49 protein-coding genes and 6 pseudogenes are annotated in these 54,888 nt (G+C 58.2%); 36 read left to right on the top strand and 19 right to left on the bottom strand.

Annotated features, from left to right (window positions below; translation table 11 throughout):
• Both JWQ24_RS24790 and JWQ24_RS24795 read left to right on the top strand, forming a co-directional pair.
• Positions 1-179 (top strand): annotated as a pseudogene (locus tag JWQ24_RS24790) (IS30 family transposase); the annotation flags it as partial.
• Between the two features lie 211 nt (positions 180-390).
• Positions 391-2,016, top strand: coding sequence for a hypothetical protein (locus JWQ24_RS24795; protein WP_299813943.1), 1,626 nt, complete (start codon positions 391-393; stop codon positions 2,014-2,016).
• 123 nt (positions 2,017-2,139) lie between these two features.
• Here JWQ24_RS24795 and JWQ24_RS24800 read toward each other — a convergent pair whose 3' ends face one another.
• Positions 2,140-2,682, bottom strand: coding sequence for a recombinase family protein (locus JWQ24_RS24800; protein ID WP_299813946.1), 543 nt, complete (start codon positions 2,680-2,682; stop codon positions 2,140-2,142).
• Between the two features lie 160 nt (positions 2,683-2,842).
• Here JWQ24_RS24800 and JWQ24_RS24805 point away from each other — a divergent pair, with 160 nt between their 5' ends.
• The gene (locus tag JWQ24_RS24805) at positions 2,843-3,502 is read left to right on the top strand and encodes a hypothetical protein (protein WP_299813949.1); all 660 of its coding nucleotides are present in this window, start codon (positions 2,843-2,845) and stop codon (positions 3,500-3,502) included.
• A gap of 127 nt (positions 3,503-3,629) precedes the next feature.
• Here the strand turns inward: JWQ24_RS24805 and JWQ24_RS24810 are convergent, their stop codons facing one another.
• Positions 3,630-3,869, bottom strand: coding sequence for a DUF2092 domain-containing protein (locus JWQ24_RS24810; protein ID WP_366521466.1), 240 nt, complete (start codon positions 3,867-3,869; stop codon positions 3,630-3,632).
• Here JWQ24_RS24810 and JWQ24_RS24815 point away from each other — a divergent pair.
• Both JWQ24_RS24815 and JWQ24_RS24820 read left to right on the top strand, forming a co-directional pair.
• Positions 3,861-4,070, top strand: a pseudogene (locus JWQ24_RS24815) (hypothetical protein); the annotation flags it as partial. The gene JWQ24_RS24810 and the pseudogene JWQ24_RS24815 sit on opposite strands and share 9 nt — an antisense overlap.
• A 38-nt stretch (positions 4,071-4,108) precedes the next feature.
• Positions 4,109-4,444 carry a hypothetical protein gene (locus JWQ24_RS24820; RefSeq protein ID WP_299813951.1) on the top strand — a complete coding sequence of 112 codons (336 nt, stop codon included), beginning with the start codon at positions 4,109-4,111 and terminating at the stop codon, positions 4,442-4,444.
• Between the two features lie 238 nt (positions 4,445-4,682).
• Here JWQ24_RS24820 and JWQ24_RS24825 read toward each other — a convergent pair whose 3' ends face one another.
• Entirely contained in the window at positions 4,683-4,880 is a 198-nt protein-coding gene (locus JWQ24_RS24825; protein ID WP_299813954.1) for a hypothetical protein, read from the bottom strand.
• A 313-nt stretch (positions 4,881-5,193) separates the two neighbouring features.
• Here JWQ24_RS24825 and JWQ24_RS24830 point away from each other — a divergent pair, with 313 nt between their 5' ends.
• The 4 genes from JWQ24_RS24830 (at position 5,194) to JWQ24_RS24845 (ending at position 8,892) form a co-directional block, all read left to right on the top strand.
• The gene (locus JWQ24_RS24830) at positions 5,194-6,147 is read left to right on the top strand and encodes an AAA family ATPase (protein WP_299813957.1); all 954 of its coding nucleotides are present in this window, start codon (positions 5,194-5,196) and stop codon (positions 6,145-6,147) included.
• A 17-nt stretch (positions 6,148-6,164) separates the two neighbouring features.
• Positions 6,165-6,662: a hypothetical protein gene (locus JWQ24_RS24835; protein ID WP_299813959.1), complete on the top strand. Its 498-nt coding sequence runs from the start codon at positions 6,165-6,167 to the stop codon at positions 6,660-6,662.
• Positions 6,663-6,753: 91 nt separating this feature from the next.
• Positions 6,754-8,448 carry a recombinase family protein gene (locus tag JWQ24_RS24840; RefSeq protein ID WP_299813962.1) on the top strand — a complete coding sequence of 565 codons (1,695 nt, stop codon included), beginning with the start codon at positions 6,754-6,756 and terminating at the stop codon, positions 8,446-8,448.
• A 249-nt stretch (positions 8,449-8,697) separates the two neighbouring features.
• Positions 8,698-8,892, top strand: coding sequence for a hypothetical protein (locus JWQ24_RS24845; RefSeq protein WP_299813965.1), 195 nt, complete (start codon positions 8,698-8,700; stop codon positions 8,890-8,892).
• A 217-nt stretch (positions 8,893-9,109) separates the two neighbouring features.
• Here JWQ24_RS24845 and JWQ24_RS24850 read toward each other — a convergent pair whose 3' ends face one another.
• Positions 9,110-10,117: an alpha/beta hydrolase gene (locus JWQ24_RS24850; RefSeq protein ID WP_299813968.1), complete on the bottom strand. Its 1,008-nt coding sequence runs from the start codon at positions 10,115-10,117 to the stop codon at positions 9,110-9,112.
• Between the two features lie 240 nt (positions 10,118-10,357).
• Here JWQ24_RS24850 and JWQ24_RS24855 point away from each other — a divergent pair, with 240 nt between their 5' ends.
• The 6 genes and pseudogenes from JWQ24_RS24855 to JWQ24_RS24880 all read left to right on the top strand — a co-directional run bounded on the left by JWQ24_RS24855 (position 10,358) and on the right by JWQ24_RS24880 (position 15,003).
• The gene (locus JWQ24_RS24855) at positions 10,358-10,870 is read left to right on the top strand and encodes a ferritin-like domain-containing protein (RefSeq protein ID WP_299813971.1); all 513 of its coding nucleotides are present in this window, start codon (positions 10,358-10,360) and stop codon (positions 10,868-10,870) included.
• Positions 10,871-11,630: 760 nt separating this feature from the next.
• Positions 11,631-12,656, top strand: coding sequence for an HWE histidine kinase domain-containing protein (locus tag JWQ24_RS24860; protein WP_299813974.1), 1,026 nt, complete (start codon positions 11,631-11,633; stop codon positions 12,654-12,656).
• An 86-nt stretch (positions 12,657-12,742) separates the two neighbouring features.
• Positions 12,743-12,916, top strand: a pseudogene (locus JWQ24_RS24865) (transposase); the annotation flags it as partial.
• 86 nt (positions 12,917-13,002) lie between these two features.
• A pseudogene (locus JWQ24_RS24870) lies at positions 13,003-13,184 on the top strand (hypothetical protein).
• A 128-nt stretch (positions 13,185-13,312) separates the two neighbouring features.
• Positions 13,313-13,459: a hypothetical protein gene (locus JWQ24_RS24875; protein ID WP_299813977.1), complete on the top strand. Its 147-nt coding sequence runs from the start codon at positions 13,313-13,315 to the stop codon at positions 13,457-13,459.
• Between the two features lie 284 nt (positions 13,460-13,743).
• Positions 13,744-15,003 (top strand): hypothetical protein, encoded by a 1,260-nt coding sequence (locus tag JWQ24_RS24880; protein ID WP_299813980.1) that lies wholly within the window; start codon positions 13,744-13,746, stop codon positions 15,001-15,003.
• Positions 15,004-15,174: 171 nt separating this feature from the next.
• Here JWQ24_RS24880 and JWQ24_RS24885 read toward each other — a convergent pair whose 3' ends face one another.
• The 3 genes from JWQ24_RS24885 to JWQ24_RS24895 form a co-directional block, all read right to left on the bottom strand.
• On the bottom strand, positions 15,175-16,464 hold the full coding sequence (locus tag JWQ24_RS24885) for a DUF892 family protein (protein WP_299813983.1): 1,290 nt from the start codon (positions 16,462-16,464) through the stop codon (positions 15,175-15,177).
• Positions 16,465-16,944: 480 nt separating this feature from the next.
• The gene (locus tag JWQ24_RS24890; RefSeq protein ID WP_299813986.1) at positions 16,945-17,688 is read right to left on the bottom strand and encodes a DUF72 domain-containing protein; all 744 of its coding nucleotides are present in this window, start codon (positions 17,686-17,688) and stop codon (positions 16,945-16,947) included.
• A gap of 67 nt (positions 17,689-17,755) precedes the next feature.
• Positions 17,756-18,925, bottom strand: a complete 1,170-nt coding sequence (locus JWQ24_RS24895) for a zinc-dependent alcohol dehydrogenase (RefSeq protein WP_299813989.1) — start codon at positions 18,923-18,925, stop codon at positions 17,756-17,758.
• A 132-nt stretch (positions 18,926-19,057) separates the two neighbouring features.
• Between JWQ24_RS24895 and JWQ24_RS24900 the strand changes: the two genes are divergently transcribed.
• Entirely contained in the window at positions 19,058-19,843 is a 786-nt protein-coding gene (locus JWQ24_RS24900; protein WP_299813992.1) for an SDR family NAD(P)-dependent oxidoreductase, read from the top strand.
• A 3-nt stretch (positions 19,844-19,846) separates the two neighbouring features.
• The gene (locus JWQ24_RS24905) at positions 19,847-21,028 is read left to right on the top strand and encodes a DUF305 domain-containing protein (RefSeq protein WP_299813995.1); all 1,182 of its coding nucleotides are present in this window, start codon (positions 19,847-19,849) and stop codon (positions 21,026-21,028) included.
• Between the two features lie 20 nt (positions 21,029-21,048).
• Here the strand turns inward: JWQ24_RS24905 and JWQ24_RS24910 are convergent, their stop codons facing one another.
• From JWQ24_RS24910 to JWQ24_RS24920, 3 genes are read right to left on the bottom strand one after another with little or no spacing between them, the layout of a single operon-like run.
• Entirely contained in the window at positions 21,049-21,612 is a 564-nt protein-coding gene (locus JWQ24_RS24910) for an MOSC domain-containing protein (RefSeq protein ID WP_299813998.1), read from the bottom strand.
• Positions 21,613-21,639: 27 nt separating this feature from the next.
• Entirely contained in the window at positions 21,640-22,035 is a 396-nt protein-coding gene (locus tag JWQ24_RS24915; protein WP_299814001.1) for a hypothetical protein, read from the bottom strand.
• On the bottom strand, positions 22,035-22,892 hold the full coding sequence (locus tag JWQ24_RS24920; protein WP_299814004.1) for an SDR family oxidoreductase: 858 nt from the start codon (positions 22,890-22,892) through the stop codon (positions 22,035-22,037). Before JWQ24_RS24920 ends, JWQ24_RS24915 begins: the two co-directional genes overlap by 1 nt.
• A gap of 1,029 nt (positions 22,893-23,921) precedes the next feature.
• On the opposite strand from JWQ24_RS24920, the gene JWQ24_RS24925 reads away from it, so the two are divergent.
• Complete coding sequence (locus tag JWQ24_RS24925; protein ID WP_299814007.1) at positions 23,922-27,071, top strand: DEAD/DEAH box helicase; 3,150 nt, start codon at positions 23,922-23,924, stop codon at positions 27,069-27,071.
• Between the two features lie 85 nt (positions 27,072-27,156).
• Here JWQ24_RS24925 and JWQ24_RS24930 read toward each other — a convergent pair whose 3' ends face one another.
• Entirely contained in the window at positions 27,157-27,507 is a 351-nt protein-coding gene (locus JWQ24_RS24930; RefSeq protein ID WP_299814010.1) for an NUDIX hydrolase, read from the bottom strand.
• A gap of 230 nt (positions 27,508-27,737) precedes the next feature.
• Between JWQ24_RS24930 and JWQ24_RS24935 the strand changes: the two are divergent.
• From JWQ24_RS24935 to treZ, 4 genes and pseudogenes are all read left to right on the top strand, one after another.
• Positions 27,738-28,465: pseudogene (locus tag JWQ24_RS24935) on the top strand (Crp/Fnr family transcriptional regulator).
• Between the two features lie 132 nt (positions 28,466-28,597).
• Positions 28,598-29,398: a histidine phosphatase family protein gene (locus JWQ24_RS24940; RefSeq protein WP_299814013.1), complete on the top strand. Its 801-nt coding sequence runs from the start codon at positions 28,598-28,600 to the stop codon at positions 29,396-29,398.
• Positions 29,395-30,357, top strand: a complete 963-nt coding sequence (locus JWQ24_RS24945; RefSeq protein WP_299814016.1) for an NAD(P)H-hydrate dehydratase — start codon at positions 29,395-29,397, stop codon at positions 30,355-30,357. Before JWQ24_RS24940 ends, JWQ24_RS24945 begins: the two co-directional genes overlap by 4 nt.
• Positions 30,358-30,390: 33 nt before the next feature.
• Positions 30,391-32,172 carry a malto-oligosyltrehalose trehalohydrolase gene (gene treZ / locus JWQ24_RS24950; RefSeq protein WP_299814019.1) on the top strand — a complete coding sequence of 594 codons (1,782 nt, stop codon included), beginning with the start codon at positions 30,391-30,393 and terminating at the stop codon, positions 32,170-32,172.
• 117 nt (positions 32,173-32,289) lie between these two features.
• Here treZ and JWQ24_RS24955 read toward each other — a convergent pair whose 3' ends face one another.
• The 3 genes from JWQ24_RS24955 to fdhD are packed head-to-tail and all read right to left on the bottom strand — an operon-like array spanning position 32,290 to position 37,264.
• Positions 32,290-34,062 (bottom strand): thiamine pyrophosphate-requiring protein, encoded by a 1,773-nt coding sequence (locus tag JWQ24_RS24955; protein ID WP_299814022.1) that lies wholly within the window; start codon positions 34,060-34,062, stop codon positions 32,290-32,292.
• Between the two features lie 38 nt (positions 34,063-34,100).
• A complete protein-coding gene (locus JWQ24_RS24960) occupies positions 34,101-36,440 on the bottom strand; it encodes an FdhF/YdeP family oxidoreductase (RefSeq protein ID WP_299814025.1) in 2,340 nt (779 codons plus the stop codon).
• Positions 36,419-37,264, bottom strand: a complete 846-nt coding sequence (gene fdhD / locus JWQ24_RS24965; RefSeq protein WP_299814028.1) for a formate dehydrogenase accessory sulfurtransferase FdhD — start codon at positions 37,262-37,264, stop codon at positions 36,419-36,421. Before fdhD ends, JWQ24_RS24960 begins: the two co-directional genes overlap by 22 nt.
• Positions 37,265-37,439: 175 nt before the next feature.
• On the opposite strand from fdhD, the gene JWQ24_RS24970 reads away from it, so the two are divergent.
• The 7 genes from JWQ24_RS24970 to JWQ24_RS25000 are packed head-to-tail and all read left to right on the top strand — an operon-like array spanning position 37,440 to position 43,138.
• Entirely contained in the window at positions 37,440-38,006 is a 567-nt protein-coding gene (locus JWQ24_RS24970; protein ID WP_299814031.1) for a c-type cytochrome, read from the top strand.
• On the top strand, positions 38,003-39,016 hold the full coding sequence (gene coxB, locus JWQ24_RS24975) for a cytochrome c oxidase subunit II (protein WP_299814034.1): 1,014 nt from the start codon (positions 38,003-38,005) through the stop codon (positions 39,014-39,016). The genes JWQ24_RS24970 and coxB overlap by 4 nt, the downstream gene beginning before the upstream one ends.
• On the top strand, positions 39,013-40,926 hold the full coding sequence (gene ctaD / locus JWQ24_RS24980) for a cytochrome c oxidase subunit I (RefSeq protein WP_299814037.1): 1,914 nt from the start codon (positions 39,013-39,015) through the stop codon (positions 40,924-40,926). Before coxB ends, ctaD begins: the two co-directional genes overlap by 4 nt.
• Positions 40,923-41,525: a cytochrome c oxidase subunit 3 gene (locus JWQ24_RS24985; protein ID WP_299814040.1), complete on the top strand. Its 603-nt coding sequence runs from the start codon at positions 40,923-40,925 to the stop codon at positions 41,523-41,525. The genes ctaD and JWQ24_RS24985 overlap by 4 nt, the downstream gene beginning before the upstream one ends.
• Positions 41,522-41,863 carry a hypothetical protein gene (locus tag JWQ24_RS24990; RefSeq protein ID WP_299814043.1) on the top strand — a complete coding sequence of 114 codons (342 nt, stop codon included), beginning with the start codon at positions 41,522-41,524 and terminating at the stop codon, positions 41,861-41,863. Before JWQ24_RS24985 ends, JWQ24_RS24990 begins: the two co-directional genes overlap by 4 nt.
• Positions 41,851-42,738: a cytochrome c oxidase assembly protein gene (locus tag JWQ24_RS24995; protein ID WP_299814046.1), complete on the top strand. Its 888-nt coding sequence runs from the start codon at positions 41,851-41,853 to the stop codon at positions 42,736-42,738. The genes JWQ24_RS24990 and JWQ24_RS24995 overlap by 13 nt, the downstream gene beginning before the upstream one ends.
• 43 nt (positions 42,739-42,781) lie before the next feature.
• Entirely contained in the window at positions 42,782-43,138 is a 357-nt protein-coding gene (locus JWQ24_RS25000; protein ID WP_299814049.1) for a c-type cytochrome, read from the top strand.
• 6 nt (positions 43,139-43,144) lie between these two features.
• Here JWQ24_RS25000 and JWQ24_RS25005 read toward each other — a convergent pair whose 3' ends face one another.
• Together JWQ24_RS25005 and JWQ24_RS25010 are read right to left on the bottom strand one after the other, a co-directional pair.
• Positions 43,145-44,059 carry a cytochrome c gene (locus tag JWQ24_RS25005; protein ID WP_299814082.1) on the bottom strand — a complete coding sequence of 305 codons (915 nt, stop codon included), beginning with the start codon at positions 44,057-44,059 and terminating at the stop codon, positions 43,145-43,147.
• A gap of 902 nt (positions 44,060-44,961) precedes the next feature.
• Complete coding sequence (locus tag JWQ24_RS25010) at positions 44,962-45,117, bottom strand: hypothetical protein (protein ID WP_299814052.1); 156 nt, start codon at positions 45,115-45,117, stop codon at positions 44,962-44,964.
• Positions 45,118-45,501: 384 nt separating this feature from the next.
• On the opposite strand from JWQ24_RS25010, the gene JWQ24_RS25015 reads away from it, so the two are divergent.
• Genes JWQ24_RS25015 through JWQ24_RS25030 form a run of 4 tightly spaced genes read left to right on the top strand, consistent with a single transcriptional unit; the run spans position 45,502 to position 48,433 of the window.
• Complete coding sequence (locus JWQ24_RS25015) at positions 45,502-46,686, top strand: hypothetical protein (protein WP_299814055.1); 1,185 nt, start codon at positions 45,502-45,504, stop codon at positions 46,684-46,686.
• Positions 46,679-47,323 carry a YtxH domain-containing protein gene (locus tag JWQ24_RS25020; RefSeq protein WP_299814058.1) on the top strand — a complete coding sequence of 215 codons (645 nt, stop codon included), beginning with the start codon at positions 46,679-46,681 and terminating at the stop codon, positions 47,321-47,323. The genes JWQ24_RS25015 and JWQ24_RS25020 overlap by 8 nt, the downstream gene beginning before the upstream one ends.
• Positions 47,307-47,699 carry a phage holin family protein gene (locus tag JWQ24_RS25025; protein ID WP_299814061.1) on the top strand — a complete coding sequence of 131 codons (393 nt, stop codon included), beginning with the start codon at positions 47,307-47,309 and terminating at the stop codon, positions 47,697-47,699. The genes JWQ24_RS25020 and JWQ24_RS25025 overlap by 17 nt, the downstream gene beginning before the upstream one ends.
• Complete coding sequence (locus tag JWQ24_RS25030) at positions 47,696-48,433, top strand: hypothetical protein (protein ID WP_299814065.1); 738 nt, start codon at positions 47,696-47,698, stop codon at positions 48,431-48,433. Before JWQ24_RS25025 ends, JWQ24_RS25030 begins: the two co-directional genes overlap by 4 nt.
• A 546-nt stretch (positions 48,434-48,979) precedes the next feature.
• Here JWQ24_RS25030 and JWQ24_RS25035 read toward each other — a convergent pair.
• The gene (locus tag JWQ24_RS25035) at positions 48,980-49,519 is read right to left on the bottom strand and encodes a DUF4142 domain-containing protein (RefSeq protein ID WP_299814068.1); all 540 of its coding nucleotides are present in this window, start codon (positions 49,517-49,519) and stop codon (positions 48,980-48,982) included.
• Between the two features lie 190 nt (positions 49,520-49,709).
• On the bottom strand, positions 49,710-49,865 hold the full coding sequence (locus tag JWQ24_RS25040; protein WP_299814070.1) for a hypothetical protein: 156 nt from the start codon (positions 49,863-49,865) through the stop codon (positions 49,710-49,712).
• Positions 49,866-50,482: 617 nt separating this feature from the next.
• Here JWQ24_RS25040 and JWQ24_RS25045 point away from each other — a divergent pair.
• Both JWQ24_RS25045 and JWQ24_RS25050 read left to right on the top strand, forming a co-directional pair.
• Positions 50,483-50,638 (top strand): hypothetical protein, encoded by a 156-nt coding sequence (locus tag JWQ24_RS25045; protein WP_299814073.1) that lies wholly within the window; start codon positions 50,483-50,485, stop codon positions 50,636-50,638.
• Positions 50,639-50,785: 147 nt separating this feature from the next.
• The gene (locus JWQ24_RS25050) at positions 50,786-51,772 is read left to right on the top strand and encodes a DUF72 domain-containing protein (RefSeq protein WP_299814076.1); all 987 of its coding nucleotides are present in this window, start codon (positions 50,786-50,788) and stop codon (positions 51,770-51,772) included.
• Between the two features lie 59 nt (positions 51,773-51,831).
• On the opposite strand, the gene JWQ24_RS25055 is transcribed toward JWQ24_RS25050, so the two are convergent.
• A complete protein-coding gene (locus JWQ24_RS25055) occupies positions 51,832-53,334 on the bottom strand; it encodes an FAD-dependent oxidoreductase (protein WP_299814079.1) in 1,503 nt (500 codons plus the stop codon).
• 209 nt (positions 53,335-53,543) lie between these two features.
• Between JWQ24_RS25055 and JWQ24_RS25060 the strand changes: the two are divergent.
• Positions 53,544-54,888: pseudogene (locus JWQ24_RS25060) on the top strand (excinuclease ABC subunit A); the annotation flags it as partial.

A 54,888-nucleotide genomic window follows, 5' to 3' on the forward strand; every position in this document is an offset into this window, starting at 1 on the left:
CCGGGCCGGGCGTCAAGAATGGGCCGGCGCTGGCCGGACACGGCGCCGAGGCGGTTCGGGGCGCGATCACACGCACCATCACTACCTTGCCGGCAGAACTGCGCCGCTCACTGACCTGGGATCAAGGTGCGGAGATGGCGCAGCATGCGCGTCTGAAGATTGAAGCCGGCGTCGAGGTCTAACGCCAGCGGCAACTTTGACATTGAACGGATCGGCACCGGTTTGATGATGAGCATGTCATATCAAGATTTATCCGGCATGAGGCCGTACATTAAATCCATCGGCAGCAAGGTCCTTATTCAATGCGGGGCCGCGCGGACGCCCGGCATGACATATTAGCTTTAAGCATCCATTTTCCTTGACTTGTTGCCTATTCCCCATGGAACATAGGTGTTCACGCTGGGGGGCGGAATGGGACACTGGGTAATACCTAAAATTACTAGCGGATTGCTGGCAGCCACGCTGATAGTTGGCACATCGCAACGAGCCGCAAGCCAAATGCCGGAGGCGTTTGGGCAGATATTCCAAGAAGTGCTTCGGCCCGCCGCTCAGGATGCACTCCGCAAAGGTGGTTCAGCGGGCCAGCCTTCATCTGGCGCGAGCAGCCTCCGACTGTCTGGAAACAATCGCTGGCTCGTCTTTGCAAGCCGTCGAACAGCGAACGAAGCGCTTGACCTTGCTCGGGAATTCTTAAACCGCTTTCCCAACGTATCGGTTATGCAGTCGAGCAATGGATGGTACGCCGTCGTCAGCGGACCAATGAACGTTCCGGACCCGCGCTTGGCGAAAGAAGCGCTTCTGCGAAGCGGGGGCGTCCCAACTGATGTTGGATTCAGCACGGGTGAGAATTGGGTCGCACAGATAAGCCTACCCGTGCAAAATTCAGCTTCTGCGCCTAAGCCCGCACCATCTCGAAGCGAGCCTTTGAATGCGAAAGCCGCCGAGGAGCGGACCAGCTTTGATACTGAGGCGAAGCGGACTGCTGACGCGAGAGCAGCCGAGGGGCGCGCAAGGGCGGACGCTGAAGCGAAGCAGATCGCTGACGCGAAGGCTATTCAGGAATGGGGCAGAGCGGCCGGGGATCTTCAGAGAGTTGCGAAGGCCCGATCCGCTGAGGAGCGAATTATAGCAGAGGTCGAACCTAAGGGGCTAACTGCTGAAAGAATGCCAATTGACAACTTATTCAGCGATGGATTGTGGCAACGTGAGTTTGAGGGGGCGACGAGCGGAGGCGTTTGCTCCGCGAAAGGCGCAGTAAGTTTGTATGAAAATGGAATTGAGCAAGCGTGCGGAACCCAAAATGTTGGGTGTGAGAAAACATCAAACGTTTCCATTCAAAAGACTGGCGAAAATAGTTTCTACCTTACCGTTCGTGTGCTGGGAGGTAACAGAGTTTTATACAGACAAAAAGCGGTCCGCAGTCCAGATAAACTGAAGGTAATGCTTGAAAAAATCGAAGACTTCGACGGCCGAGGGAGGTCTAACTCCGCTGAGGCTGAGCTAAATGAAACGCAACAATCGCCATTCCACAAATGCCAAAATATGTCTTTTGCGGAGTGGCGTGCTGAACAGGTATCGGCAACCGCCCGTCGTCAGTCCCGTGACGCTGAAAAAAAGCTTCAGTATCTCGAACGGGAGCGGCAAGAGCTTGCTCGTTTGCAAAGCCCGCCAACTCAGGACGATTTGAGGCGTTTGGGATTTGAACACCAAGGTCTCGGTTTACGGGGAGCGTCGGAGTGCGTTCAGGCAGTCGAGCAGCGATATACGGGGCGTGTTACGGACAAGTATGACGAGAGTCGGAGCATATGGAAGGTCGCACGGGTCATGGTACTGAACGATGGAGAAAGAGTTGGCCTCGGGTACAGTCTCTATGGGGGACGCCGGTGGCTGCTTATGGGTGTTCAAATAGGCGATTTGAACAGATATGGTATCACCAACACGCGTGATCTGGGCGAAATGCACTGCGTGTTCAGTTCAGAAAATAATGTGATGGCTATCGAGAGGCCAAGATCGTAGAGGCCATAGAAAGCTGCATTCCGAATCGCGGAACGGGCAGAGCCATCGCCGACCTTTTCGGCATTATCTTTTCATCGAAATTTTTGGTTTCGCGTCTAAGCTTGTGTCATAGCCTGCGCAGTTTCACTTGATCCGACTTATAGTATTTGCTGACACGTTGTACGACCGCCCCAACTCTCTGACGGACTGGCCTTCGGCCTTTCGCTTTCGAACTTCCGCTTGCTGATGCGGCGTCAGCTTGTGTTTGCGGCCCATGCGGACGCCACGAGCCTTTGCCCGTTCGCGGCCCTCGGAGGTGCGTGACTTGATCAATTCACGTTCGAACTCCGCTAGCCCGCCAATGACTGTCAGGATCAAGCGGCCCGCTGCCGTAGTCGTGTCGGCCCAGCTTTCCTGAAGTGATACGAACGATGCGCCGCGATCTGCGACCGACTTCAAGATGGTGAGAAGATCGATAGTTGATCGAGCTAATCGATCCAGCCGAATTACGACCAGGGCCGATCCCGGTCCTAACTCTTGAATAAGCTTGCGAAGGGCTGGGCGATCTGAAGCCGCACCACTCGCGGTCTCTTCAACGATGCGACTGCAACCGGCTAACCGAAGTTGATCGACTTGGCCGTCCAGCGATTGGTTGGTCGTGCTTTTCCTAGCGTAGCCAATTTTCATGCCCTATTATGACACGGATTTATGACACGCGCAAGCCATTGATTTTGCGCTGAATGGTTGGCGTCCCATAATTGCTGAATTATGGGACGCTATGCAGTTCATTGTGGAGAATGGCAATGACTGAGATGAGCCTCGAACGTTTCGGGCTATTGGGGGCAATGTGGAAGAATCGGAAGAACTTCAAGAGTTCATTGTCTTTCCAGAGGAGGCCATCAGATATTTTCCTCTTGAATGGCAGAAACATTTACATGCGCTCAAGGAAGAAGGCCAAGGCATCCTGGAATCAGCGGATCACAATCTTAAAATCTTGAACCGCCTCGTTCATGCGTTTCCAACTATGGCCAGTCTCCGCTACATCCATCATCGGCTCGCCTCCACCAAGTTTGAAGCGACGATGGAGTGGGCGCTTGAAAATGACATGCTGATATTGGCGTTTGTAACGACATACGCTCGTCTGGTTGAAGGCGGCATCGGTAGTGGTGTTTCCCGTGGTTCTTTACCCGCAGTGCTTCGCCCAGTGCACGACCACATCATCTCACTTCGCAATAAACGCTACGCTCACAACGTCGGTCACGCCTCGATTACGGGAAGTATGGAGATTGGCTTCCAAGGCGGGGCATTCGACATAAGCGTGAATTTTAACATGAGTTTCCACGTAGGTGGTTCCCTCGATTGGAAGCCTCTCGTTGAGTTTCTTGACGGCTTGATGTTTGATCGACTTCAAGTCCAACTTAAAAAGTTGAAGGAGAAGACTGGCCGCGAATGGACTTTCCCTAATGGTCCACCACCAAAGTGGGCCTCGCCCAAACAAAATACATGATTTATGCTTCCACCCGATCAGCGGCGATGGGCGGCGCGTGATCACGTCCGAAAACGAGCGATAGCTTCGGTTTCACCGACGCCCTCGGCGGCTCGTTCCTCGGCGTAAAGGGATCGGGCGAAACTATCTATCCTCGGCCAACACGGATGGCGCCGTCGGCAGATTTGAATGCGAACGCGTCGGCCGCGACATCTGTCCGCCATTCCTTGATGCGCAGCGTGTATTGCGGCATTCCGGTAACCGCCTTGTTGGTGATCACGTACTTATGCGGAATCGGACGCGCGCCGAGTTCGACCCAGATCTGCCAGTCATTATCGAGGTTTCGAAATGCCAGATGCTCACATTCAACGCCGTCGATGTGATCGATCGCCCGCTGACGCCGCTAAGTTATGCCGGCGTTGCCCGGCGCACGACGCGCCGGGCCGTAGGCGTCGGTGTGGTCGCGGGCGGCGTTTACGGGGCGGCGGTCTATGGAGGGGCGGTCGTGGTCGCACCCCCGGTGGTCGTCGCGCCCCGCTGCGTGCAGGCCGTCGATCCTTACGGGCGACTTTACACGCGCTGTTATTGAGACACTGAGACGAGCGATCGGATGTTGGAGCGACGAACATGCGTTCAATAAAATTGCCGCTCTGGCTCCGGTTCGTACTGCTTGCTGGCATCGTCATTCTTGCGTCGGCCGCGGGTCTGTTTTCCTATCGCTATTATACGCATCCGGTAACGCTGACAGTGGCTGTCGGCTCCATCGATGGCGAGGCGGCCAAAGCCATGTCGGCCATTGCCAGCCGGCTAGTTTCTACCAACGCGTCGATTCGGCTGAAAGTGGTCGACACCGGTACGGCGCTTGAAGCCTCCAAAGCATTTGCCGCCGGCAGCGTGAATCTGGCCGTAGTGCGCGGCGACGTCGGCGATCTGTCGCAGGCACAGGCGGTCGGCGTCAAATAGATCCAGTTGCCATATTCATCCATGAAGCTCAGCGTGGTGCCGTTGTAAAATGCGGCCGCTCCCGGATGCAGGGCGAGATAGGCGTCGGCGTCAGTGCTGGGCGCCGTAATTTGCGCGAAAATCGGCTGCTCGACCAACAGGTCCCTGCGCACGCTCATGATCGTCTGGGTCAGGGTGGCAACGAGGTCGGACCCGAGCTTCTTGTTGGCAACCAGATACAAGGCGGTCCGCAACGTCGTCAGATCGTCGTCAGATCGTCGTCAGGAACCGGCGGAGCTCCGCGCAGCGTGCCTTTCGGCAAGTCATAGCTTTCATAGGCTCGCTCGGCTTCCGCGATGGCCCCGGCGGAGTCGATCGAAATCAGCACCGGCGACAGTTTCGGACTTTGCTGGAAAAATCCGCGGACCAGCGTCAGATACTTTTGTGTCAATGGCAACACAACGAGCAAGGCGCTGACCTGTTTCGACTGGATGGCATTGCGCGCATCTGCCAGAGCGATGTCCTTGAAGGCCTTGGCACGGACCAGCCCGTATTCCTTGCACAGGGTATCGACAAGTTTGGACCTCGGTGGCGTCGCAACCTTACACCCAGAAATTTCCAGGCGCCCGCGAAGATCTTCAGCTTGTCCATGCTATCGATTGACGAGCCCGTCGCCCATGTGGTTGCGCTGATCATCGCGCCAGTTTGCTTCTCCTCCACTCAAGCGGCTCCGCTTCGAACATGGTCGTAGCCAGGAAATCGAACTAGCCTTGGCCGACGAGGGACTGACGACGGCAAGCGCCCCGGCGTTGGCCGCGGCCGTCGCGCTCGGCACCCGGACCTCAAAGCAGGAAGAACGTCCCGGCGATCGCTTCGCGATGTGGGCTGAACAGGCGGCGCCATTCGTCGATGTCGAACGTTACGTGTCGGACCTGCAGACGTATCGTGAGCCTGCCCTGGCCGACCGCGAGGCGATCATCGTCGAGCGCATGCTGGCATTGCCCGGCCAGTTGACGGAAACCGAAAGTCTTTTCGAGCAGCGGCATTTGTTGGCGGCAATCGGAACGGCGCTGGTGGGAACCGGCGCCAGTGCAGAACGCATGGATCTGGAGGCGAAGCGCCTTATCGACGCCGGTCGCGTGATCCAACTCGGGCGCGACAAACTGGGCCAGCCGATTTACTCGACGCATGAGCAGATCGCACTCGAACGCGAACTTCTTGCCCTCACCGAACGTGTTCTCGGTCGCCGCCGCTCAGCCCCTGACGCCGCTCGCGTCGCGGCATTGTGCCGTGTTCGTGGGTTGACGGGCGAACAGACCAGGGCCGCCCTTGCCGCGACGACCAACGCGTCCATCGCGGTATGCGAAGGCGCGCCGGGCGCTGGAAAAAGCACGCTCATCGCGGCAGTCGCGGCGGCCTACCGCGAGCTCCCTGGATCGCGGCTGGTGGGAACGGCAACCGTGAGATCCAGCGTGCAGGTCTTCACGTGCAACCGGCTCAACCGACCAGCCAGCCACTCCAGGCGCCGCTCCGGCTCAACGAGTGCGCCACGGCGTTCCGAGAGCGACAGATCCAATCGAAGCTGCGCGTCGCACGCTTTAGTATCGAGAAAGAGCTTGGTCTGCTGGCGCGCCCGGGACGATGCCACGACGATGTCGGAGCGGTTCATGGATGGGCTCAGCAGCACAAACGCGTGCTCCGTCGTGGCACCCTGGCAACCGTAAATCGTGGTGGCATAAGCATGGCCCAGGCGCGCCCGGCCCAGCTCATCCGCGATCTCCGAGAGCTTGAAGTGCGCCAACCGCGCGCCGATGACGACGTGCATGGTCGGATCGACCGTGTCAGTGCGGTCGATGTGCGTCACCGTCGCCATCGTGCCGTTGATGACGCCGAGTTCATCGTGGCGGAGCGAAAATCGGACCCGGTCACCCATCGCGAAATGCAGCGTCTGGGCATTTCCGGATCGCGAAACTGCGCTCACCGCCAGTTCCGGACCTCGGATGAGCTTCGACGCTTTCAGGCGGGTGCGAACCTCTGCATTGATTGCGTTCACCTGCGCGTTTGTCTTTCCGAAGCCGATCGCCACCGGATGTTCGTTGCCGGATTCATCAGGATTGCGCCCTATGTCGGGGTCGAGGAGATGTTTCGCGCGATGCTGCAGGAAGATGCTGCTGCTGTCGACGAAGCCTTCCGCGTCGAGTGGGAACGCCGCTGCAAAGAGTTGATTCCGCACGGCTAATCTTAACCGTGCAAGCGACTGGAAAAATGAGGTCTTCCCATGATTCGGGGAGGCCGATAGACTCTTCACAGTACAGCGTAAGGACTGAAAAATGGCTCGCAAGAATCTCCAGGCGGCGGACGTCGTCACGGCCGAGCCGGTCCCGCGGCCTCGTAATGTGCTCATTTATGGACGGATCAGCACGGAAGCCCAGAGTTTGAACAAACTCAGCATGATGGATCAAATCGCGCAAATTACCGGAAGGTGCAAGCGCGATGGGGACAACATCGTCGGCATTTTTCGTGACGAAGGAGAGACCGGCACCAATATGAAGCGTGCGGGCTTCGAGTCGATGATCGCGCGAGCGACCGATGGGACTCGAACGATCGACGCAATTCTCGTGTTCTCCTTTTCTCGCGCTTTTCGCAATCAGGTCGAGCAGGAATTGACTGTGCAGACGCTGCGCAAGCATCGCGTCGAGTTGATCTCTTTCGCCGAGCCGCTGACTAAAGATGATACCGGAGACATGTTCCGAAAATTCATCGGAATCGTAAACGAATATCAATCCAAGGAGACATCGAGGGCCACGAGCCGCACAATGTTGGCCAATGCGAGGTTGGGCTATTCCAATGGTGGCAACATCCCGTTCGGATACAAGTCCGTCGACTCCGACATCATCGGCAACAAACAGAAGAAGCGACTTGCCATTGAGCCGGTCGAAGCGGAGGTGGTGCGGCTTACCTTCGATCTCGCCAGGAACGGGGATGGCACCAGCGGCCCGCTCGGCACCAAAAAGATTGCCCTCTGGCTAAACGAGCGCGGCTACCGCTCCCGCAAGGGATCGTTGTTCGGCACCGGCACAGTCCACGAAATCCTGACCCGAGAGGCCTATACCGGCACCCGGCGCTTCAACGAATACGACCGCGGAGCTGGTGAGCGAAAGAAAGAGGCCGAAATAGTCGAATATGACGTGCCTGAGATCATCAACCGAGCGGCTTTCGACGAAGTTCAGGCTTTGCTGGTCTCCCGACAGCCCCGTCTCAAGGGTCCGCGGCTGGCCTCGGCGCCCTCGTTGCTCGGCGGTCTTGTTCGATGCGACTGCAAGACGTCCTGCGCACTGACCACGGCCACCGGCACATCCCGTACGGGCAAGGTCCACACCTATTACAAATGCTGCCAGGCCATCAAACAGGGACGCCACAAGCAGGATAACGGAGCTTGCTGCGCAAACCGCAAGATCGCCCGTCCGATCATCGAAAAGCTGGTCGTCGATGCCTTGGTCGATCAGCTGCTTCAGCCTGAGCGGGTCACCGCCATCTTGATGACCCTCAAGGCCCGCAGAGATGGACGCCAGGCATCCGCCGATCAGCGGCTGACGGATCTGGCAAGACAGGTCGCCGACACTGGGGAGCGGCTATCGCGGCTCTATGGGTCCATCGAGGCCGGCACCATCGACGGTACCGACCCGGGCCTCAAAGACCGCGTCGCTGCACTCAAATCTGCTCGAGACAGCGCATTGGAAGCTCTGGAGTATGCAAAACGGTCCAGCGCCCTCCCGATCGAGATCGATCCCGTTGCAATCGACCGATTCTCCCGCCTGATGCGCGAACAGCTGATCTCGGGAGATGTCGCAGCTAGAAAGGCCTATCTGAGCGCCGTGGTCGATGCGATCATCGTTTCCGACAACACCATCCGCATCATTGGCTCGAATGAAAATATCCGGGCCACCCTAGGACCGAAAGGCCAGCCTACGCCCGCGGTTCGTAAGTCTGTTCAGGAATGGTGCCCCTGGCCGGCAATCGCCTAGTACCATAACCAATTGAATTTGAAGTCACTTTTATCGTCGATTGCTGTCGATACCAGCACAAATACCAGCAGGATGACGCGCGGTACTCGCCGGCAAATACCGTTCCGGGCCCTCATCGCACCTGATCGGAATCGAACCCGGCTCGGACTTGAAATCCCGGCGGATCGATCCCGACAACTATCGCGAGCCCATAGATACGCGCGCCGGCCTTTACGCAGCGTCGGACGTCCGACCGGCTCCCGTCCGGAGATGCTCGTCGGCCAATTGACCGATTATCCGGTCCGCCAGACGATTGGCGTGCACCCGGCGCTGTTGGCCGTCGGCATCGTCTCCACCGTACGAGGCCTTCCGAAGCAACTGCAGTGCGACGACGATCGGATATTCCCAGGCCGAGAACTGGACGGCAAACGCCGTCTGGCGGATGTAATGGAGTGCGTCAAGTAGGTTGACTATACCAGCCTTTACCGCTCCATTGCTTCGTTCTTGCGCGATCACCGCCGGTCGCTGTCGATTCTGTGACCGCTAACCTTCGATCAAGATCGTGTGGCTACGCCGGGACGAGTCAGACTTGGGCCCGACGGTTTGCCGGAGGGCGGCCGTTTTTGCCAAACCCTACAGCCCTGCTGAAATCACAAAAAATGCTTTGTGAAGTGATTGTGGCCTAGGGGCTTTTGCCGGCTACTTTGTTGATCGCCGCCATCACCTGGTCCGTCGCTGTCTGATGGATCATGTGGCCGTTTTGAGCAACGCGGTGAAACGCACTCTGACAAATGTCGGAATGCAATCGGGCCGATTGCTTGTCGATGTCTATCAGCCGGTCGTCCTCGCCCGCAATGATGACTACAGGCATCTTCAACTCCCCATAATTGTCGTGGAAATGGAAGGCATCCGGAATCATTAGCGCCGACTCGGCGGCCGAAGAGCGGATTTGCGAAGGACGAAGCGCCATCTCTTTCGGGAACCGCTCGAACTTGGATGGCGCCGACTTGGGTCCGAAGATCTTTGCCATCATAAGCGGCCACATCAGCCGGCTGATCATGGGCGAAACCGTGTGACCCATGATATCGCCCACAACAGGGAAAGCCGGGGCGGACATGGCCACGACGTCCGGACGCAGGGTGGGATAGTAGTAGCCCGAGGCGAGAACTAAGCCGCGCACAAAGTTGGGAAACTTGAGAGCCAGGGCGGCCGCGACCGATGCGCCCCAGGAGTGCCCGAGTACGATGGCCTGTGAAACACCGAGCCGCGTGAGCGCGCGCTCGATTAATTGCGCCTGTGCATCGGGCGTCCAGATGACGTTCCGCGGCCGGCTGCTGTGGCCAAAGCCGGGACGGTCGATGATAATGACCCTGTAGTTCTTGGCAGCAAGATCGACCAATCCGCTGGATTCGAAGTCCTGGATCATGCTGCCGTTGCCATGCAGAAGCACCAGCGGCTCGCCGGAGCCTCGTTCCACGTAGTGCAGCCGGACACCGTCCACATCAAGGAACTGGCCGGCTGGCGGATTGTCGTGCTCTGCTTTTTTCGCAAGATGACGATTCAGAAGCGCGGCCGCCGCCAGCGCTCCTGCTGCAACAACTGCGGCGACCGCATAGGAAGGTCCCGCTGCAACGTTCCGGTTTCGGCTAACGGATGTCGGAAGCCGGCTTAATCGATTCATCGGGGTCATGCTCACACCAGGGTGGCTACACGAAATGTCGGCCACCCGACAAATGTTGCAGTGCAAGTCGAACCGCCCGCAGCACGCTTCGTTCCTCAATGGGCTTCGGACAAGTTGCGGCTTCAGGCCGCATATGAGGCCACCGCTAGAGAACTCGCGTGGTCCGTTGGCAACGAGGCACTTCAGGGAATTCGGAACAAACACCCGACTTCGCGGTTGCTGGAGTCCAATGCATGGAGGAGTCCGGAAATGGGCATTTTCACCAAAGACATCAAGACGATGGAAGATCTGTTCCTGCACCAGTTGGAGGACATCTATTACGCGGAACAGCAGCTCACGAAGGCCATTCCTAAAATGGCCGAGATGGCGACAAATGCCGACCTGAAGGCCGGCCTCAAGTCGCATGTGATCGATACGCAGAACCAGATCGAGCGTCTGAATAAGGTTTTTGCAAAGCTCGGCCAGCAGCCTAAAGGCGCGGACTGTCCTGCTATTGACGGCCTGATCAAGGAGGCCAACGCCACCGCGGGCGAGATCGAGGACAAGGCCGTCTTGGACGCGGCCATCGTCGCCAATTCTCAAGCTGTCGAGCACTACGAAATTTCCCGCTACGGCACGCTGATCGCATGGGCGGAAGAACTGGGCCATGACGACGTCGTCCGGCTTTTGACAACAAATCTCAACGAGGAAAAGGCCGCGAACACCAAGCTGAACGGCGTGGCGCTCCGCAAGGGCGTGAACAGAAAGGCTTCTGCTGCGTAGGGCGGATGCACCCCACAAACGCAGGAAAGGCCCCGGGCGATGTCGGGGCCTTTTCGTTGTCGCGTGCAAAGAGTGCGGCAACGCCCATGCCGGGATGCTGATGAGCTCTGTCGATCTCGAACGCACGAACGTTTCACTGGACAATCTGGCCACACATGCCTTTTTCGTCGTAGATCAGCGGCACATAAAATGGCTAGAATTCGTACGGTTTGCGGCGTTGTCTTCAGCCTTCTGCCTGCTGTCTCGGCAGTGCGAAACAAAGATTGATGATGTGACGGGTCGGTGACCGCTGGCTGCTATGAAGCAATTAGAGGCGTGGGTCAGCACAGATCTTCGACGCGGGCATGTGTCTCGGCATCATCAACGGCCTTAATTATCTCAGACCTGGTCCGCTAAGCGCCAAAAGGCGACATGAATGCTTGAGGCCGAAACTCCGGCGGCCTTACTCGTTGCGAGTCAACGTCGCTATCTTCCGAGCTGCCAAAGCTGCGTCGTGCCCGTCCAGTAGCTGCTTGGCGCACTCCTTAGCGGCCTCTTGATGCTCGCAGACTAGATCGACCTGGCTCTGGATATGATGTCCGGCCCTATCAGATTGGCGCGATATTCGTTCATGTTGGCGGCGCAAGCCCCGGTGAGGTTAGCCACTCGTTGATATGTGAGGTTATCTTCCGATCAACCTGCCATAGCTCCACGTCGTGCCCATCTACTAACTGCTTGGCGCATTCTTTAGGGACCTCTTCATAGCAGACTAGATCCGGCTGTGGATAATCACCGGGTCCGCAACATCCTCGGCCTCGTGCGCGGTCTCATTTCTCAAAGCGCCGCCACCGCGATCGATATCCGCGCATTGGTGGAAAGCCTCGACCATCGTATTCGGCCCCTGGCAAGAGCGCAGGACCTTTTGACATCGAGCGACTGGACGCCGCCGCCGCTGCATTCGCTGCTTTCGGCGGAAATCGAGACCTACGGCAAAGTCGAAGATCGTCTGATATTGATTGGTTCGGAAGTGATGTTGCAGCCGAGAGCCTTCACGCCGATGGCCCTGGTCGTGCACGAACTTGTAACCAATGCGCGAAAATACGGAGCGCTTTCCGTGCCGGGCGGGCAGATAACCGTGACAACATCCAGCGACGAGATTGGTAATGTCTCCGTGACATGGGTCGAGACTGGCGGACCGGCCGTCACGGCTCCCATTCGTAAGGGCTTTGGAACGACTGTTTTAGCGCAAGTGATACCGTTCGAACTGAACGGCACCAGCACGCCGCGGTATCATACGCTCGGCTACTGCTTCGACATAATTCTTCCAGCGGCAGTCGCCCAATGTGTGGAACGACCTGCCGACGTGCAGCAGCCGTTGGACGAAGGCATCGCTGCCAGCCCTGCCGACATCAAACGCTTGGTGAGCAGATGCCTGCTTGTTGAGGATAACCTATTTATCGCAGTCGACGCCGAAGACCTGTTGCGCTCGCTGGGAGCCGAAAGTGTAGTAATCGCAAATTCAGTCACCGGTGCGCTAACTATTCTTTCAACACAAGCTTTCAGTTTCGCGCTTTTGGACGTCAGCCTCGGTCCGGAGAATAGTCTGCCCATCGCACGGTACGTAAAGGCCCACTCCATTCCGTTTGCGTTTGGAACTGGCTACGGCGAAGACCTTACGATGGGCGATGCCCTTGCAGACGTGCCGATCATCACCAAGCCCTATCATCGCGTTTCAATGCTGAAAGCCTTGGAAAAACTCATCGTTCCGAATGCCGTTGCCCCAGAGCATGGTCGTTGCTCGATGTAGGTCGTAGTTCATGTCCGCTTGTTATTCGCGTCGATTTTGGCATCTCCGGGATATCTCCGCTTACGGGGTAACCGGAGCCTCGAATCATGCGGCATGAACTCACGGACTTTGAATGGGCTGCTATCAGGTCGGTTCTGCCGAACAAGCCGCGTAGCATTCCCCGTGGCGCGTCCTGAACGGCATCTTTTGGGTCCTGCGCTCAGGCACTCCTGGCGCGACCTGCCAGTATACTATGGTCCCGCACCACTTGCTATAATCGATTGCCGGCGATCACTCTCGTCATCAGCTACGCTTAAATATAGGAACGACACCCAATCTCTGGAATTATCTTCCCGAGAGGATGCACATGAATACACCGGCAGATGGAGACCCGCGCGAAACGCCTAACGACGATCCGCGCCAACAGACGGATTGGCCTTCTCATAAACAGACGAACAAGCGTGGAAGGGTAATCCTGAAAAGGAACAGCTCAACCCGAATCGGCCGGACATCGACCTCGAGAAATGGCAGCAATCCGACACGCACTAGACGGTTGGGTGCTTGGGGCCCCTGGTTGCCGCCGCGGCTCGCTCGTCGATGGCAACGCCACGCTTTGACGCAGTTTCTCGCAGCAACCTAACTCCACACGGTGCGTTGGGGGTTAAGAGGAGGCGCAAATGCCAGATGACAAAAGCCAGGGTATTGTTCGAACCGGTAGGGGCGAGGAACAACCCGCCGACAAAGAGCGGGCGCAGAAGGCGATCAAAACCGAGCAAGGCCACATGCCCGCACAGCCGGTAATCAAGAAGCCGGAGGGCAAATGAGCAACCCACAGACGACTACGAACCGGTCACTAACATGGGCTGCCATGGCGGCCCTTCGTCAAGGACACAACGACCCCTCACCAGAAGGCAGATGTGAGACCTGAGCCCCACCAGGTACGGGCCCATTTTGCCGTCAGACCAGCCACGGGCTCGCATAATCCCAGGACCGGACGAAAGCCACAGAGTAAAATATCTCTTTCATCTCGCCGGCTAGTTTCCCGCTCATGATCGGCTTGGCCGTGAGTACGCAAAAACGTCGCGTTATGTGACGAGTAGAGGTCGTTATGGAAACCGTCGAGGCATACTCGGCTAGAAAGAAAGAAGAACTCGATCTGCTGACCAGTTTGCTTGCCGATCCCTTAACGATTCGGTCTCCCAAATTGATCACCGAGGTGATCGAGCAAAAATTTCACCTTGCCGCAGCGCTTAAGGCTGAACATGTGCTTCATGACTGGGCCCTGACGGAAACGGCCTGGACGCATTCGCATCGGCCGCGGTCGGGCCCGTTTGAATTCGAATATGATTATCAACGCGCCGATCTGGAAGTTCGAGGTCCCTCGTTCTACGGGTTCGAGAAACAGTCAGGCAGCAAAACTGTTTATACAGGCTCGGGAATGGCCGCTATTTCGGCACTGCTGATGGCCATGGCTTCGATCTTCCCTGAGGCGGACATCGTCACCATGCCGAACTCCTACGGAGAGACGGCCGAGCTGATAGACGGCCATGCGAAGCATCTAAGGCGGATCGAGCTGGGCAGATCGCTCGCCGAAATCACAAGTTTTCGCGGATCGCGGCCCCGGATTTTGTTACTGGATTCTTGCACGTCGGTCGGCGCATTCGAGGCTATCGTCAAATGCGCTCAACCACTACTTGATCTTGTTGTGTTCGACACGACCTCTTTTTCCAGCGGCTCCGGCCACATTGTTCGAGCCTTGAACTGGGCCCACGATACAAAAATCCCAATTGTGTTGCTCCGTAGTCATACGAAGCTCGATTCTCTAGGGGTCGAATATGGTCGTCTGGGATCGATTGTCTTTGCCGGCTGTCCTAACGAGAAGAGATTTCCTCAAGACCTCCTGACTGAGACGCGCAACGCCGTCCGACTTTTCGGTGGCGCGGCGCTGCCGGCGCATTTTCCGCCTTTTGTGGGAGCTCCGGCTTATCGCTCGCTGACCAACAGGCGGGTAGCTGCCATATTGCGAAATAACCGAAGGGCGATGCGCCATTTTTCCGCGGCGCTTGCCAGTTCATCTGCCGAATTTCACTTCGCTCATGGTCTATACGTCACTCTGACTTCCGCAAGGACGCTCGACGAGAGCGAAGCGCGGGAAGTTGTCGCGGAGCTGTGTGCGGATATGGACCGCAGAGGCTTGCCGCTGCGTCACGCGGGAAGCTTCGGGTTCGATTTTGGCGCGGCAGAGTGGTCGAGAGACAGGGTCAGGGATCGATACGTGGTCAGGATCGCGGCTGCTGACCTGCCGACCTCACTGTGGGACGAGGTCGTCGCAGCAGTGGCCGTCTGGTGGAGAGCCCACGAGGGTTAGGCCAAGCCCAGCGTGCAAAATGTTGCAAAGGATACGGAGGGCAACTCCGTACCTTCAGCCGGACCAAGTGATCCGCCCTTCAGAGGTAGTGTCACCGGGTGCAATTTCGGCCTAAGTGCGCCGCCGCGGCAAGGAGAGGCCGGCGCCGGGGCGCCGGCCTTTATGATCGATCTAGACTTCTTCTGCTTCGTCGGCTTGCTCGATCGCCGCCGGCATTTTTGCCACCGACATCAGGGTTCGCGCCACCTGGTTCAACAACTGGTCCGCATTTTCCTCTTCCGCCAGCGACTGCGAGAGCAGTGCGACAACGGCGCTGTGGCGCAGCTGCTGGGCGAGATTTTTCGCGGTGGTATAACCGGAAATCTCATAATGTTCGACCCGTTGGGCAGTGCCGATGAGGGCGAGATCGGCAGAGGCGTCCTCCTTAGCCTTTCCTTCCTCCATGACCTCTTGACCCTCTTCGACCAGTCCCATCATGCCTTTGCAGGGTTTTGCGCGGGCCGTGACGCCAAGCAGAGAGAAGCACTCATTGATACGCTCGACCTGCTGCTCGGTTTCCTGAAGATGCAGATCGAACAGCTCCCGCAGCCGGTCAAATCGCGCGGCCTTCGCCATCTTTGGCAAGGCCTTTAGCAGCTGTTTTTCGGCATGAAGGATGTCGCGCAATTCGTCGACCAAAAGGTCGTCCATACCGGTGGGAGCCGTCGGGGGCGAGCTCTCGGTCTTGATTCCATTGGAGGAGTCGCCGACCTGGTTATCTCCGAGCGCGGGGGAGCTGACGAATTCCCAGTCGCCTCCCTCATTCCACGGCCCGCGCGTATCAATCTCCCCCTCGTCCCCGGCGCCCGTGGAGTCGTTGAAGAACTGGTTCACAAGTCCGGGGGTCGGCGCAATCTTGCCGATCGAGAATGCCGGCTTCTTCATGCTCTCCAGCGCCGCCGCAAAGGCCTTCATGTGGGTGATCTCACGGGTCATCAGGAACTGCAGCGCATCCTTGGTTCCGGAATCGTCGCAGAAGTTGATCAGGCGCTCATACACGATCTTTGCCCGAGCTTCGGCTGCGATGTTACTGCGCAAATCGACATCCAGTTCGCCAGTAATCTTGAGATAGTCGGCCGTCCAAGGATTACCTTGTGAATTAAACAGATTGACCCCTCCGCCGCCGGCGATCGCGATCAGCGGGTCGGCCTCCGCCGCACGCCGGTCGATCTTCGACGGCTTGAGATGCATCCGGGCAAGGCAACCGACAACTTCGAGATGGCTGAGTTCCTCAGTGCCGATATCCATCAGCAGATCTTTGCGATCCGGGTCTTCGCAGTTGAGCCCCTGGATCGAATATTGCATTGCAGCGGCTAGCTCGCCATTTGCGCCGCCGAACTGTTCAAGGAGCATGTTGCCGAACTTAACATCGGGTTCATCGACGCGCACGGTAAACATGAGTTTTTTTACATGATGATACATGAGGGAACCCTGCTGTAAGAAAGGGAAAAGATGTCCTTCCAACGGCATGGCGTCACCCTCGTTCCGAAGCGAACGAAAGATATATGCACACGAGAAGGCGGTCGGGTCATGATGGCGTTTATGAAGCCGATCGTACGTGCGTCGTCGAGCCCATGCCCATCCCGTCTGGATCCGGAATCGTGACCGCTTGCTATGGTTGGGCGTGTGAGAGTCAGCCTGTGGCCAGTAGGCCATGAGCAGAAGCTCGCCAGCTGGACCCGCCGGCTTGGCGGGCCGCTAGTTCGGCATAACGACCGTTTGAACCGGATTCTTCGCGGGACGCCCGACGTCGCCATGGCTTTCGGAGCTACCTCAACCGGCCACGTCCCGAAGATTTGCTAACCGACGAGTCGTCCCACAGGGCTGAGCAATGAAGCCCGGCAGTCGAGGAGCCTGGCCGTCACGCCGTCGACACATAAGGCCCTCGGTTTCGTTTCGGCATCACCTGTGCAATAGGGAGCGCGCCAGCATTTTTTTAAGCTTGAGTGCATCAGCCGGCGCCGCGCTCTTTTGGTCGTTGTCGAAGTAAACGAACACGTCGCATCCTTGGGATTTCCAGGACCTGATGTGCTTGGCCCATGCCGCCAAGGCAGCCGTCGAATAATGACCCTTGTACCGTCCGCTCGGACCATGACCGCGAAGATAGACGAAGTCCGCGGTCCGCTTCCAAGGTGCCGGCGCGTCATGGTGATCGGAAATGCAAAGCGAAATGTTTTCGTTTGCGAGAATACGCATGATACGCGGCGTATACCAACTAAGATGCCGAAACTCGAAGCTGTAACGTCTTTTGGGCGACAGCATTCGGACAAAGGCAGATAATCTATCCGAGTCGGCTTGGAAATTTGGTGGCAGCTGAAAAAGGATAGGTCCTGCCTTGCCGCCCAGCAACGACAGGCGATCTTCCAGCAATTCGAGGCTATTGACCGAATTCGCCGAAAGCCGCTTCCAATGCGTGATGAATTTGGACGCCTTCCACGAGAAAATAAATCCCTTTCCCGTCTGATCCTTCCAGCTTCCGACAGCATCCGGGGTAGGCGTGCGGTAGAAAACTCCATTGAGTTCGGCGGTATCGAATTGGCTGGCGTAGTATTGGAGCTGCGCCTTCAGGGGAAGGCCGGCGGGGTAGAAAGGTCCCCGCCAGGAATCATAATGCCAACCGGATGTGCCGATCAGGACGCGCGCCATGAGAAATCTCTGTCGGGCACATTGAACGATCCTCTGACTTCGCCAGCGGAAAAATTGAACGCTGCCACTAGGGCTTCATGACCACCTTGATACAGCCATCTTTTTTCGCACGAAAGGTCTTGTAAAGCTCGGGTCCTTCCTCAAGGGAGGCGCGATGGGTAATCACGAAGGATGGATCGATCTCGCCTTTCTCGATGCGCTCGAGCAACTGCGGCAAATAGTGCTGAACGGGCGTCTGCGCCATTCGGAATGTGAGGCCGCGATTGATTGCCGATCCCATCGGAATCTTGTCAAGCAGGCCGCCGTAGACCCCGACGATCGACACTGTTCCGAAGTTGCGGCAGCAATGAATGGCCTGACGCAAGACATGCGGCCGATCGGTGCCCATGAATGTCGCGACCTTGACCCGGTCGAGCACGGCATCGAAGCCAGAGCCAGTGTCCGGTTCCGTGCCAACGGCATCGATGCAAGCGTCGGCGCCACGGCCGTTGGTGAGATCCTGGATCCGGTCGTAGATGTCCTCATTCTTGAAATCGAGGGTGATCGCACCGGAAGCTTGGGCCAGAGCCAGCCGTTCCGGAACTGTGTCGATGGCGATGACACGTTCGGCGCCAAGCAAGAATGCGCTTTTGATCGCGAACTGTCCAACGGGGCCGCAGCCCCAGACTGCGACGGTCTCGCCGCCCTTGAGGTTGCAGAAGTCCGCCGCCATAAAGCCCGTGGGAAAGATGTCTGAGAGAAAGAGGACTTGCTCGTCGCTCAGACCCTGCGGAACCTTGATCGGTCCGATGTCAGCATAGGGGACCCGGAGATACTCCGCTTGGCCGCCTGCGAAGCCGCCGAGCATGTGCGAGTAGCCAAACAGGCCCGCGGGTGAATGACCCCAGAGCTTTTCCGCGATCTTGTGATTGGGATTGGAGCGCTCGCAACCGGAGAAGAAGCCTTTTTTGCAGAAGAAACATTCGCCGCAGGAGATCGTAAATGGAACCACGACGCGATCGCCAATCTTCAACTTTCGATTTTCAGATCCGACCTCGACGACTTCGCCCATGGTCTCGTGGCCGAGAACGTCGCCCTTTTCCATCGTCGGCATAACGCCGTCGAATAGATGGAGGTCCGAACCGCAAATGGCGCAAGCCGTTACCTTGATGATGGCATCGCGTCCATGCTCAATCTTCGGATCCGGCACGCTCTCGCAGCGGATGTCATTCTTGGCGTGCCACGTAAGCGCTTTCATCGTAATTCTCCGGTCAACGCACTGTGCCCGGACAAACTCCGGAGAGAAGTTCGGTTCCAAAGTGCACCAAACTTTTAGGAACGACAGCGGAGCGCGGGGATTACATTCCGGCGTTCACAACAGGAGATAGCCATGTCCGCTAACCGACTTTTCGCGATCGTTACCGGGGCTTCGACCGGCATCGGATTTGAGCTTGCAAAGCGTTGTGCTCAGGAAGGCTACGACCTTCTAATCGCGGCGGACGAGCCTGAGATCGGGAGCGCGGCCACCTCGCTGCGCAGCGAGGGCGCGACGGTTGAAGCGCTGCAGGCTGATCTTGCCACGATCGAAGGCGTAGATAAGCTCTATGCGGCCACGAAGGGGCGTCAGGTCGACGCCCTGTTGGCAAATGCCGGCCGTGGGCTCGGCCACGGGTTCCTGGACCAGGATTTCGGAAAGGCGCGACGGGTCGTCGATACCAATGTCACAGGCACCATCTACCTGGTCCACAAGGTCGGTAACGACATGCGCCGCCGAAATGCCGGCAAAATCCTGATCACGGGATCGATTGCCGGTTTCACCCCCGGCAGCTTTCAGGCCGTTTACAACGGGACCAAGGCCTTCCTGAACTCGTTTTCATTTGCACTGCGAGAAGAACTGAAGGACACCAAAATATCCGTTACGTGCTTGATGCCCGGAGCCACTGAAACCGAATTCTTCCGGCGCGCGGAAATGATGGATACCAAGATCGGAACTTCCGAGAAGGACGATGCTTCCGAGGTCGCCAACAACGGCTTTGATGCGATGATCAAGGGCGAGGGCGATGTCGTCAGTGGGCTCAAGAACAAGGTTCAGTCCGCCGTCGCCAACGTGACGCCAGCCGGGGTTCTGGCGACCCAGCATCGGAAGATGGCCGAACCCGGCTCCGCCAAGAAATGATTGATGCGTTTTGAGACAAGGAAGGCCGTCAAATCCCGGCCTTGCGCGCAAGACGCGCTGGGTGTTGCCAAGTGTTGGCGCGCGGCTGTCTATCTCGGTCTCCTCAGCAGCACGTTTTCGACGGCCGTAAGTCAGCTATCTGCTGCTAGAATCGGCCGCGATGCTGCCGTGGACTGGATGTCCGTAGCCGCGATACCTGCGCGCGACTGGGCGTTGACCGCCGAACCGACGGTCGGGGTCATGGCGGTCGGCATCGCCTTTCACCAATGGGCCGATTTTTCCTGGGCGCTGGTATTCTTCGGCGTATTTGGAAAATGGACGGCCCGTCTGCATCCCGCCAAGCTTGCAGGCATGGCAGTGCCATGGGCAATCCTGACCTCCGCACTCGAATGGTTCGTTCTGGTCCCGCTGTTTCCGTTCTGGCAGCCTATCTTCACATTGCAGCAGCCTTATTGGATCGGCTTTCTTGTTCACCTCTCCTCGGCGTCCATGTATCCGCTGTTCGCGTGGTTTCGCCGCTGTCCTTCGGAACAGGAGGTATTTGAGGGCAGGACATTTCTGCGATTCTGGAGCCTTGGCGCGATTTGTGGCTTGTTGGGGCTCGGCGCCGCGGCGCTGTTTGCGGCTGGTGGCCGCGAACTCGCATGGGTGGGACGCGATCCGACGATCGACCAGACTTTCATGCGGCATATGTCCACCCATCATGAGCAAGGCATTCTGCTGGCTTCGATCGCCGCAGAACGGGCGGGCGATCCCCATCTTCGCGCCTTGTCGAAGCTTATGGTGGCGAGTCAGAAGGGCGAGGCAAGAATTTTCACGCATTGGTGGGCAAACTGGTTCGGCGAACCCATGCAGATCTGCTCGGCGGAGGAAAAAGCGGCCATGCCCGGACTACTCGATACGGCGGCCGTGGCGAGGCTGCAGTCAACAGCCGCGGCGTCCTTCGACAGTCTGTTTGTCGAGTTGATGACAGAACATCACAAGGGAGCTGTCGCTATGGCCGATTGGGAACTCCACCAAGGGACCGATCCCCGTCTCCGCCTTATGGCGCACGCGATCCGCCACGAGCAGCAAGGGGAAATAGCCCTGATGCGCGGTATGCACGGAGCGTTTGCGGTATCCCTCGCGTTCCAAAACATGTTCGCGGACAACGTGAACCGATTGGTTGTCCGTCTCCTGCCGTGATCCACACCCCGCGAATGCAGCTACAGCGCCGGCAGCGCCTGCCATGCCGACAAAGGAAGCTCAACCGCCACAGGATCGCCGGCGGCAATTTGACCGGTCGCCTTGACAACACCGAGCACGCCGCACCTGAACCGGGGACGCGCATTCTTCCTGATCATCGCGCGCTTCAGCCCTTTCTGGAAGCGGTCAATGAGGCTACAGGGAGTTCGCAGGCCAGTCAGTTCGACGATAGCAGAGTCACCTATTCGCAGTCGCGTCCCAAGCGGAAAGCTCGTCAGGTCCAAACCTTCCGTCGTCACGTTTTCGCCCAGGTCGCCGGAGCTCACGATAAAACCCACCGATACCAATTCGGCGAAAAGTTCGGAGGCCATCAGGTGAACCTGCCGATTATTGAGAAGTTCCGGCGTCTTTGCCGCTAGATATCTATGCCTGACGAATCGGCCCGCGTGGGCGTCGCCTTCGACGCCGTGATTTTCGACGAGCCTTATTGTGCGTTGGATTGGTTTACTGAAACCGTGCTGAGGGTTCGATCCGACGGCAACGACCGAACCGCTCAGGCGAGGTTTGTCAGTGAATTGAACCATGAATTTGTCGGGACGTGCCAGGTGGCCTCAGGCCACATGCTCTTTGGCTTGAAGACGGTCATCGTTTTGAAACTGAATGCGTTGGTCACGCCGAGCGGCCGTCTTCAGATCCGAATACCAGGCCGAGTAAGGCGTGTTCTTGATCATGTGCCGGTTCAAGTCCGGTGATCCATCGCTCCACCATACCTCGCCGCGCTCGCCCAACGCCCGCTTTGCGTTGTCGACCGCGTGATGTGCGGCCGCTTCCGCGGTAAGGTCGCCAGCGGCTTTGGCGGATTTGACGGCCCTGCGGGCTGCCATCAGGGTGATGACGCACGCAGCCCTCACTGCGGCAGAAAGATGAGGATTGGACAGCCGCCAGAGCCTGCCCCGGACGACAAAATAGCGCCCGTCGGGGGTCACGGGATGCTTGAGGCCGGCCATCAGATGAACGGCTTGCCACCGGTGACCGCCACTGTGGTGCCGGACGTGTAGCTGGAGCGGGGATCCGCCAGCATGACGTAGGCGCTTGCGAGTTCGGCCGGTTGACCGGGGCGTTTCATCGGCGTCTGCTTGCCAAAATTCCTTACCGCTTCATCGGGCATGGTGGACGGGATCAGGGGTGTCCAGATCGGGCCTGGGGCGACGGCATTGGCGCGTATGCCCTTTTCGGCGAGCATTTGTGCCAGACCGCCGGTGAAATTCTGGATCGCTCCCTTGGTAGTCGCGTAGGCTAGAAGCATCGGGTTCGGCATGTCGGAATTCACGGAGGCGGTGTTGATTATGGCACTACCGGCCTTCATGTGCGGCACCGCCGCCTTTGTCAGATAAAACATGGCATGGATGTTGGTCCGGAACGTCATCTCCCATTCCTCGTCCGAAATTTCGCCGATGTCCTTGAACGTCGCCTGGTGCGCCGCGTTGTTCACGAGAATATCGATACCACCGAACTCGCCGACGGCCTTTTTGATGACCTCGCGGCAGTGCCGAGCATCCTGCAGGTCGCCCGGCACGAGCACGGCCTTGCGGCCTTCCTGCTCGATGAGCTTCTTCACCTCATTCGCCTCGTCGGTCTCATTGAGAAACGAAATCAAGACATCAGCGCCTTCTCGCGCGAACGCGATTGCCACGGCGCGACCTATGCCGCTATCGCCGCCGGTAATGACCGCTTTCATTCCCTTCAGGCGGCCGGAGCCCTCGTAGGATTTTTCGCCATGGTCCGGACGGGGCTGCATCGCGTCGGTTGAGCCCGGCGTCGGTTGTTTTTGCGCGGCGAACGGCGGCTTGGGATAATCGAGCATAAAATTCTCCGTTGTCATTTTACAAATGACCAAGCGGGTCCTCAGTTCCAGATGGGCTGGGATATCTTCAAAAGGTCAGACGCGGCGCGGCGCCCGCAGAGATCGACCGAGCGTCAGAAGCAGCGGATAAACCCAAGGGGGCGCGAATTCTCGAGCGTTGCGTGGGCAATAGGAACGTTGTCTCGATAAGGAAATTGAACCTGCGGCGGTTGCACCTCTTGCGGCAAACGCGGCCCTAAAGCTCGCTAAGGAATTGCGGAAACTCCTGGACATTGAGAGTCAACACGCCCGTGAAGAATCCGGCGATTGGCTCAGGAACGATGCCTGATGATTCATGCTTGCTGATCGGTGACCACTGCATTGTGCCTGCTTGGCCGTATTGTGGCCGATCGCCGATGGCATTCCAAACTGCAAAACAAGGCTCAAGAAACCAAATTTCTTACGCTTCTTTGCGTGAACAAGCCTTTTGCGTGAAAAAGCTCCGTCGTGGACGGCTCATTCGTGGATCGGACAGCCGTCAATTTTCATTCCGATCTTCTGCAACGCATTCACCCGACCGCCAGAAAAGTGGCCGAGCAGACGCGGCTCTGCTCGCATTCGACCTGCTGAAGAAAAGGCAAAAAGCACCTGACTGCGTCGTCTCGGGACACACGGCCCCAGCTTGAGACTTTGCCCGTCGCTTGCCGGGCGCGAGCCACTTTCGTCGTTCTCCGTCCAGCCTGAAGCTGAAGGATGCCAAACGGTGGCTTGCTTCGGCAGGTGAAGAAGCGACGGCGTGATCGCAAGGATTTCGAACTCCTAGATCGGGCCGGTACTTGTTGCGCACTTCGCAAGTGCGGGCGATGGAACAAAAGACCTCTCGGCGCCTTGGAAAGTCGTGACGCGGAAGCGCTCACTTTTTTCTGAAGCGGACAGCAAGAAGGAATTATGAGCGGGATAGGACGACCAAGGGCGAAGGGCGTTCGCTACCCCTCTTCCGCCAAGAGGAAAGAAGCGCGAGACTTGATCTCGTCGGCGGCGCCATCAGGAATGATCGCACTCTTCCTGCTCGATGAATGGAAAGCTGCCAAGCACAACGGCTTGATTTTCCTCGCGGAAAACGAAAGAAGGGCCGAACAGCTTGGCGCACTCCTGCATGCGCTTTCACCCGATTGCGGGGTCGTGGTGCTGCCCCGACGGGACACCCTGCCGTTCGATGAAATGGAGGCTTCGCGCGAGATCTCGGGCAGGCGAGCTTCGGTGTTACGGCGCATCGCGAGCAATCCCTCCGCCGCGCTTCTGGTGACCACGGCGGAGGCTGTCGCTCAACGCGTCGTTCATTGCGAGCGCTGGAAGGACGCCGTGTTACATCTCAGGATCGGAGATCCTTTCGCTGAAAATGACGTGAGAGCGTTTCTCAATCAGGCGGGCTACACCCTCGACGAGCGCGTGGATATGCCCGGATCTGCCTTGCTTCAGGGGCAGGTGGTCGAGCTTTACCCCGCGGGCTCATTAGGTCCAGCCAGGATCGAAATAGACGAGGGGTTCATCGCCGGCATCCGTTGCTACGATCTTGTCGATGGGGCAGTGATTACTGACTTGAAGGAGCTTGTCGTTGATCCGGTATGGGAACAGCCGAAGGCCGACGGCGAGCCGGATACGCCACAAGATGAGCCGGACCTCGTAAACTCCATATTTGATTATCTGCCGGCGGCGCGGCTAGTACTGGACGCCGGCGTAGATGAGCGCGGAGCCATGTGGCTGCAGCAGTTGGACGAGGAAGGTACCGCGGCGCATTTGGCCGGCCGTCGAGAATTTCTGACCACGGATGAGTGGAAGACGATTCTGGGCGCCGCGAAAATACTGCCTGTGTCGTCGACAATCAAAGCGGTCCCGCGCTTTTTTGAAGCTGCATCCCCAGCCAAATCGTTGCGCAGATTCCTCGCCGATGCCAGTTCCGAACGCGTTCTGTTTACCGCCGCGAACGACAAGGACCTGAGACTTATGGATCGCCGCGCCGGCGACTTAAGCCATCGATGCAACCAGTTCTGCGATATTGTGAAGACAGCGAGCGGCAGAAGGATGTCCTTTATTGCCGACTTCGATCGTGGCTTTGTTCATCCATCGAGATCCGGCGATGTCGTCATCATCACCGCTTCGGATATCCTGGGAAGCAGGGCGTCTCACCTGACCCCGATGGCGACGCCCTCAAGTCAAGCGAGAAGTTCGACGGAGGTAGCAACCGGCGACGTTGTCGTTCACTTTGATCGTGGCGTTGCTATTCTTCGCGGCCTTGAGACGGTTGCTGTCGAGGGCACGCCTGAGAGCGAAATGATTCGCCTGGAGTTTGCCGACGGTAAGACCCTGCTCGCTCCTTTGGAGGAGCTTACATCGATCTGGCGGTACTCCTCCGACCCCACCAATGTTACCCTTGACAAGGTTGATGGAAGTTCGTGGCAGAAGCGCCGCAGTGAGATCGAACAGGATATCGTTGAGACGGCCGATCATCTTGCGAAATCCATCAGAGAGCGCGCAAAGCTGTCGGCCCCAAAAATTGTCCCTTCGACAGCGCTGTATGAGAGGTTCGCAGGCCGATTCCCGTATTTCCCCACTCCCGACCAGGCGTCGGCAGTTGAAGAGGTTCTTCGGGATATGGCATCGGGCCGTCCGATGGACCGCATCGTGTGCGGAGATGTTGGCTTCGGGAAGACCGAGGTCGCGCTGCGCGCGGCCGCCGCCGCCGTTTTTGCCGGAAAGCAGGTCGCGCTTGCCGCACCCACGACGGTACTGGCGCGCCAGCACGTTGAGACATTTCGAAAGCGCTTCGCGCCCTTTGGAATCGAAGTCGGACACCTGTCCCGTTTTAGCTCCAGGCAGGAGATAACGAAGGTCAAAAAGTCCCTTTCGGACGGATGCCTGAAGCTTGTCGTAGGAACTCACGCGTTGGCGGCTAAGGGCGTTGCCTTCGCGGATCTGGGTCTGGTGATCGTCGACGAAGAGCAAAGGTTCGGAGCTGCGGACAAGTCCAGACTTTCGAGTTTAGCGGACGGTGCCCATCTTCTCACCATGAGTGCTACACCAATTCCGCGGACGCTAAGCGAGGTTCACGCCGGCCTTCGCAGCGTAAGTCTGATCGTCACGCCGCCTACTCGACGTATACACGTCCGAACGAATGTCGATTTGTTCAGGGAAGAGATCGTCTCTGCGGCCTTGCGACGAGAAAAGGCAAGGAAGGGTCAAAGCTTCGTCGTATGTCCCAGGATCCAGGATATCGCCCCCATGCGGCTGCGGCTGAAGGCAATCGTGCCGGAGCTTCGATTGGCCGCTCTCCACGGGCGGATGCCGGGAGGCGATATCGACGAGGCGATGATCTCTTTTGCGGAGGGAAGAGCGGACGTCCTGCTTGCCACCAATATTATCGAAAGCGGCCTCGATCTTCCCAGGGCCAATACGATCGTGGTTTGGCGGCCCGAGAAGTTCGGCCTGGCGCAACTTCACCAGTTACGAGGGCGTGTCGGTCGAGGAGCAATCCGGGCCTTCGCGTACCTGATGACCGACCCGGATGCGCCGCCGAAGGGCGCCTCGTTGAAGAGATTGGAAACTTTACAGGAATTGAGTGGATCAGGGGCCGGCTTCGAGATAAGCGACAGAGACCTCGATCTTCGGGGAGGTGGAGATCTGCTATCGGAGCAGCAGTCGGGGCATGTCAAAGTACTTGGGAGCGCATTATACAGGCATCTGCTGACGAGGGCGATGGCGAAGGATAACAATGAGGGTAACGCAGAGCGGGCCCCGGAACTGAGGCTGGAAATATCCGGCAGGCTGCCGAGGACGTTCATTCAGGACAATGATACGCGCCTGGGGATTTACGCGCGCTTGTTCAAGTGTGCGACAGAAGCCGAACTGGAAGCACTTGAAGACGAGCTCGAGCAACGGTTCGGCAATCTGCCAAGGGAAGCGGTCTCGCTGCTATCGATGGCAAGGATTCGTGCCGATTGCAGGCGGTTGGGCCTTCTTCGCATTGATGCCGGCCCGGAGGCGGTTGCTGCGACCCTGCACGACTGGTCGAACTTTAGAACCAGCAAATCATCCGGGTTGCGCCTGGATGGCCGTCGGGTAATTTTTGATCGGCCGAGTGGGCTTGAGGAACGCCTGATCGCGATTGAAGAATTGATCGATATTCTGGATGAGGCGACTTAGGCGGTTTTCAGCTTTGCCCTTCATGCATTAGGGAATCAAGCATCGGCGGCGAATTCCCTGATCGCGCGACGTAAGCCCGGCTTTTTCACCCGGCCTTGCGCTGACTCACCCAGATGCGGCTGCGTTGCTCCATTTCTGGCCAAATGCTTTGCTGGCGCCGAACCTTCATCGGGAAGATTCGAACGTCGCAGAGCACCGACTGCCGTTTTCTCAGCCTGCGTTTCCTGAATCGACCGATGTGCTTCTCAGCTACCGCCCCACGCACTCCGGCTTCTTCGAAGGCTTCGACAGCTGCCGTACCCTGAGGCGTGCCGTCCTTGATTAGCCAGCCTTTGGGGACCGACCAGTGGCCCTTCTTCCGGGTCGTGATCAGTAGAATTTCGATATCGTCTTCCCTCAAGCGGTAGGGAAGCGCTGCAAACTGTTTGAATTTCATTTAAATCGAGCTCCGAAGACACTTTGAACCGCGCTTGGAGTTGATAGTTCCAACGAGGGCTTTGAACGGCGACCAACCTGTCCGTCAGCACGCAATCTAGAAAATTTCAACAGTACCTTGGAATTGAAGATTGCAGCAGACGGGATGCCGAGGAACCAAATTAACAGCCAGAGGTTACACGCGGCAGCAATGCCTGCTGGATCATTTGATACGAGGTGGCCGGAGGTGTGGTGACCGAGACCAATGAAGTCCTGATCAGAAAACTCAAAGAGCACTCACGCCTGAGCGGGGCAGATGTCGCCGCTATCAACGCGTTGAGCTTCTCAATGCGAGCGCTGGGATCAAATCAGGATCTGGTTCGACAGGGCGACCAGCCTGGCGTGTCTGCTGTCGTATTGTCCGGCATGGTTGCGCGCTATCACCTGTTGCCCAAGGGCGGCCGGCAGTACCTCTCTTTCAATATGGCAGGCGACATGCCCGACTCGCAGGCACTTTTCATAGATAGGATGGACCACGCCGTCTGTGCAATCGGAGATGCGCTGGTCGCGTGTGTCCCTCACAAGGAGCTTATGGCAACATTCAATCTCAGGCCATCGATCGCATTTGCAATCTGGCGAGAAACGCTGATCGATGCCGCAATCTTTCGAGAGGCAGTCACGAACAACAGCGCGAGGCTCATGCCGACGCGCATGGCCCACTTGTTCTGCGAACTATTCTACCGTGCGCGCGCCTCCGGATTGACGGTGACTGGCACTTCATTTCCAATCCCGCTCAGTCGCTATCAATTGGGCGAGACGCTCGGCATGTCCATTGCCACCTCAATCGCACCTTGAAAGACCTCCGGGCCTCGCGCGTGATGGAATTTCAGCACGGCAAGCTGACTGTCAAGAATTGGGACGGGCTCATGGAGCTTGGTCAGTTCGACCCGCAATATTTGCATCTTAAAAAACCTGTTTGACGGCTCTGCCTTCCCGCAGTGCATTTCTGCACCTGGCAAATCCTGCGGTGACGCTCGCTGTGTGGACATCTTGCAGGAACCAAATCAAATGGTTGCCGTTTTCGTTTGTTCCGTCCCGTTCAATGGACCATGATGACCAGTACTCAAACAGCATGCCGCCAGATTGATGCGGCGCAACGATGGCCCACGAGATTGTGGATCGTTCGTCACGGCGAGAGCGCGGGCAATGTCGCGCGTGATGCCGCCCACGCAGCCGGCTTGGCGGACATTAAGATCGGCACCCGCGACATCGATGTCCCGCTGAGTGCCAGGGGCGAGCAGCAGTCCACGGCATTGGGGCACTGGTTCGCCGCCATGCCTGCCGCCGCGCGGCCGGAAATCGTGTTCAGTTCTCCCTATCTTCGCGCGTGGTCGACGGCGAAACTGATCGAGCAATCGGCCGGGTTCGCTCCTGAATTTTCCAAATGTGTCATCGATGAACGCCTGAGAGAAAAGGAGTTCGGCATTCTTGACCGGCTGACCCGCCTCGGCATCGAGCAGCGATACCCCGAACAGGCGGCGTCACGGAAGCTGATGGGCAAGTTCTATTACCGGCCTCCGGCTGGTGAAAGCTGGTGTGACGTGATCCTGCGGCTGCGGGCCGTCCTTGACACTATTTGTCTCCATTGTGGCGGCAAGCGAGTGCTTATTGTGGGCCATCAGGTCGTGGTGCTCTGCATGCGATACCTCCTGGAAGATATGGATGAGAAATCCATTCTCGCCATTGACGCGAAAGGCGACGTGGCCAACTGCGCGGTGACCGAGTACGAGTTCGATGCAAAACGCGGAAACGAGGGTTCGCTGGCGTTGCGGCGCTACAATTTCGTGGCGCCGCTTGAGCGGGAGGGCGCGCCGGTCACCCGCGAACCTGATGCCAAGGTTGCGGCTCGATGAGCGTTGACCGCGTTACCCCAGCGCTTCTGCGCGCCCACGCCCTCCCGCGGCATGAGCAAGCGGGTGACAAGAAGGTGAGGGGCAGCGCTCTGGTCATCGCCGGTAGCGTCGAAGTGCCTGGCGCAGCGCTTTTGGCTGGTCTCGGAGTGTTAAGGGCAGGCGCCGGTGTACTACGAATTGCCACCTGCCGATCGAACGCCGCTCAACTGGGTATCGCAATGCCGGAGGCCATGATCCTTGGCTGCCGGGAGACGCCTTCCGGCGGCATCGATCCGTCCGAGTCCGTCCGTTTGGCGAAACTGGCCGCTGATGACGACACTGTTCTCATCGGTCCCGGCATGATGGATGACCCAGCGGTGGCCGAGCTCACCTCGGAACTGCTCAGGCGGTTGGAAGGGCCGACCTATACTCTCGATGCCGCGGCGTTCACGACCCTAAAACAGCATGACGCAGCGCTCCCCCGTCACAGCGGCAAAATAGTCTTGACACCTCATTCGGGAGAAATGGCGGCGTTTCTCAAGGCATCCCGCGAGGAAATCGATCGCGATCCGCTGACGGCGGCCCATCGAGTGGCTGACACGCTGGACGCCGTCGTGGCGATGAAGGGTGCCAGTACCTACGTAGTCTCTCCCGACGGCGCGGCGTGCCTTTCGGAAAATGGGACCGTCGGGCTGGGTACTTCGGGGTCTGGAGACAGTTTGGCCGGGATCATTGCGGGGCTGTTGGCGCGAGGCGCGCCGCCATACTGGGCGACGGTGTGGGCCGTCTACATGCACGGCGAGGCGGGACGTCGTCTGGCGGAGCAATATGGTATGTTCGGTTTGCTGGCCCGCGAAATTCCCGGCAAGATTCCATCTATTATGAACGACCTAAGTACGCAGTCGTCCCTTCGAAATGAGCGCGAGAAGCAGGAGACCGGCGAGAAAGGAACACACCACGAAGTAAAGGATTCACGCTGAGAACTGATTGAGAGACAACCCGATGAATTGCGAATGAAATTCGGCGCAGAAATTCTCGAGGGAGCGGTATGTTTCCGCCTCTGGGCCCCGAAGATAAATCGGATGTCGATCGTAATGAACGATGGCGTCCCGGTCGCGATGAATAGGGTTGGGCGCGATTGGCATGAATTGGTCAGTTCGGACGCGAAGGCTGGAACGCTGTACAAGTTTCAATGGGAGGACGGTGGGAGGCAGGTTCCGGATCCTGCCTCCAGATACCAGCCGATGGACGTCCACGGACCGAGCGAAGTCGTCGATCCCGGCAATTTCATATGGACCGACGCGGGATGGAACGGCCGGCTCTGGGAAGAGTCCGTCATCTATGAATTGCACATCGGCACATTCACGTCGCAAGGCACGTTCCAGGCAGCCATCGAGCGCCTCGACTGGCTCGTCGCTCTCGGGATCACCGCCATCGAGATCATGCCGGTGGCAGACTTCCCCGGAAAGCGAAACTGGGGCTATGACGGCGTTCTGTTGTTCGCGCCGGATTCCAGTTACGGGCGCCCGGAGGATTTCAAGGCGCTAATCGATGCCGCCCACCGCAAGGGCATCATGGTCATTCTCGATGTGGTCTATAATCACTTCGGGCCCGACGGCAATTACATGCCTTCGTACTCCCCGGTGTTTACGGAAAGACACCATACGCCCTGGGGAGCCGCGGTGAATTACGACGCTGAAGGATCGGACGTCGTACGTGAATTTGTCATCCAGAACGCCCTTTATTGGATCGAGGAATTTCATCTCGACGGGCTGCGGCTGGACGCTGTTCATGCGATCAAGGATGACAGCATCCCGCATCTTCTTGACGACATAGTCGACCGAGTCCGGCTTCTTTCGGTCGGCCGTCCCGTGCACCTCCTATTGGAAAACGAGGAAAATCAGGCTTCCTGGCTGGACCGCAATGCCGGTGGCGATCCGATCGCTTATACGGCGCAGTGGAACGACGACCTGCATCACGTCCTGCATTGTGCAGTTAGCCAGGAGAGCTCGGGATATTATGAAGCATACGTCGGCGACACTGAAAAGCTAGGCAAGGCGTTGGCGGAGGGATTTGCGTTCCAGGGCGATCTAATGCCTTACCGCGGCAGTCCGCGGGGCGAGCCAAGTTCCCACTTGCCGCCCTCCGCATTCGTTTCTTTCATTCAAAACCATGATCAGGTCGGCAACCGGGCCTTCGGTGACAGGATAGCCTCGTTTGCAGCGGCGCGACCGGTGCGGGCGATCACAGCAATTTATCTGTTGCTGCCGCAGATCCCGCTGATTTTCATGGGCGAGGAGTTCGGCGCCGAGCAGCCGTTTCCCTTCTTTTGTGATTTTGAGCCTGAACTTGCAACGTTAGTGCGCGACGGCCGCCGCAACGAATTCGCGAAATTTCCTGAGTTCCACGATCCCGCAAATAGGGAACGCATTCCGGACCCAACATCTGACCAAACGTTCCGATCCGCCAAGCTGAATTGGGAACGCGCGGGCGAGGGTGTTCATGCGGATTGGGTCGAACTGTACCGCGAACTTCTTGCCATCCGGCACCGCGAAATCGTGCCGCGGCTGAAGGGATCGCAATCCGGCAAGTATGAAATATTGGGCAAGAGCGCCGTAGCTGTGCGTTGGCGGCTAGGCGATGGTTCTCTGCTCTCTCTCGCGGCGAATCTCTCGCACGCGCCTCTGACGTCTCAAGTTGCGACGGGCGAAAAGCTGCTCTGGCGTATTGGCGGCGCCGATAACCTTTCTCTTGCTCCCTGGGACGTCATTTGGTCCCGTGGCGAGGTCTCTTAGGCTTCAGCACGGGATGCATGCGTTCGTCGTCTCAAACTTAGCGCCTCAAGGAGGTTCTTCCGGCATGGCGCAATGAGCCGCGCTGGAAGCTATGGTCCGCGAATCGCCGTCCGTCCCTTACTCTCTGTTGAGAATGCCGCCGAGCACCTGGCGGGCAGTATCTGCAATCATGTGTCCGGCGGACGGGTCTTCCTTGACGATGGAGGACATGAAGGCCCGGGCTTGCTTGAGCGTCACGTGCGGGGGCAGGGGCGCAACGTCCGGGTCGGTCTTGACCTCAAGCACGACGGGCCGGTCGCTCGTCAAAGCCTGTTGCCAGGCGCCATGCAGATCATCAGGTTTGTCAACGAAGATGCCCCTAAAGCCCAGCATTTCCCCGAAGCGGGCATAGGCGAAGTTCGGAATCAGCTGAGAGGCAGCGAATTTTGGGTTGCCTTCCATAACCCGCTGTTCCCACGTTACCTCGTTAAGGTCTTCATTGTTGAACACACACACGATCCATCGCGGATCGGACCACTGCTGCCAGTATTTCTGAACCGTAATAAGTTCAGCCATATTGTTCATTTGCATGGCGCCATCTCCGACCAGGGCAACGACCGGTCGATGGGGATGGGCAAACTTTGCTGCGATAGCGTAGGGTACCGCCGCTCCCATCGAAGCGAGGCCTCCTGACATCGAAGCCGCCTGACCTTGCTGCACGCAAAAATCCCTAGCGTACCAATTAGCGCAGGATCCGCTGTCACTGGTAACAATTGCGTCGGACGGCAGAAGCGGCGACATCTCCCAAACCACGCGTTGGGGATTTACCGGTTTAGCATCAGCCTTGGCACGTCCCTCGAGCGTCTTCCACCAATCCCTGATATGTTTTTCGATGTCGCTTCGCCAGCTTCTGTCAGATTTTCTTTGCAGCATGGGCGCAAGCAAGCGCAGCGTTTCGGCGGCATCACCGTGAAGATTGACTTCGGCCGGAAAGCGAAGGGACAGCATAGCCGGATCGATGTCGATTTGTACCGCTCGAACCTTTTCATCCTTCGGCAAGAATTCGGCCCAGGGAAAGCCGGTTCCGATCATGAAAAGCGTGTCGCATTCCTGCATTAGAGTCCAACTGGGTTCGGTGCCGAGCAGCCCAATCGCACCTGTAACGAAGGAAAGATCGTCGGCAAGGACATCCTTTCCGAGAAGCGCTTTCGCCACACCGGCGCCAAGAAGCTCCGTGACCTGCAGGACTTCGTCGGCCGCGCAACGGGCACCTGCACCGATCAGGATCGCCACTTTTTTTCCAGCATTCAGGACATTTGCCGCCAATTCAAGGTCGACGAGATTGGGAACGATTTTCGGCCGCGAGTAACCCACGCCCGACCGTGTGAAGCCATGGGCCACTTGCGGCTCTTCATATTCGCTGTCCTGGATGTCCTTGGGCAAAATCAGCGCCGAGACCCCATTCCGGGCGATCGCAACGCGCATTGCGCGGTCGATGAGATGTCGGACTTGCGCTGGCGCCGATGCTTCCTGGACGAAATCGGCCACGTCTGCAAACATCCGATCCAAATTAAGTTCTTGCTGATAACTGGCGCCGCGGACGGTGGCTTCGGCCTGACCGCAGATCGCCAGTACCGGCACATGGTCAAGTTTGGCGTCGTACAGGCCGGTGATCATGTGGGTCGCTCCCGGACCACCGGTGGATAGACAAACTCCGATTTCGCCGGTGAATTTGGCGTGGGCCACCGCCATGAAAGACGCCATTTCTTCATGGCGCACCTGGATGAACTGGATCGAGCCCGCGCGTTGCAATGCTCCGAGCACGCCATTGATGCCGTCACCCGGATAGCCGTAGATCCGGCGTACACCCCAATCGTGAAGACGTCCCACGAAGAAATCGCTGACTTTCATTTGGTGTGCTTTCCGATGCGAGCGCTTGGTCGAACAACTCAGTTGGACGATGGAATCTTGTGGGGCCGCATTTGCGAAGATGCTGCGACTCTGACCGGGATTGATTTTGCCGCCGGCGTCTTGCTCTTCTCAGCGTAATGCCACAGCGGCAGCAGCGGATTGCACTCAGGAAAATAGCCGGCGATGCAACCCGCGGGAATGTCGTATTCAACGATCTGGAGGCCGTCTACCTTACGCTCGACACCGTCGTCGACGGCAGTCGTCAAGCAGACGGCTTGGCCTTCCGCCAGACCGAAGCGAGCGATGTCATTGCTGTGCATCAGCACGACGTGACGGGAGCCGTAGATGCCGCGAAACCGGTCATCGTAACTGTAAACGGTCGTGTTGAACTGCCCATTGCTGCGCAGGGTAATAAGTTGAACCACGTCACGTTCATCCGGCGCCACATCGATGTCGGTTGACAGCGACGTGGGTACTATGAAATTGGCTTTGCCGGTTTCGGTGTTCCACTTGCGCTTGCGGGCATCGATCGGGCGGTGGAAGCCGCCAGGCTTCCAAAGACGGGCGTTGAAATCGTGAAAAATGTCGGGATAAGTCGCGGCGATGGCGTCTCGCACTTTGCTGTAGTCAGAAACCCACTCATCCCAGGGAATGGTGCTGCGAGAAGGGGCAGCATGCTTTGCCAGTTCCGCAACGATCTTTGCTTCTGATAGCAAATGGGGGCTCGCCGGCTTCACCTGACCGCGCGATCCATGCATGCAGCCCGTGCTGTCTTCCATCGAGACGGCCTGCGGCCCACTTTCTTGCTGGTCGATCTCGATCCGCCCCAGACAGGGCAGAATGTATGATATCTCGCCATGCACCAGTGCGGTTCGATTGAGTTTAGTGAGGATCTGGACCGTCAGTCTAAGTTTGCGCCATGCCGGCTCCACCAGACGATGTTCGGGTACGGCACGAACCAGATTTCCGCCGAGCAAAACGATCGCACGCACGCGGCCGTCGATGATCTTTTCGCAGGCCTCGACCGTGTTGAAGCCCTTATCCTTTGGCATCTCGATGCCGAACAATTGCTTGAGTTTGTCTGCCGGAACTTGCTCGGGCTTCTCCGTGATCCCGACGGTCCGCTGACCCTGCACGTTGGAATGGCCTCGAACCGGACAAATACCTGCGCCTGGTCGGCCTATGTTACCGCGCATCAAGGCCAGGTTGACCAAGGTCTGAATGGTTTCGACGCCCTTCTTGTGCTGGGTTAATCCCATGCCGTAGATGAACATGACCGACTTGGCGTGGGCATAAACGGCAGCGGTCGCTTCCAGCGCGCCGCGCGTTAGACCCGAGCGGCTTTCGATCTGGGTCCATTCGGTGGCCTTTGCCGCCGCCTTGAACGCCTCAAAGCCGTGCGTGTGCTCGGAAATGAATTCAGTATCCAGGACCGAGTTTTCCCCAGTGGGGGGTGCGTGTTCGTCAAGGTCGAGAAGAACCTTGGCGATGCCCATGATGGCCGCTGTATCCCCGCCAGCCTTGAGTTGATGGTATTGCGAACTGATCCGCGTCGCGGGCTCGATCAGCATTTCTCCCGGTGACTGAGGATTGACGAATTCCACCAGCCCCCGCTCGCGCAGGGGATTGAAGGTGATGATCGGGACGCCCCGCTTCGCGGCTTCCTGCAACTCGTGCAGCATGCGCGGACTGGAGGTGCCGACATTCTGCCCGAAGAAGAGGATGCAGTCGGTGTGGCTGAAGTCATCCAGCGTGCAGGTGCCGACGGGGACACCTATGCTTTCGGGCAGTGCGACTGACGTGGTCTCGTGGCACATGTTCGAGCTGTCGGGCAAATTGTTGTTGCCGTAGGCGCGCGCAAATAGGCCATACATGAACGCCGTCTCCAGCGATGCCCGCCCTGACGTGTAGAACACCGCGCTTTCCGGATTAAGCGCACGAAGCTCACGGCCGATCTCGTCAAACGCGGTTTCCCATTCCACCGGAACATATTTATCGGTCGCTCGATCCCAGCGCATCGGATGGGTCAGGCGGCCTGCCGCCTCAAGGTGGTGATCATCCCATTTTTCGAGGTCCGACACGGTTTTGTCGGCAAAAAAATCCGGTGTCACCCGCTTGCTCGTTATCTCCCATGTCGTTGCCTTGGCGCCGTTCTCGCAAAACTCGAAAACACGGGGGTCGGCCGGTTTCGCCCACGCGCAACTTACACACATAAACCCGTCGGTCTTGTTCTGCTTCAACAGCACGCGCGAACCACTAAAGGGGACGTGATCGCGCCCCAGGCTCTTTACCAGAGATTTGACCGAGCCCCATCCTCCGGCCGCATCTGTATTCGGCTTGACCTCAAGGTCGGGCCCTAACTTACGAGTTCTGGCCATACTTCCAGCTCCGGAATCTTGGGGGATGTGAACAACAGCGGCTCGCCGTCGCGCGACAGCGAGTAGAGCATCAACCCGGCAGCGCGTGCCAAACGGACGGCGTGCGCGGTGGGAGCGCCGACTGCCACAAGACTGGGGAAGCCAGCGGCAACTGCCTTTTGCACCATTTCGAACGAGCATCGGCTCGTGATCAGGCAAAAGCCCTGAGGAGGGCGGCTTCCGCTCCGAACCAGAGAGCCGATAAGCTTGTCCAAAGAATTGTGGCGGCCGACATCCTCTCGCACCGCACTGAATTCACCTCGCTGTGTCACCCAAGCCGATGCGTGGGCGCCCCTGGTCTGGCGACTGAGTGGCTGCCATTGCCGGAGCTTGACCAATGTGGTGCGGATTAAATCGACGTCCAAAGGTTTGCAAGGTCCGACCCGCGTGGCTGGACGACGGATGTCGCTCAGATCCTCCACGCCGCACAATCCGCAACTGGTATTGCCACGCAACTGGCGGATACGCCGGCCGGCCAGAAATCGATGCAGGTCGCCCGCATGGAGGGAGACGTCGATGGTAATGCCGTCGTCATGCCGCGAGATCGATGTCGCCCGAAGGCTGCCACAAGCGTCGATGATGCCTTCGGTCACCGAAAATCCGGTGGCGAAATCCTGGAGGTCTGCAGGCGATGCCATCATCACGCCGTGAGAAAACCCGTCGTATCGGAACGCAACCGGTGTTTCCTCTGCAACGCACACCTGGGCTTGCCTCGGGTCGCTGGACTCGCCTAGCGAGAGATAGACGACGGCTCCCCCGTCCTGGTTTTCAAGAGGCCAATGCATCGCGCCATCCACATTGGTAAGGATTTCTAAAGTGTTGGCGAGAGCAATCGTTCCAAAACACCCGCGCCACCTACGCTCATCGATGACCCGGGCATTAACCCAGAAATGGTGAGGAACCTTGTGTCGAATGGAAGCTTATCGAGTGCGTTTCGGCGCCCTTTAATGACGTCTGACCATGCGGACATTCCTGGCATTTTTGAGCATTGCATCGGTATCTGTCGCAGGGTGCCAGAGAGAGGAGCGCCAGCTGCGGCTTGACCCGCCGGTGGCGGCTGCGCTCGACAAGATCGCCTTGATGCCGAACGGCATCGGTGGCGCGCCCCCGGAAACCTACTTTGCGCTGGACAAGCCCTATGAGACCAACGCGTACAATTTGAGCGAGGGAAAACGGTTGTATTCGTGGTTCGGCTGCAAAACCTGTCATTCTGAAGGGCAGGGCGGCATTGGACCCGCTTTTCTCGACGGCTGGTGGAGTTACGGCCCAGAAATGGTCTCGATCTTTGCCTCAATCCGTGATGGCCGACCCCACGGCATGCCGGCTTTTCGCGAAAAGATGACTACTGAGCAGATTTGGCAACTCGCAGGCTACGTGCAAACCATCGGAGCTTATTCGGCGAAAACTGCCGCGCCCAGCCGTAACGACGAAAAGCAAACCCGGCCGGCAGAAAACCGCGCACCCGCCGCGATGCTGTTCGACCAGGGACCGACGCCGGTTCATCTGGACCAGGGCCCGACGCCATGATCCGAAAGCTGCAGGGACTAGCCCTGACATCGGCCGCTTTGCTGATGCTCTCAGGATGCACGGGTTGGCAGTCCGCGCTTGACGTACACGGCGCGGCGGCCATCAGCCTCAAGCAGCTGATCTTGTTGATCGTCGTGATCTGCTCGATTGTGTGGACGCTCGTCATGATCGCGCTGATCTTTGCGCTATGGCGCAAGCGCGACAGGCGTGAGCAGGCCTCCGGAATCGATCCTACTACCGAACCGCGATTGATGATGACGGTAGTTGCTGCGGTGATGGCAACCGTCGTCGTCATAGGCGCTTTCACGATCCTGAGCTTCTTTACCACCCGGACTTTAAATGTCGCCGGCAAGGATGATCTCACGATCAAGGTGCGCGGCCTGCAATGGTGGTGGGACGTCGAGTACGTTGGCTCGATGCCGGACCAGCGATTCGAGACGGCGAATGAAATTCATATTCCCGTGGGTAAGAATGTGCGCCTGCAGCTTGAGGGCGTCGATGTCATTCATTCCTTCTGGGTGCCCAGCCTGGCGGGCAAACAGGATCTCATTCCAGGCCGTCCAAACGAATTGATTATCCGGGCCGAGCGCGCCGGCGTCTATCGCGGACAATGCGCGGAGTTCTGCGGCCTCCAGCACGCCCACATGGCGCTCTTCGTCATTGCCGAAGAACCCGAAGCTTTTGAGAAGTGGACCCGTTTGCAGCGTCAGAACGCCGCCAATTCCTCGGGTCCGGAAGCCGACGCAGGCCAGCAAGCCTTCCTTGGGAAGCAATGCGCGGCTTGTCATACGATTCGTGGTACGGCGGCGACCGGCACGACCGGCCCCGATCTCACACATGTCGGCGGCCGAAAATACATCGCAGCCGGCCTCCTGGAAACCACCCGCGGTTCGCTGGCGGCCTGGATCGCCGATCCTCAGACGCTCAAGCCCGGCAACAATATGCCGATGGTGCCCCTTAATGCTGAAGAACTCAGATCCATTTCAGCATATCTGGCGGGCTTGAAATGAACGAGGGCAGCACAAAGAGCGATCTTCGCGACCACGACCTCGACAGGCCGACCCTTGAGGCGGCGCTGGAGCAAACCTGGAAAACGCCCTCCGGGTTGTGGGGCATGCTTGCGACGGTGGATCACAAGATCATTGGCCGCCGGTACATCTTCACGGCCTTTATATTCCTGGCCTTGGGCGGCGTGCTTTCGATCCTAATGCGGATCCAACTGGCGCAACCAGAAGCCAGGGTGCTCGGCCCGGATCGATACAACCAGATTTTCACGATGCATGGCGCGAACATGATGTTCCTGTTCGCGGTGCCGGTCATGGAAGCAATGGCGGTGTATCTCGTGCCGCTCATGGTCGGCACTCGAAATATCGCATTCCCGCGCTTGAACGCATTTTCATACTGGATGTTTCTGGCGGGCGGGACCCTGCTCTGGGTTGCCTTCGCGCTCGACATGGGACCGGATGTCGGCTGGTTCGCCTACGTTCCTCTTTCGGGCCCGCAATATGCGGCCGGAAAGCGGGCGGATATCTGGGCTCAGATGATCACGTTCACGGAGGTCTCGGCGCTTGCCGTCGCCGTGGAAATCGTTGTGACGGTATTCAAACAGCGTGCGCCCGGCATGTCGCTCGACCGGATTCCTCTGTTTGTCTGGTCGATGCTGGTCACTTCCTTCATTATCATCATGGCCATGCCCGCGATCATGATCGCAAGTACCTGCCTCATTATGGACCGGCTGATTGGAACTCACTTCTTCAATCCTGCTGAGGGCGGCGACGTGTTGCTATGGCAGCACCTGTTCTGGTTTTTCGGCCATCCCGAAGTTTATATTATTTTTCTGCCAGCCGTCGGCATGGTCTCGACCATGGTTGCGACCTTCGCACGGCGGCCTGTGTTCGGATATCTGGCGCTCGTCATGGCGCTGATCGCGACCGCAATACTGGCCTTCGGTCTGTGGGTTCACCACATGTTCGTCACCGGCCTGCCGCGGCTCGGCGAAAGCTTTTTCACCGCCTCCAGCATGGCAATCGCTGTCCCTGCCGGCATTCAGATTTTCTGCTGGCTGGCGACGCTATGGGACGGAAGGCCGGTGTTCAAAACGCCGCTTCTTTTCGTAATCGGCTTCATCGTTACTTTCGTCGTCGGCGGGTTAACGGGCGTGATGGTCGCCTCCGTGCCCTTCGACACCCAGGTGCACGATACTTATTTCGTCGTGGCTCACTTCCATTATGTGCTGATCGGCGGCGCGGTGTTCCCGTTGCTCGGCGCGGTCTATTACTGGTTTCCAAAAATGACCGGCCGAATGATGAGCGAGCGCCTCGGCAAATGGGCGTTTTGGTTGATCGTTATCGGCTTTAATCTCACGTTCTTTCCAATGCACATTTTGGGCCTGCAGGGCATGCCTCGGCGCGTCTATACTTATCAGCCCGACATGCCCTGGTACGGCCTCAACATGTTCGTCAGCTTGAGCGCCATCATTCTGGTGGCGGGCTTCCTGGTGTTTTTCATCGATGCGATCCGTTCGGCGCGCAGGGGCCCGATTGCGCCAGACAATCCCTGGGATGCACCCACTCTGGAGTGGTCGACGGCCTCACCGCCTCCCAGTTTTAATTTCGCCCGCATGCCTGTGGTCAGCGGGCCGAACCCCCTATGGGAGCAGCCTGAGATCATTGCAGTGGCCAGCGGCCTCAGGACCGACCGACGCGAATTGGTGGTCACCACCCTGACAAAGGCCATCCCTCAAGCGCGAGAGGCTTCGCCGAGGAATTCGATCTGGCCGCTTTGGACCGCCGTCGCGACCTCAGTGATGCTGATTTGGTCGATCTTCACGCCATGGGCTGTGGTGTGGGGATCGATACCGGTAGCGATGGCGTTGATTGGATGGTTCTGGCCGAAAGGAACGCCGGAGGACGAGTCATGAAAGAGCGCGTCGTCGCCGATCTCTCGCGGTTACCATTACACGGCATGGGTTCCGCCAGCATGACCTGGTGGGGAACGCTGGCATTCATGCTGATCGAGGGCACCGGTTTCGCCCTCGCGATCGCTGTTTACCTCTATTTGATGAGTTTGGCGGCGACCTGGCCCATCGATGCTCCACGCCCCGACCTGCTGCCCGGGACCATCGTGACCGTGCTGCTGCTGGCCAGCGTTGTGCCCAACTACCTCGTTGCACGCTGGGCCGAACAACAGAATCTTTCCAAGGTGAAAGCGGGCCTAGTAGTCATGTCGATCCTTGGGATCGCGCCGCTTATCGTCCGCATGTTCGAGTTCAAAGCGTTAAACGTCAGTTGGGACAGCAATGCTTATGGCTCCATTGTCTGGACGTTGCTGGGACTCCACGCCACCCACATCATCACCGATCTGGTGGATACACTCGTTCTGGCCGCGCTGATGTTCACGCGCCACGGAAATAATCCGCGCCGTTTTGGCGACACGCAGGACAACGCGATGTACTGGAACTTCGTCGTGGTCGCGTGGCTGCCGATCTACTTCTGTATTTACTGGATTCCAAGGCTATGAACTCGCGCAAAATTCAGAACACGCTGTCGATGCTCGCGGGCCTGTCGATCGCGCCCACGGTATGGGCTATCAATATGCAGCTCGGTCAAATGTTGCCTTACATCGATTGCGCGCAACAGTCGCGGCTCTCAGCGATTTATTCATTTGCAGGAAGCGCCACGGCCCTTATCGCTGGCGGTTTCTCATGGAATTGGACCCGCCATGAGAAAAATACTTCATCCTTGACCGCGACCTACCGATTTATCGCGCGGCTTGGCGCGCTCTCAGCGCTGATTTTCGCCTTTGCGTTGGCGCTGCAGGGTATCGCCTCATTGGTGTTGAGTGGATGCGAACGGTAGCTGTCACATTGTTTTTGATCGGGCTGCCGAGCCATGCCCACGCACATGGCACGGAGTCGCACGGCGCAACGGCGTCGTGGACATATGACCCCTGGGTCGTCATTCCTTTGCTGATTGCGGGCATACTTTACGCGCTCGGTTCGTCGGTGCTGGCGCGGCGAAGCGTAGTCGGTAGCAAGGTCCGGGGATGGCACTCCGTAGCATATATCGCGGGATGGCTTTCGCTTACATTGGCCCTCGTATCACCCTTGCATTGGTTAGGTGAGCATCTTTTCACCTTTCACATGATCGAGCATGAAATCGTGATGGCCATCTCGGCTCCGTTGCTGGTGATTTCCCGTCCAGTCGGCACGTTCCTTTGGTCACTGCCGCGGCGCCACCGGGTAGCGGTCGGCCGCTTGTTGCGACGCCGCGTGGTAACCGCAACTTGGCGATGGGTGAGCTCAGGCGGAAATGCGACATTGCTTCACGGCGTCGCGATTTGGGCCTGGCATGCGCCGTTACTGTTCGATGCCGCCGTCGTCAATGTCACCGCACATCGGCTGCAACATCTCAGCTTTTTACTAACCGCCTTATTGTTCTGGTGGTCTGTCCTGAGAAACAGCGAAAGCGGTGTCGCCGCGTGGCACCTCTTCATCACGATGCTACATACCAGTGTCCTCGGTGCCCTGATGGCGCTTGCACCACGCGTGCTCTACGCGGCTCAGACCGCTACCGCGCTGGATTGGGGTTTGACACCGCTCGAAGACCAGCAGCTTGCAGGGCTTATCATGTGGGTGCCCGCCGGGACGATTTACGCCGGTGCTACGCTTGCTTTCACCGCGATATGGGTCAGGCATTCCAGCATCTCTCGGGAGAGCGGCGATGCGATCTAGTCTACATCGATATCGGTGGCCGCTGCTTTGCACGGCCGTTCTGGTGAGCGCTTTGACGGCTGGAGCGGTGGTGGTGTGGAAAGACCAGCAACAATCGCACAGCGTAGCGATTACTATGGCCGGCGGCGATCCAGCACGGGCTCCTGATATCATTCGCCGTTATGGATGCGCCGGCTGCCACACCATTCCCGGCATACCCGGCGGTGATGGCAAGGTCGGTGGAGCGTTGTCGAATCTCAAGGGTCGCGTTTATGTCGGCGGTGTCGCCACCAACACAGCCGAAAATCTGATCGCCTGGATCGTTTCGCCCCAGACGTTCTCACCGCGCTCGGCGATGCCGGCTACCGGAATCTCGGAAGCTGAGGCGCGCGACGTGGCAACCTACTTATATGCTCAATGAGGCCGGTCATGGCGGCGGCGTCGGCCGCGTAGGAAGAGACTTGACGTATGCCGCAATGGCGTCACGGTCATCTTGAGGCAGCATCGCCGTATTGGTGACGACGTCGGTCATCGACGATCCGACGCGGCCATGGTTCGGTGTATTCCCCGTCTTGAACAACTCTGCGATTTCGGACTCGGTCCAGCCACCGATGCGGGCAGGGGTAATGTTCGGAAAGTACCCGACGCCTTCAGGATCCGGACCTCCTGCGAAACGCGTTTCAGGCTTGATACCCCCGAACACGTCCCTTGACGAGTGACACTCGGCACAATGGCCCAATGCCTCGACGAGATATCGCCCGCGGTTCCAAGGGTCGCCCCGGCCGGGATCGGGAATGATTGGCTGCCGGTCGAAGTACAGCATTTTCCAGAACCCGACGAACCGCCGGATGCGGAACAGCAGCTTGGGAGCATGGGGAGGGGCTTTGCCGGCAACTGCCGGCAACGTGCGCAGGAATGCCATGAGGTCGCGTACATCGGCCACGGTCATTTTTGCGTAGCTCGAATATGGAAACGAGGGATAGTAGTGCGTGCCCGTCGGAGACACACCACTTAGCAGGGCATTAGCAAGGTCTCTGGTTTGCCAGGACCCGATCCCGTCGATCTTGTCCGTTGATATGTTCGGAGGACGAAACGTTCCGTAGGGTGAAGCCAGAGCCAAACCGCCGCCCAGTCGAAGTCGGTCAGGTTGTCCAACCAGCGCGTGGCAGGAGGCACAATCGCCGGCAGCGAACACCAAACGTCCTCGGGCGACATCCCCCTCTTGGTCCAGGGCGGAATCGTCCTTTGAAAATGCCGGGCGCGGTTCAGTAACGGCCCAAGCGGCGGCTGCGGCGGCCGCGCATATGACAACAACAATGACCAATAGTCCGCGGGCGCGCATCCGTTTCCGTCTTCTTTTCATTCTTTCAAATGGTCCTGGCATCGATCCGTTCCATCGCCGGGACAGAACAGCGTCAGCCGAAGGAACCGGAGCCAAATTATGCTGTTGTCGTGTGAACGAAAGGACTGAAAGATGAATTTCAAGACCGGACTGATCGCAACCCTAATAGTATTTGGTAGCACTGCGGCAATGGCGCAGAGCGGGGTCCCGAGCGGGCGCGGATCGACGACAGGAGATCCGGCGGCCAGCTCCGCCAATCCGGCAACGGCGCCAACAACCACGACGGGATCAAACGCGAGCGGAAGTGGAACATCGACCTCCGGCGGCCGAGATGACAATGGGGATCAGGGCAGAGATAAGATGCCGGAAAGCAACGCTGGCGTCCGTCCGCAGGACCAGCAACAAAAGCCGCCAAAGTAGATTGCGGGCTCACGATCCGGTCCGCAATCCTGCAAAGCCAATGATGCAGCAACAGTTGCCGAGGTGCAGCTGCTCTGACGGTTCTGACCCCGAATGATCCTCTCATAACGTGGGGAGCCTCTCATAAGAGGGCCTCCACAACGCGCCCCTCTCAGGTTGGCTGATATACGATCAGTACGGATCAACTACCGCGGGCCCCATGACGCTGTTGTTGTCGGTCCGACGAACATTGCCCTCACTGGAAGATAGCGCGATGCTTTGGAGCCGGCCGCTCCATTGGCCACTATTTGGTTATGCCGGAATTGTATTGCACCCGTAGTACCAGACTTCATCATGAAGTCGGCAGCCCCCACATTGCCTTCGTTGGACGCTCCCGGAGCGGCCTAGGCTTGTGATTGAGTCGAAGCGATCGATGTTGCTCCGAACAATAAGGTGCTGACGAGAGTCGAGACTGTAAGCGTGGATCGGATAATTGATCCCCTTCAGTTCAGGATGCGTCCCTCAAACGTCTCCTCGCGTTCCTCATAGAGTGGAAATATGCCAGCGCCGAGTAATCCGGCGCCGGGACAGTTCGGGTGCCAAGCAACCGACGAACTGGCAAGGCTGCTGTTGGCCCATTTGGCTGCGTCGGTTTTCATCGGGTCGATATTGTCGCACTCCAAGCAAACCAGGCTCGTTCGACCCGTTCTGTCGTTCATTGTGATCAATCTTTTCCTGCATGTAAGACAGCGACTCTGATCCGTGGGCATCTATCTCAATTTTAAGGCAGCGACACCTGCTCGGTGTCAAAATCCCAAAAGGCCAACGAGCGGACCATAGCCTCTCCGCCGTTCGGTGAACTATCATCTGATAGACTGCCGCCTTGGACTTGGGCATGAAAGATGGACAGCTCTTCCCCCAGGCGAACCAGGGGTTCGCTACAAGCGGCGGACGCGATTGAAACTCCCAAAGCATCGCATCGTCTGGAACCAACGGCAAATCCAGCGGTTCAGCCTCCACGTATAACGTCGCGGAGGATTGCCATGGCCCAAACTGACACCCGCTCATTGCAGCAGATCAAGCGCGAGACCGAGGCGACGCGGGCAGGCCTGACCGACACCATCGAGCAACTGAAAACCAGCGTCACGGAGACGGCCAGCGATATTCGCCACCGCATCAGGCCTGAGGTCATCAAGGCCGAGGTCTCCGACTACATCAAGACGCGCGGTGAACAGTTGATGAGCGATGTCACAGCCGCCGCCCGGCGAAACCCGATGCAGGCAGTGGCCGTCGGAGCGAGCGTTGCGTATCCGCTTCTCAGGCTGGCGCGAGCGATACCGATGCCGGTTTTGATGGTTGGTGCCGGCCTGTTCTTGGCGGGTTCCAAGAGCGGCCAAGCGGTCACGCAGAAGGCATCCGACGTCGCCGCCGATGTGTCCGGTCAGGTGATGCGACAGGCGCGCAATTTGGGTGATCAACTGCAGGAATCGGCCTCGGCCACCAACGCTTATGCGGGGGATCAGCTTGATCGCGTAACGGCGGCCGTCTCGGCAGGGAGGGAGCAAGTGAAGGAAAGCGCCGACGATACCGGCGCTGCGATAGCCTCCGGTTCAAAAAGGCTCAGGGATGGCGTTGAATCTGCGGGGGGTGCCCTTTCCGAGCGCGCTAGCGGGCTCAAGAACGACGGCCTACGGATGGCCGGCTCCGCAGCCGCGACCGTGCAGGATTTGGCTGCCGGTGCGACGGCTGCGGGTCGCAGCGCGATCAGTAACTTAGCGGACAGCGGATTAGATGCTGCGCGCGCGGTCAGACACAAGGCGTCTGATGCTTCCGATCGGGCAAGGCAGACCGTCTTGCAAACCATCGAACGAAACTCTCTGCTGGTGGCTGGTTTCGGTTTGCTGGTCGGCGGTTTGATTGCCAGCGCGTTGCCACGTTCTGATTTCGAGGATGACCTGGTAGGCGATACCAGTTCCGCCGCGAAGCGCCGGGCGCAGGCCATGGCAGCCAAGGGCTTCGAAACAGCAAAGGCCGCGGCGGGCGATATCTACGATGAAGCCGCCCGCCAGGCGGAAGCCGAAGGCCTGACGGCCGATGGTCTCGGAAAGGCCGCACAGGATATCACGCAGCGCGTCCGCCGCGTCGCCGAAGCCGCCGTTACCACTGCCTTTGAACCTTCCGAACAAGATCATCAACCCAACGCGCACGGAGACCACGACCATGGCTGACCAAACCTTCAGGAGTGATCAAGGCAAGACCGGCTCATCGCATGGTTTCGAAACGGCGGCGACCGCGGCAAAGAGCGTGACAGAGCAGGCGGCTAGCGCAAGTCGTGAGATCAAGGAAAAGGCGCTCGGTCTGGCTTCGGCGTCATCGGAAGCGATCCAGGATCAAGCTTCGGACTTCGTCGACGCCGCCAAGGACGTCGCGGCCCAGGCTACTGACAAGTTCAAAGAGGCCGTTGACGGTCAAAAAACAGCGGGTGCGGATTATGTGGGCAGTCTTGCCGATACGATCCGTCGCGCTGCTGGAGAATTCGACAGTGATCTCCCGATCGCCGGCACGTATATCCGCAAGGCGGCATCGCAGGTCGAAGGTGTGGCCGATACAATCAGGGCTGGCAACTTCAATGATCTGGTGCGGGGGGCTCAATCCTTCGCGCGCCGGCAACCGACTGCTTTTCTCGGGATAGCTGTGCTCGCCGGCTTCGGCGTCGTACGTTTCCTGAAGAGTTCGGCAAACGACGCCGAGGGTGCGACCGACACCGGCGCATCCAACTCACGGCGGGGCAGCGCCAGCAAATATTCAGGCGCCGCCGGCAACAGTTCGCAGGATACGGGGTATCGCGATGAATTCACCAAGTAACCGCTCGATACCAGAGCTTTTTAGTGACGCGGTCGGTCAACTGGCCAAGCTGATCGGCAACGAGTTCGATCTGGCGCGCGCCGAACTTTCGGATAAGGCAAATCAGGCGGGCCGGGCGGCGGCGATCATCGGCGCAGGAGCCGTGTTCCTAATCCCGGCGCTAGTGATGCTGCTGTTCGCAGCCGCCGCAGCGTTGATGCATGCCGGACTTTCCGATCCGGTTGCTTATTTGATAACTGGCGTCGGCGCGGCGGTAGTCTCGGCAGCTCTCATCGCAACCGGCTTAAGCCGGCTTTCCGGCGATGCTCTCAAGCCGACGGTGACGCTTGATCAGGTGCAGCGCGACAAGGTCGCGGCAAAGGAGATGGTGCGATGAACAACGTTTCGGAAGCAGGTTCAGACTTCATCCGGGATCTTGGCGATGCTGTGCGCAAGAACCCGGTCTCCGCGGCGTTGATCGGAATGGGCATGCTGTGGCTCTTTTCAGGCAGCAAATCTGCGGCAAAGGCCGGTGAATACGTGCGCAAGGGCATGGATCGCGTCCCGGATGCGTTCGAGGGCGCGCGATCGGCACTGCAATCCGGCGCCGGCACAGTCGGCGAACGGGCGGCTTCCGTGACGGGCGCCATGACCGACGGAGTGGCGGATACCCTGGGTAGCGCAGCCCATCATGGGCGGGAGTATGCCGACACAGCCTCAGGCTATATCGCCTCGATTCCCGAGACGGGAATGGACGCCCTCGGCGCAATTCGTTCAAATCTTTCCGAGGTGTTCCGGGCTCAACCATTGGCGCTGGGAGCGATCGGCGTTGCGATCGGCGTTGGCATCGCCGTGGCGTTGCCGGCGAGCGAACTGGAATCAGACTACCTGGGCGACGCCAGCGAAGCCGCTAAGACAAAAGCCTCCGAATTCGCGGCCAAACAGACCGGTCGCCTGGCGACAGCCGCGGGAGACGTGCTCGAAGCTGTCACCGACGAGGCTCAGAGGCAAGGCTTGACGCTTGAGAGCGCAAAATCCGCCGCTGGTGACATCTCAGCCAAGGTCGGACGGGTAGTGGACGCGGCAGGTAAGGGCATATCATCGGATCGAGCGTCCTTCTCGAAGCCGTAGGGTCGTTCGCTTGAGGCTTTTGGCATGACACGGAGGCAGCAGCCTGGCTGATCTTGTGTGCAGCTCCGCTATTGGTCGTCTATATCGGCGGAGTGCGGTGAAGTCGACGTTCACCTCAAAATGTCCTACTCGCGGTCTTCAGTTACTGGTATGGTGTAACGATCTTCGGCTGAGAGAGCCCGTTCGACCGTGTTCAATGACCGTTCGCGAACATGCACGAAAATGAGCCGCTGTGCTTTGGGGAGCACCGCGGTTTAAGAACGAGGAAACCCAGACGCAAAGCCGCGAGGGCCCGCAAAAGGGTTTGCAAGAACAGACATCTCACCCGTCGCCAACACCCGCTTGTGCGGATCGTTCCTGATTGGCGGGATTGAACTTCACCCGAGCACAGCGCGATCTTAAAGCATGGTGGCAGACGAAGACCCGACGAAATGAAATAATCTACGTCATTTTCCCTTTTGCTTATTTCACGGAGCCCAGGCGGCAAATCCACCGGGCTTTGGTTCGAGGATCACGCGACGTCGGGGGAAGCTTCTGCGTCCGGCCTCACTTGCGATTTTTGTCCATGTCCTGCGCCATCTCAAGATGGTGCTGCAAAGCCGGCAAGGTCTTGCCCGCCCAGTCCTTCAACTTGGAATCTTCGCCGCCCTTGGCGTAGCGTTCGAACAACGAGACCGCATCCTTGTGCGCACTGACCTGCATGGGATCGAATTCAGAAGCGAAGTTTTCAGGCTTTGCGTCGCGCAGCTTGTCGAGCTTCTTTTGCGATGCATCGTCAAGTGCCGTTGGAATCGCGGTTTTCATGTCGCCCGAGACCATGCTCTTGAGCTCGGTACTCGTTTTCGTGTGATCGGCGACCATTTGCCCGGCAAATGTCTTTTCGGTCGCATTGCCCTTTTGCTGCGCGAGTTTGCTCGACTCGATTTCCAGCATGTCGCTCATCGCCGCCTCCTTGATGAAGTCGGCCGTTTTTGGAGCAATGCCCAGCGTCGAATTGACGCCAGTCTTTTCGCCCACGGACTGAGCGAGCGCCGAAGATGACAGAAAGGCTGCGCTTAGGGCCAAGATGGCTAATGAGCGATACATGGGTGTTTTCCTCAGTTAAAATTGGCCGATTGGACATTTCCTCCGTCCTAACATGAATTTGTGTCGAAGGTTCCAATCCTTGCCCGGCTTTGTAGGACACGGCCTCATCGTTTCATTGGAGGACCGCATTGGCCCTCTAGAGATTGGTTGCTGGCTTAGCGTGGGAAGCGAGAAGCTAACTGAGGCGGTGCTATATCCGGCGCTGGTTCTCAGCCGATTCGGACAACTTGAGCCACTCCTCAGCGATCCGCAGCCACGCCTCCTTGTCGAGCGGGCTTGCAACGCGGGCCGCGTGTTCTCTGGCTTCCTCGGCTTGCTTGCGGAATCGGGCGGCATCGTCTGACATGCCAGCTAGCATACAGAACCCACGAAATTTGCCAACTGAGGCGGCTTTACGATCGGCCTTACTGTGTGAGCCTGTGGCCGCCGCGCTCCTTATGGGGAACCTGGCGTTCGTCAACGAAGCTGGCGGGCTTCAAAGTTCTTGCCTCATGAGCAGGCCGCCGTCTGCAGTTGCCGATCGTCGGTTCGTTGCGTTCGCTCATCTTTCAAAAAATTCGAGGCTCGTTCGCGAGACTGTTGTGCATCATGCTGCGCGCGATCTGTGTGTCGCATTTCTCTCCAGGAACCAAAGTTCAAGCGCTGCATTGGTATCACGTCTTCCAGAAGGGCGCCCGGTGGGAAGCCGGAAGACACTTTGCCTCTGCGATGCAGAGGCTTTTTCTTTGGGCGCTTGAACCAAATGGCACAGCCGCAGGCACCAGACTTTGACCGAGACGAAGTGATTGTCAGCACGCTGATCGCATTCTGCATCGGCAACTTCACACTTGAGACGATTTATCGACTGTTTGGATAACGCGAACAAATGACTGTCGTCATGCGCGTCGGGTGGGGTTCAGAATGCCGCGGTACCATTTCGATCTTATTGACTCAAAGACCGTGGCGGACGAAGGCGGCACTGACGTGAGCGACGACATCCAGGCTATGGACGTGGCCGAAGGAATCGCACGCAGGCTCATTCAGGAGCGTCCCGAACTCAAGAACAGACATGTCGCGATTTTAGTTTCGAATGAGGACGGCGAGGAAGTGTGTCGAGTTCAGCTGGACACCATCCATTAATACAGGTGCTCAAAGTTCAGAAGTCTCGTGCGGGAATTCACTGCTAGCCGTCGCTCGTGCCGGCCATACCGACGCCAGTATACTGCGAGAATCCGATGCCGCTTGAACCCCGATGGATTGTCAGGCGTTGACAAACAGGAAGGAAACATGCCGCGCGCAGACACAGCAGCCCGATGGACAAACCTAACGCTTGAGGAGCGACGGGAACGCAGGCGCCTCCGTCGCGAAAAGCAGCGGGAGGATAACGTCCGACGCGCCGCACAGATGCATTCCGCCCGGCTGAAGAAGAAAGCCGAAGGCGCCAAGGGACCGCTTCAATTTAAGCAGTCAGTTCATGTCGGGTGCTCCGGCTGGCGGTACTGGAAGTGGCGGGATTCGTTCTACGCGGATGTGGCCCAACAAAATTGGTTCAAGCACTACCTAAAACGTTTCGACACCGTCGAGATCAACGCATCCTTTTACTCATGGCCGACGGTTGCGGGCGTTCAGGCCTGGAAGCGGCAGCCAGGGAAGAAGAAGTTCGTCTACACCGTCAAGGTCTGCGAACACATTACTCACATCAGGAAGTTCAAGGACACAAAGACGCTCATTCGGGATTTTGGGATGATCGCCGACATATTGGGCGACCGCATGGGATGCTTTCTGTTTCAACTTCCGCCGAGCTACCGCTACACCAAGACCCGGCTCAACGACATTGTCAGTCAACTTGATCCCGCGCGCCGCAACGTCGTCGAATTTCGGCACGCCAGTTGGTGGAACGAGGAGGTGTATGAGGCCTTTCGCAAGGCCGGAGTCATCTTCTGCTCCAGCAGCGGACCGAGACTGCCGGACCAGTTGATCCGAACCGCCGATGAAGTTTACGTCCGCCTGCATGGCCCTAAACGCTGGTACAGCCACGACTACTCAAAGAGCGAGCTGGCGACATGGACTGACCGAATTAAGGCGAGCAGGGCCAAGCGAGCCTGGATCTACTTCAATAATGACAACGACGCCCATGCGCCAAAGAACGCGACCACATTGCGCCGCATGCTTAGCCGGGTTCTCAGCAGCGAAAGTCCAGGCAATCGAACTTTGCCGCGCTCGCAAACGTTCGCAGGTGTTATAAAAACGAAAAGCAATGAGTGCCAAGCTTAACGTCATTTGCCATTCTTGCTTATTTGGAAGAAAGACGGCTTTGGCCAGAGTAGGATTCGTTAGGAGACGGGTTTAAGAGCGGATATCGCTGGAGCATTCAGCACGTGTCCCTCCGGCCCAAAGATAGAGCCGTGACAAGGACAGTCCCAGCAACTCTCAAAGCTGTTCCAGTGCAAATGACAACCGAGATGCGTGCACGAGGCAGAATGCCGGTGAATCTCACCCTCGGCGTCACGGAAGGCGGCGATCTTCTTTAGTCCCTCGCGTATGATCGCTCCATGTCCGGGCTCCAGTTCATCCGCGGAGCCGATTTCTCCAGGCGCTACATACTCTGCAAGATTCTTAAGTGCAGTGCTGTTTTCCAGCACCCAATTCTTGGCAGCTTTGAGTGGCTTGCGGTCGGGAGAATACAGCTCCGCCCATTTGCTTTCGCCGCCCGTAACGAGCGTGGCATTCAGCACCGCACCCATTACGCCATGAGTTAGGCCCTGTCCGGAGTCACCGGTTGCGACATAAATGTGCTCCGATCCGGGGTTTTTACCCACGAAACCGGCATAATCGATCGTATCGAGGACCTGACCCGACCATCGATGGGTGATATCCCTCAGCATCGGCATTTTACTGCGTGCCCATTGTTCAAGACGGTCAAAACGGGCATCAGCATCATCGGCTTCGCCGCTCTTGTGATCTTCACCACCGACCAGAACGAAGTCGCTGCCGTTATCGCCGGGCTGAAGGCGCACATAGTGATACGGCTCTTCCGTGTCCCAGTACAGCGCATCCGGCAAGGCACCCCGATCGATGGCAAAGCTCACAACATAGGTCCGGTAGGGCGAGGTTTTGGAATGTAGCGCTACGCGGTCGACAATCGATGAGTTCGTCGCGACGACGGCATGCCCGGCACGAATGAGTCCCCGGGCGGTCTTAGCGGTCACTGCACCATTTTCCTCGACGATCTCTTCGACGGGCGTGTCGGCGAAGAAACGCACCTTTCGCTTAGTGCATGCTTCAGCGATCCCCGCCAGATATTTAAGGGGATGAAATGTCGCTTGCTGGGGATAGCGCAGCGCATGCCGGCTGTCGCATCCGCTGAGAGGCACACCGACCAAGCGCTCGACAGGGGCACCTACCGCTCGCACAGCATCGAGCTCCTCGTCGATCACGTCGGGCGGCATATCATCACCCTGAAACAGGTAGCCGTCGAGACGTCGGAAGTCGCAACTGATCTTTTCGTTCTTCTGGATTTCCTCGATCCGGTCCACCGCCGCGGCCTGGCTTTCATAGAAGAGCTTTGACTGCTCCTCCCCTTTGATCTTCTGCATCTCGCTCATCAGGTCATCGCAGAGCGGGGCAAGATGCGCGGAGGTGCGCGCCGTCATGCCGCCTGCTATCGGCCCGCGATCGATAACGATGACCGACCGTCCGCGCTCGCTCAATTCGTACGCCGTAGACAGCCCGGCAATACCGCTCCCAACGACGACTACGTCGCACCGTTCATCTCCCGGCAGCGGGATAGCTTGCGGAGCCACGGCAGTATCCATCCAAAGAGATTTAGTAGCCATTGGTACCCTCAATTCAATGCAGAAAACGGTCCCAGGCGTCACTGGTTCCAGCCCCGGAACGAATAGGTTCAGGTGATGACCCACGGACCGTGCAGCTGATCGTTTGAGCGCACATCTTTGCAGGAAACCAACGGACGGAACCCGCTCTTCCGCCGTTTGTTTCATTGTCAGAGGCCGGCGAGCCGGGCTTCTGGCCCAGAGCAAAACAAATGGACGCGAAAGTTAAAAATGGGAACTCAAAGGCCATCTTTTCGGACGGCTTTGTGCGCGTCCGAGGCGCCCGAGAGCACAATTTAAAAGACATTACACTCGAAATTCCTCGCAACGCGCTGGTGGTGTTCACCGGCGTCTCCGGATCCGGCAAATCGTCATTGGCGTTCGGGACGCTGTATGCCGAGGCTCAGCGCCGCTACCTGGAATCTGTCTCGCCATATGCTCGCCGGCTCTTTCACCAGATGGCGGTCCCCGAGGTGGATTCGATCGAGGGGCTGCCTCCGGCAGTAGCGCTGCAACAACAGCGTGGATCGCCAACGACCAGGTCGTCGGTAGGAAGCGTCACCACGTTGTCGAACCTGCTACGGATGCTGTACTCACGCGCCGGCGATTATCCACGAGATCAGCCGCTGTTGTACGCGGAGTCGTTTTCCCCAAATACGCCTGAGGGCGCCTGTCCGAATTGCCATGGTATCGGCCGCCTCCATGAGGTGAGCGAGCGGACCATGGTGCCCGATGACAAGCTTTCGATCCGGGATCGTGCAGTGGCCGCGTGGCCAACCGCTTGGCAGGGACAAAACCTGAGGGATATCCTAGTGACGCTGGGTTACGACGTGGACAAGCCTTGGCGGGAGCTCCCGAAGAAGGACCGCGATTGGATCCTGTTCACCGACGAACAGCCGACGGTGCCGGTCTATGCCGGATATACTGCTGCCGAAACAAAGCGGGCGCTGAAGCGGAAGGAAGAACCAAGCTACCAGGGGACTTTCACCGGCGCCCGCAAATACGTGCTCCAAACCTTTGCTACGACGCAAAGCGCGATGATGAAACGCCGCGTGGCGAAGTTTCTCTCCAGCACGGACTGCCCGGTATGTCACGGCAAGCGGCTGAAGCCGGAGGCGCTGTCGGTAAAATTTGCCGCTATGGACATCGCTGAAATCTCGAGGCTCCCGCTGAAGGGACTGGGTGAGCTCCTCTTGCCGTATCTCAACCGCAAGAAGAAGATTTCCGAAGACCATCCTGAAAAGGAGCTCGTCGTGCAGCGGATCATGGAAGATCTGTTGGCGCGGCTCGAAGTACTGCTCGACCTCGGTCTCGGGTACCTGACGCCGGAAAGAAACACGCCGACGTTGTCGCCCGGCGAACTTCAGCGGCTTCGCCTGGCAACCCAGGTCAGATCCAACCTCTTTGGGGTCGTCTACGTTTTGGACGAGCCGTCGGCGGGACTTCATCCGGCCGATACCGAAGCGTTGCTGCGGGCGCTGGACCGCCTCAAGGCCGCGGGAAATTCGCTGTTTATCGTCGAGCACGAACTCGATGTCGTGCGGCACGCGGACTGGA

Source organism: Tardiphaga sp. (genome assembly GCF_028290495.1).
Taxonomy (GTDB): Bacteria; Pseudomonadota; Alphaproteobacteria; order Rhizobiales; family Xanthobacteraceae; genus Tardiphaga.

What these genes read in the sequence shown, in the direction of transcription:
- JWQ24_RS24895 (WP_299813989.1), bottom strand. Translation starts at nt 18,925, where the DNA reads ATGAAAGCGCTTACGTGGCACGCCAAGAATGACATCCGCTGCGAGAGC.
- JWQ24_RS24960 (WP_299814025.1), bottom strand. Translation starts at nt 36,440, where the DNA reads ATGGCCAGAACTCGTAAGTTAGGGCCCGACCTTGAGGTCAAGCCGAAT.
- ctaD (WP_299814037.1), top strand. Translation starts at nt 39,013, where the DNA reads ATGAACGAGGGCAGCACAAAGAGCGATCTTCGCGACCACGACCTCGAC.
- JWQ24_RS25005 (WP_299814082.1), bottom strand. Translation starts at nt 44,059, where the DNA reads ATGCGCGCCCGCGGACTATTGGTCATTGTTGTTGTCATATGCGCGGCC.
- JWQ24_RS24995 (WP_299814046.1), top strand. Translation starts at nt 41,851, where the DNA reads ATGCGAACGGTAGCTGTCACATTGTTTTTGATCGGGCTGCCGAGCCAT.
- treZ (WP_299814019.1), top strand. Translation starts at nt 30,391, where the DNA reads ATGAAATTCGGCGCAGAAATTCTCGAGGGAGCGGTATGTTTCCGCCTC.
- JWQ24_RS24970 (WP_299814031.1), top strand. Translation starts at nt 37,440, where the DNA reads ATGCGGACATTCCTGGCATTTTTGAGCATTGCATCGGTATCTGTCGCA.
- JWQ24_RS24820 (WP_299813951.1), top strand. Translation starts at nt 4,109, where the DNA reads ATGCGTTCAATAAAATTGCCGCTCTGGCTCCGGTTCGTACTGCTTGCT.
- JWQ24_RS24885 (WP_299813983.1), bottom strand. Translation starts at nt 16,464, where the DNA reads ATGTATCATCATGTAAAAAAACTCATGTTTACCGTGCGCGTCGATGAA.
- JWQ24_RS24925 (WP_299814007.1), top strand. Translation starts at nt 23,922, where the DNA reads ATGATCGCACTCTTCCTGCTCGATGAATGGAAAGCTGCCAAGCACAAC.
- JWQ24_RS24945 (WP_299814016.1), top strand. Translation starts at nt 29,395, where the DNA reads ATGAGCGTTGACCGCGTTACCCCAGCGCTTCTGCGCGCCCACGCCCTC.
- JWQ24_RS24840 (WP_299813962.1), top strand. Translation starts at nt 6,754, where the DNA reads ATGGCTCGCAAGAATCTCCAGGCGGCGGACGTCGTCACGGCCGAGCCG.
- JWQ24_RS25055 (WP_299814079.1), bottom strand. Translation starts at nt 53,334, where the DNA reads ATGGCTACTAAATCTCTTTGGATGGATACTGCCGTGGCTCCGCAAGCT.
- JWQ24_RS24855 (WP_299813971.1), top strand. Translation starts at nt 10,358, where the DNA reads ATGGGCATTTTCACCAAAGACATCAAGACGATGGAAGATCTGTTCCTG.
- JWQ24_RS24880 (WP_299813980.1), top strand. Translation starts at nt 13,744, where the DNA reads ATGGAAACCGTCGAGGCATACTCGGCTAGAAAGAAAGAAGAACTCGAT.
- JWQ24_RS24850 (WP_299813968.1), bottom strand. Translation starts at nt 10,117, where the DNA reads ATGACCCCGATGAATCGATTAAGCCGGCTTCCGACATCCGTTAGCCGA.
- JWQ24_RS24955 (WP_299814022.1), bottom strand. Translation starts at nt 34,062, where the DNA reads ATGAAAGTCAGCGATTTCTTCGTGGGACGTCTTCACGATTGGGGTGTA.
- JWQ24_RS25025 (WP_299814061.1), top strand. Translation starts at nt 47,307, where the DNA reads ATGAATTCACCAAGTAACCGCTCGATACCAGAGCTTTTTAGTGACGCG.
- JWQ24_RS24990 (WP_299814043.1), top strand. Translation starts at nt 41,522, where the DNA reads ATGAACTCGCGCAAAATTCAGAACACGCTGTCGATGCTCGCGGGCCTG.
- coxB (WP_299814034.1), top strand. Translation starts at nt 38,003, where the DNA reads ATGATCCGAAAGCTGCAGGGACTAGCCCTGACATCGGCCGCTTTGCTG.
- JWQ24_RS24910 (WP_299813998.1), bottom strand. Translation starts at nt 21,612, where the DNA reads ATGGTTCAATTCACTGACAAACCTCGCCTGAGCGGTTCGGTCGTTGCC.
- JWQ24_RS25050 (WP_299814076.1), top strand. Translation starts at nt 50,786, where the DNA reads ATGCCGCGCGCAGACACAGCAGCCCGATGGACAAACCTAACGCTTGAG.
- JWQ24_RS24930 (WP_299814010.1), bottom strand. Translation starts at nt 27,507, where the DNA reads ATGAAATTCAAACAGTTTGCAGCGCTTCCCTACCGCTTGAGGGAAGAC.
- JWQ24_RS25040 (WP_299814070.1), bottom strand. Translation starts at nt 49,865, where the DNA reads ATGTCAGACGATGCCGCCCGATTCCGCAAGCAAGCCGAGGAAGCCAGA.
- JWQ24_RS24905 (WP_299813995.1), top strand. Translation starts at nt 19,847, where the DNA reads ATGCGTTTTGAGACAAGGAAGGCCGTCAAATCCCGGCCTTGCGCGCAA.
- JWQ24_RS24920 (WP_299814004.1), bottom strand. Translation starts at nt 22,892, where the DNA reads ATGCTCGATTATCCCAAGCCGCCGTTCGCCGCGCAAAAACAACCGACG.
- JWQ24_RS24900 (WP_299813992.1), top strand. Translation starts at nt 19,058, where the DNA reads ATGTCCGCTAACCGACTTTTCGCGATCGTTACCGGGGCTTCGACCGGC.
- JWQ24_RS24875 (WP_299813977.1), top strand. Translation starts at nt 13,313, where the DNA reads ATGCCAGATGACAAAAGCCAGGGTATTGTTCGAACCGGTAGGGGCGAG.
- JWQ24_RS25030 (WP_299814065.1), top strand. Translation starts at nt 47,696, where the DNA reads ATGAACAACGTTTCGGAAGCAGGTTCAGACTTCATCCGGGATCTTGGC.
- JWQ24_RS25020 (WP_299814058.1), top strand. Translation starts at nt 46,679, where the DNA reads ATGGCTGACCAAACCTTCAGGAGTGATCAAGGCAAGACCGGCTCATCG.
- JWQ24_RS24940 (WP_299814013.1), top strand. Translation starts at nt 28,598, where the DNA reads ATGACCAGTACTCAAACAGCATGCCGCCAGATTGATGCGGCGCAACGA.
- JWQ24_RS24915 (WP_299814001.1), bottom strand. Translation starts at nt 22,035, where the DNA reads ATGGCCGGCCTCAAGCATCCCGTGACCCCCGACGGGCGCTATTTTGTC.
- JWQ24_RS24985 (WP_299814040.1), top strand. Translation starts at nt 40,923, where the DNA reads ATGAAAGAGCGCGTCGTCGCCGATCTCTCGCGGTTACCATTACACGGC.
- JWQ24_RS24845 (WP_299813965.1), top strand. Translation starts at nt 8,698, where the DNA reads ATGCTCGTCGGCCAATTGACCGATTATCCGGTCCGCCAGACGATTGGC.
- JWQ24_RS25010 (WP_299814052.1), bottom strand. Translation starts at nt 45,117, where the DNA reads ATGAAAACCGACGCAGCCAAATGGGCCAACAGCAGCCTTGCCAGTTCG.
- JWQ24_RS24890 (WP_299813986.1), bottom strand. Translation starts at nt 17,688, where the DNA reads ATGGCGCGCGTCCTGATCGGCACATCCGGTTGGCATTATGATTCCTGG.
- JWQ24_RS24800 (WP_299813946.1), bottom strand. Translation starts at nt 2,682, where the DNA reads ATGAAAATTGGCTACGCTAGGAAAAGCACGACCAACCAATCGCTGGAC.
- JWQ24_RS25015 (WP_299814055.1), top strand. Translation starts at nt 45,502, where the DNA reads ATGGCCCAAACTGACACCCGCTCATTGCAGCAGATCAAGCGCGAGACC.
- JWQ24_RS25035 (WP_299814068.1), bottom strand. Translation starts at nt 49,519, where the DNA reads ATGTATCGCTCATTAGCCATCTTGGCCCTAAGCGCAGCCTTTCTGTCA.
- JWQ24_RS24835 (WP_299813959.1), top strand. Translation starts at nt 6,165, where the DNA reads ATGGCCCAGGCGCGCCCGGCCCAGCTCATCCGCGATCTCCGAGAGCTT.
- fdhD (WP_299814028.1), bottom strand. Translation starts at nt 37,264, where the DNA reads ATGCATTGGCCTCTTGAAAACCAGGACGGGGGAGCCGTCGTCTATCTC.